Raw genomic sequence first — 56,556 nt, 5'->3', positions numbered from 1 at the left:
TACTGCTACTGGCGACTGCTTTTCTGGATGGTTCTGTTCGCCATAATCGGTCAGATGCTGGGCTATCTGCTCATCAGTTTCATCGATGATGCCATGCTGAAAATGCTGATCGGGCTGGTTGCGCTGATCACCGGCACCAGATACTGGGTGAGGTGGAAATACCCTCTTGTGACCGCGCATCCGTTCAGGGAAAAGCGCGTGGTCCGAAGCCGTCTTGTCTCCCGTGCCGGCATCTGGTGCAGTCTTTCAGGCTTCTCTTCCTTTATCTCGCTCACTGGCGGCATCCCGATGCAGGTTTTTCTTCTTCCCATGCGGCTTCATCGCTATCTGGTGGTGGGCACAAGCGCCTGGTATTTCTTGACAATCAATATTGCCAAACTTCCCTTTTTCTTTGATCTCGGGCTGTTCACGCCTGCAACGATCATTCTTTCCACTCTTCTGATCCCGGTTATCCCGGTGGGGGTGTTGCTGGGCAAATGGCTCAATCAGCGCATCAATGACCGCCTTTTCTATCACCTTGCCCATGCCGCGCTTTTCATCCTCGGCGTCCGACTGGTCTGGAGTTACATGGCCGCCACCTGACCGGTGACTTGAAGCAACGCCGCCTCATCTCTACCCGGCACCTTAATCTCTTGTGATCAAGTCCTTATGATTAAGAATGGTGTTGTTCGGGCGTATGGCCGTCCGGATATCTGGCCAGATATCTGGCCAGATACAGGCCGCAGACAGTCCCGATGCTGACACCACCCAGATTGGCGGCAAAATCCAGCCATGAGCCATATCGGTTTGCATAAGGCTGGATCAACTCGATACCGCCGCCCAGACCCGCATAAATCAGCCCAAAGAAGAATATCTTCCCCGGCCTTGCCAGCGCATTCGGAAAAGCCAGGGCAGCATAGGCGATGAGATGATGGGTTTTATCACCCCCGGGAACTTCAGGCAGTTGCTGCAATGGCGTCAGCGACAAGACGATGATAATCAGGGCCAGAACCCAGGACAGTGCCCCGGCCAATCGAGGGCTGGATTTGATGACGATCAATGAGGACCGGAGAAAATGTACCATGCGTATCTCACCACCTTTGCAAACAACCTTAAGGCTCAATCTAAAAATTGCAAATCCGGCATAAATTGGCTAGGCTGAAATTTCGCCGCTTAAGAGATTGTTTTTATTCATGAAAAAAGAAACGTTTTTTATCTATTTTCTGTTCATTTTTGCCTCATATTTGTTACAGATTTATGCAATATACCCTGCCGAACTGGCGTTGCGGACAGATGTGTATGTATCAAAGGTCAGTTACGTTTTCATCCCCCACGGGATGAAAATTCTCTATGCACTGATCCTCGGACCTGCGGCGTTTATCTACATTTTTCTGGCCCAATTGCTTTTCGGCCTGCTCACGGCAGGATTATCATTAACTATCGTAAAAGGGTCTTTGATCGGGACCATGGCGGTTATCATCCCGATTCTTATGATCAACGCCTCCCTCAAACGCCCGTTGTGGAAGGCCCCGATTGACGATGAAGTGATCAACATAAATGTTTTGTGGCTGTATTTGTCAATTTCGCTCATGTCGTCGTTTATCAATGCGCTCAGCCATCAATTGCTTTACGGTTTTGAAGAGGTATATTTTCTTTTCATGATGATAATTGGGGATATGATTGGATCTGTTGTAATTTTTGTGTTATTCCTGTTTGTATTCAGACCAATAATGAACTTTCTACTTTTAAGGAAAAAATATGAGCAATCTTAGTTTGTTTCTGGGCCTTCTGAAAATGGCAAATCATGCCGCTGAAGATATCGGCCTTTCCAGCCTGACAAATTCGGACCGGGAAGTTTTGCTGATGCTCTGGAAATTGTCCCAGGAAGGGGAGCAGGTATTCAAGGCATCTTACGAAGATCTTTTTGAAGAGGCTTCCAATACCAGCGATGTCATCTCGAAGTCGCAGTTCTACAAGTCAATTAAGTCTCTGGAAAAAATCAATCTTCTCTCCAGGGTTGGTGGCCCGAGAAGCCAGACATATCGTCTCGAAGGCGGGTATTCACGGAGCTGAAAATCCAGCAACCTGGCTGATACGGTAAAAGAAATTATGCCCATTAAAATACACCTCAGCCTTGCCAGATGATACACCGATGATGAGCGGAAAGAAGGATGGATCACCTCACGATCTACCATAATCCTCGATGCAGCAAATCACGCAAGGCGCTGGCTCTTCTCCAGGAAAACGGGGTTGAGCCGCGCATCATCCTCTATATGGAAACACCGCCATCAGCGGATGATTTCCGCGAGGTGCTGCGAAAATTGGCAATGCGGGCAGAAGATCTCCTCCGCAAGGGGGAGACAGAATACAAAGACCATATCGCCCCGCTTGGCGCGATTTCCGAAGACCGCCTCATTTCACTGATGATCCGGCACCCGAAAGTCATCGAACGTCCCATCATCTGCAAAGGGGACAAGGCGGTCATAGGCCGCCCGCCCGAAAACGTGCTCACCCTTCTCTGATGGCTTGTTCCCTTCGGCCTGCACCGCAATTCGGCAAATCCATGTGCCTCAAGGCGTGCTTTCTGCTATACTGACACGCATAGTCTTGATGGCACCAGGGAGGATAATCATGGCCGGCAAACCGATACCCACCACCACCATCGGATCTTTTCCGAAACCTGATTACCTGCCGGTGCGCGACTGGTTTGACGCGGCCCGCACCGAAGGCGGAATGAACGCCCCCAAGACAACGCTGGATTACACCAGGGCGTTGGAAAACCTCACCCCTGAGGATGAGGCTCTTTTCGTGCGCGCCGCAAAGGAAGTGATCGACATTCAGGTCAATGCCGGGGTGACCATTCCCACCGATGGTGAGGTCCGGCGTGAAAACTACATCCATTACCATTGCCGTCATATCGAGGGCTTTGATTTCCACCATCTTGAGCATCGTGTCCTTCGGGATGGGGCATATGAAACCGATCTGCCTGCCATCCGTGGCGAGGTTGCGCACAAGGGGCCGCTCTATGCCCCCCATGATTTCAAGGCCGCGCAGAAAGCAAGCCCGGTGCCGCTTAAATTCACCCTCCCGGGGCCGCTGACGATCATGGATACCAACGCCGATTGCCACTACAATGACCGGCCGCGGCTGAACCGTGATCTCGCAGAGACCGTCAACCGGGAAATTCTCGGGCTGGTGGAGGCCGGATGCACATATATTCAGGTCGATGAGCCTCTTTTTGCCCGCCAGGTGGATGACGCGCTTGATTTCGGCCTCGACGGGCTGGAACGATGCTTTCACAACGTCCCGGGCCATGTGACGCGAATTGTTCACATGTGTTGCGGCTACCCTGATCACCTTGATGATGAAGATTACAAGAAAGCTGATCCCCAGAGCTATGCCCGGCTTTCCGCTGCCGTCGATGAGGCGGGATTTGATCAGCTCTCCATCGAGGATGCGCATTGTTGCAATGATCTTGGCCTCCTTGATCTTTTCTCGAAAAAGACCATCATTTTCGGCACCGTTGCCGTGGCGCGAAGCCGGCTTGAAACGGTGGATGAAATTGAGCAGCGCCTCAAAGCCGCCCTCGAGCATATCGACCGTGACCGGCTGGTGGCAGCGCCTGATTGCGGTCTCGGCCTTCTGCCCGCCGGGCTTGCTGAAGCCAAATTGAAGGTGATGGTTGAAGCGGCGGCCCGGGTCTGAGCTTTGCGTTAACGCCTCAAGGCACTCTTCAGGCAAGCATCCGCCCCCCCGCGATAAAAATACGCATATCGAAATCGCCATGATGCTGGTAGAACAGGATTATGTTTGATTACCTCGCAAACCCGACCCGGTTTCTGAAACTGACCCGTGTCATTCTGCCCGTCGCCTGGGTGATCTTCGGGCTGTCGGCCTGCGCAGGGCTGTATGCGGCCTTCCTCAACTCCCCGGCAGATTATCAGCAGGGGGAGACAGTCCGGATCATGTATATCCACGTCCCCGCCGCCTGGATGGCGCTGGCCGGATACCTCATGATGGCGGTGGCGGCATTTTTCTTTCTTGTATGGAAACATCCGCTGGCGGATATCGGGGCCAGAGCCATGGCCCTTCCCGGTGCGGGCTTTGCGCTGATCACCTTGATAACCGGGTCCTTCTGGGGTCGGCCCATGTGGGGAACCTGGTGGGTCTGGGATGCACGGCTGACCTCCATGCTGATCCTGTTCTTTCTCTATGTCGGCTATATCGCCCTTGTCGACGGGTTTGACCGCAGCGAGCGCGGCAGCAAGGCCGCATCTCTCCTGCTGCTGGTCGGCGTGATCAACCTGCCGATCATCAAGTTTTCCGTTGACTGGTGGAACACGCTTCATCAAGGGGCGAGCATCATCCGTCGTGGCGGCCCGTTGGTTGACCCGAGCATGCTGACGCCGCTTTTTCTGATGGCGCTGGCCATGCTGAGCTGGTTCATTGCCATATCCATTCTCCGGATGCGGACACTCCTGACCGAACGCCGCATAGACGTGCTCGCGCAACGGATCGGGGGCCAGTCCTGATGGAAGAATTCCTTTCCATGGGAGGCTATGCCGCCTATATCTGGCCTGCCTGGAGTGTTGGCGTCCTCATTCTTGGCGGCATTACGCTTGCCAGTATCCACCGGCACCGGCAGTCAAGTGCCAGGCTGGCCGGATTGACCGCCACCGGGGAAACAGATGAAGGGACGAAAGAACATGGCTGACCTCTCCCCCAAGATGCGGCGCGGCATCGGGTTGGCGGCGGCCGGGGCCGTTCTTGCGCTGGCGGCATCACTGGTGCTGGTGGCGCTCGAAGATACGGTTGTCTATTTCTACGGGCCGACGGATCTCATGGGCAAGCCTCTTGATGATCGCCGGATCAGGGTTGGTGGTCTGGTGGTGGAAGGATCGGTTGCCATTGACGGGATCGATGCCCGATTTGATGTCAGCGATGGCACCACCGATGTCACCATCGCCTATCGCGGCGTTCTGCCAGATCTCTTTCGCGAAGGCCAGGGCATCATCGCCGAAGGCACCTTCAACGGGAAGAATTTCACCGCCGATACCGTCCTTGCCAAACATGATGAAACCTATATGCCGAAGGAAGTGGCCGAAACCCTGAAAGAACAGGGGGTCTGGCAAGGCGGGGAGACCGGGAATTGAACGGCCTTGCCGAAATCGGGCATTTCACCCTTGCCTTGAGTATCGGCACGGCACTCATGATGGCCATCATCCCGATGCTTGGCGCGCATCTCGGGGATATCCGCCTGTTGCGGGCGGGACGATCCGCCGCAATCGTGCTTCTCGGCCAGATACTGATTGCCTTTGGTCTCCTGACCACGGCTTTTCTGCGCTCTGACTTTTCGGTCAAACTCGTGGCCAGCCACTCTCATTCGCTCAAACCTGTCCTTTACAAGATTGCGGGCGTCTGGGGAAACCACGAAGGCTCCCTTCTTCTCTGGGTGCTGATCCTTGCGCTGTTTTCCACCATGGTGGCTGTCTCGGGCAGGATTGAGCCTCGACGGCAGGCACGCGTGCTGTCGGTTCAGGGCATGATCGCTTTTGCCTTTCTGCTCTTCATGTTGCTGACCTCCAATCCGTTTCTGCGGCTGGATCCAGCCCCTCTTGATGGCAACGGGCTTAATCCGCTACTGCAGGACCCGGGGCTGGCCTTTCATCCGCCCATGCTCTATCTCGGCTATGTCGGGCTTTCGGTTGCCTTCAGCTTTGCCGTGGCGGCGCTGATCGAAGGCAAGGCCGACAGGGATTGGGCATGTCAGGCAAGACCGTTCATTCTTGCCGCCTGGTCCGCCCTCACCCTCGGGATCGCGCTTGGTTCGTGGTGGGCCTATTACGAACTCGGCTGGGGCGGCTGGTGGTTCTGGGATCCGGTGGAAAACGCCTCGCTCCTGCCCTGGCTCATCGCGACAGCGCTGATCCATTCGGTGATCGTGGTTGAGAAAAGAAATACGTTCAAGACCTGGACGGTTCTTCTCGCCATCATCGGTTTTGCGCTCAGTCTGCTCGGGACGTTCATTGTTCGCTCCGGGCTTCTGACATCTGTCCATGCTTTTGCGACGGATCCCGCGCGCGGCATGGTCATTCTGACGATGCTGATGGTGAGCATTGGCGGCCCGCTTCTCCTCTTCGCGCTGCGCGGGGACCGGCTGGCCTCCCGCGACAGATCCGCCTTGCTGAGCCGTGAGACCGCGCTTGTCGCCAATAACCTCCTGCTTGTTGTTGCCACCGCCACGGTGCTGATCGGCACGCTCTATCCCCTCGGGCTTGAAGCCTGGAACGGGGCACGCATTTCCGTGGGCCCGCCCTTCTATAACGCCACCTTTGCGCCATTGATGGGGCTCATGGTGGTGGTGATGGCGGCCGGGCCACTCCTGGCCTGGCAGCGGGCCGAAAGCCGGCTTCTGATAAAACGGCTCATCCCTCTTTTGGCGTTTGTTCTTGCCGGTATCGGCGTCTGCACCCTTGCTCTTGCCCCTCGCAACGTCACCGCCCTTGCAACAATCGGCCTTGCGCTCTGGCTCATTGCAGGCGTGATGATGGATATCGCCGTCACCACCGGGATGACCCGGGCGAAACCTGCCGATGCCCTGCGCCGTCTGGCCGGAATGCCCCTGTCCCGCTGGGGGATGAATATCGCCCATCTGGGGGTGGCGGTCTTTATTCTCGGCGCCGCCGGGGCCAGTTTCTTCCAGAGCGAGACGATCGAACGCATCTTTCCCGGCGATACGCTCAAGGCCGGCTCAAAGACATTCCGGCTCGAAGACGTGAAACCTCTGGCCGGGCCGAACTATACCTCCACCGCCGCCAGGCTCAGCCTCATCGACAAGAAGGGCGACGTCATCGACACGATGATCAGCGAAATCCGCTTCTATCCTGTTGCCGGCACCACCACCACCGAAGCCGCGATCCGTCCCCGCATCGACGGCGATGCCTATGCTGTCCTCGGCGATGGCGATGCCGAACGCGGCTACACCCTCAGGCTTTACGACAAGCCTCTTGTGTCCTGGATCTGGTTCGGTGCCGGGTTGATGGCGCTGGGCGGGATCATCGCCATGGGCAGATCGACATATCCCGACGATAAGGAGCAGCCATGAAAAAACTTCTCCTGCTCCTGCCTCTTGCGCTTTTCGCCGTGATCGGCGTTCTCGCCTATGTGATGCTGAACGCGTCGCTGGATGGCTCACGCAACACGAAATCCATCGGCTTTTCCATGACCGGCAAACCCGTGCCCATGATCTCGCTTCCCGCCATGGGCCGGAGCGGCACGGTCAATCTTGCCGACTGGCAGGGAAAAGCGTTCGCGGTCAATGTTTTCGCGTCCTGGTGCGGTCCATGCAGGCTTGAGGCGGCATCGATCGAGGCCATGGCCGAAGACATCCCGGTTCTGGGCATCAACTACCGTGATGATGCGGCCGATGCAGCGGCATTTCTTGACCAGTTCGGCAATCCCTACACCTTGATCGGCATTGATGAGGATGGCAGTACCAGCATCAAGCTTGGTGTCCACGGTCTTCCCGAAACCTTTATCATTGGCCGGGATGGAACGATCCTGCATCATCAGCAGGGGCCAGTCTTCGCCAATGATCTATCCGGGGCGGTTGGCGATGCGATCAGAAAGGCAACATCCGGATGACACCATTCCGCCCTTTCCTTTTTGCCATCATGCTTCTGGCCTCTCCTCTTCTGGCTTCACCCGCAGCAGCACTTCTGCCCGAAGAACGCCTTGCCGATCCCGGGCTGGAAGAACGTGCCCGCAGTCTTTCGGCCCAGCTTCGGTGCCTTGTCTGCCAGAACCAGTCCATCGATGACAGCGATTCGGCCTTTGCCCAGGATTTGCGGCGGTTGATCCGGCAGGAGATAAAATCCGGCCAGACCGACGATGATATCAAACTCTTCCTTCGTGAACGCTACGGCGATTATGTTCTGCTGAGCCCGCCTTTGGGCCCCGCCACCCTCGCCTTGTGGGTTGCCCCATTTGCTCTCCTGGGTATCGGTGTTCTGGGCGTTGCACTGGCACGGCGGGGACGGGATGGATCATCCTCTGAACATGAAAACGAGGCACCATGATGGCAGATACCGCGCTCCTCACCAGCCTTGTTGCCATGGCGCTGTTGTTGCTGGTCAGCACGGCATTGCTCGGGCGTGATCTTTTCCGCGGCGAGCGGCGCGTCCAGCATCGGCTTGGCGGCGCGGTGTTATTGCTCGCCATGATTGCCAGCGTCGGCCTCTACCTTTTGAATGGCCGTCTTGGCATGGGGGATCTGCCGCTCAGCGCCCGCCTCGATGAAATCGCCGCGATCGAGCAGGAAAACGATACCGTTATCCGGCAACGACAGCAGGCACTGAACGATGCAAGACAGGCGGCCCGCACCAATCCGGATGATATCGAAACGCTCTTCCAGCTTGCGGATGCCGCCGCCGCGGCAGGGGATTCCGATACCGAAATCAAAACCCTCACCTCCATTCTGGACCTGACAGGAAATCCCCGGATCAAGAGCATGATCGGCGAAGCGCTTACCCGGCAGGCGGATGGAATAGTCACCAGCCGGGCACTCGACTGGATTGATGAAGGGCTCGCCGAAGCCCCCGATGACTGGCGGGGCCGCTACCTCAAGGCCCTTTATCTGAGCCAGTCAGGTGATGATGCGGCCGCGCTTTCGCTCTTCTCGTTGCTTGCCGCCGATCTCCAGGGCACGGAGATATACCCCGCCGTCGTTGCGGGCATCACTGAGGCGGCAGCCCGGATCGGGGTTGATGCAGAAGACTACCTTCCCGAACCCGGCCCGGGACCGGAGCAGATTGCAGGCATGATCGGCGGTCTCGAAGATCGTCTTTTCACCGATCAGACCACCGCGGATGCGGAAGGCTGGATCATGTTGATCCGCTCCCTCACCGTAATTGGCGATGGCGAGCGGCGTGATCGCGCGCTCAGCCGTTTTCTTGACCTGATGGAAGGAACGAAAGACGAGGCGGCCCTTCTTATCCGCTTCACCGAAATCCTGCTCCCCCCCGATGACCTGCCCGAAGTCATGCCCGCCATTCTTGACCGGATGCTGGTGCGGGCCCGCGAAATCTCCCCTGAAGATCCGGAGATTCTCTTCTTCAGCGGTCTTCACGCCCGAAGTCTCGGCAATCGCGAGGCCTTGAGGGAATTCTGGGGAAGACTGCAGGCAAAACTTGGCAAGGACAATCCGCTTCATGCCTTGCTGGAAGCTGAACTGTCCAGAAATTAGCGCCGGAATTTCGGCCTTTTGGCTATGTTTTCCTGGCTTGTCTGGATATCACGATAGACCATGAAAAGCCCGGAAGCCATGATAAGGGCAATACCGGCAAACCCGATCAGATCCGGCATTTCACCAAATACCATGACCCCCCAGAGGATGGAAATCGGCATGGCAACATATTCAAACGGCGCAACAAAGGTTGCCTCACCATGACGATAGGCAAAGGAGATCAGAAACCCGCCCACCGCGTTCGTCATGCCAATGGCAATGAAAAGCCAGTATTCCCAGACCTGCGGCATATGCCATTCCCGGAGGAGAAACGACAACGACGGATGAAGGTCATTGTCGAGCTGCCCGCCCCCAAGAAAAAGCCCCATCAGAAGCGATACCAGAACAAAGGTGATCTGGATATAAAGCGTCATCGTCACCGCCGATTCGGTGGCGCCGATATGGCGTGTCAGAATATGCAGCATCGCGTAGCATAATGCCGCCAGCATGGGCAGGATTGAGGCGATCTGGAAGCTTTCGGTCCCTGGCCGCACAATAATCATCACCCCGATCAATCCGGCAAAGATCGCAATCCAGCGTCTTGGCCCGACACGTTCCCCGAGGAAGATGATTGAGAGCACCGTAATGAGCAGCGGGCTGACGAAAAATATGGCCACCGCCTCGGCCAGCGGCAAAACAGCAAGCCCGACAAAAAAGAACAGATTGGCCAGAACCACGCAGAGGCCGCGGAAAAGATGCATCCCAAGCCGGCGCGTGCGAAAAACACTGAACCCGCCGACAAAAGGCAGAAAAAAGATCAAAATGGTCAGCAGCCCCACAAGAGAGCGGAAAAGCACAATCTCATGGAGTGGATAATCACCGCTCAGCAACTTGATCGTGACATCGGTGACGGAAAAAAACGCCATCGCCCCTGTCGCGGCGGCGGCACCAAAGAGATTAGATCTGAGCGAGACGGCCGACATGCGCACTCCAATGCTCTTGAATAGAAAGCCGTTTTCTCATCATTCCGGCATGCCCGGATACATGTCAACTGATCTCTTTTATGAACGCGCAGGCAATGGCCGCATCATCTTGCGCCCCAGGTGTCGGAAAGCCGGTATCCTTCAGGCCAGGGATCGGCCGGATCAAGAAAATACCGATGGCTTCCGGTGATCCAGGCACGCCCGGTTATCGACGGGATGATGGCGGGCTTCCCGTCAATCTCCGCCCTTGCCGCGATCCTGCCCGTAAATCTTGAACCGATGATGGAAATTGCCTCAAACTGGTCTTCCTCGTTCATCTCACCTCGTGCCGCCAGAACAGCCATCCGGGCAGAGACAGCGGTCCCCGTCGGTGAGCGGTCGATCTTGCCGGGTTCAATGGCAACGGCGGAACGCGCATGGAGCGATTTGCCCTCACGCCGGATAGGGCCGGCAAAAAGGCAGAAGGAGAAATGCCGCCATTCCGGATAGCGCGGATGATGAAACCCGATCTGCTCCGTGGCCGCCCGGGTGATCTTCATCCCGAGCCGGGCGAGCGCCCTTGCCTCATCCGGCACCAGATCAACACCGAGTTCAGCGGCATCGACAATGACAAAACTGTCGCCGCCAAAAGCCGTGTCCACCGTGATGGTGCCAAGCCCCTCCACCTCAAGTTCCCGGTCAAGATCCTGAACAAAACTCGGCAGATTCTCCACCGTGATGCTTTCGGCCTTGCCCGCATTGCAAGCGGCGCGGACATGCACGAGCCCGCCGGGAGCCTCCAGCATCAGTTCGGTAACAGGTTCGGTCATGGGCACGATACCCGTATCCAAGAGAACGGTGGCAACACAGATGGAATTTGATCCCGACATCGGCGGATTGTGCTCAGGTTCCATGATGATGAAGCCTGCATCGGCATCGGGATGCTTTGGCGGCACCAGCAGATTTACATGACGGAACACGCCTCCCCTCGGCTCATGGAGCATGAAACCGCGCAATCGGCCATCTTCCAAAAGAAATCGGGCCTGATCCCAGAGCGTTTCCCCGGGTGGCGGCGCCACACCGCCGATGATCACGTCCCCGACCTCGCCTTCGGCATGGCAGGAGATTACCTCAATGACCTGGGAGCTGCGCATCTTGCCTAGGACTCGGGCGTCAGTTCAGCGATGAAATTGTCAAAAAACCTTGTAGCAAGTTTCTTCGCCGTGCTGTCGATGAGGCGTGAGCCAAGCTGGGCAATCTTGCCATTGACGCTGGCGCTGACATCATAGGAAAGCCGGGTGCCTTTCCCGTCATCAATGGACAGAAGCCGGACCGCGGCTGATCCCGTGGCGCCGCCGGCAACACCGCCATTGCCGCTGCCGGAAATGACATAACTATGGGGCGGGTTCATCTCGCTCAACTCGACATTGCCCTTGAACGTGGCCGAAACAGGACCGATCTTGAGCTTGACGATGGCGGCAAGTTCGGTCTCGCTTTCCCGGGTCAATTCCTGGCATCCGGGAATGGCGGCTTTCAGAATTTCCACATTATTGAGCGCCGCCCATACATCATCGATCGGCACCGGCAAATCGTGGCTTTCGTTCATTTCCATGACTGGACTCCATCAATTCAAACAAAGAAAGCCAGCCCGTGACTGGCTTTCTTCATGATTTTCTTCAGCCCTTGTTCAGCAGGCCGAAACCGCGCGGCGGGTCATCTCACCGATGAGATGGGCGCGGTAATCCGCCGATGCGTGAATATCACTCATCAGCTCGTCAGCGGAAACGCTTACCCCGTCCACCGCATCCGCGCTGAAATTGGCGTTGAGCGCCTCCTCCAGCCCGGCATGGCGGAACACCCCGTTCTGTCCGGCGCCGGTCACCGCTACCCTGACGCCATCGGCAAATCGGGCAACGAAGACACCGACCATGGCATAACGTGATGCCGGGTTGGGGAATTTGACATAGGCGGCCGCTTCTGGCTTCGGCAGGCTGATCGCCTCGATGATTCCATCCTCATCAAGGGCGGTTTCAAACATGTCGACAAAGAAGTCTTCGGCCGCAATATCACGTGATGAAGTGTGAACCGTTCCGCCGAGCGCCAGCACCGCCGAAGGATAGCAGGCCGCCGGATCATTATTGGCAACCGACCCACCGATGGTGCCCCTGTTTCTGACCTGACGGTCACCGATCCCGCCGGCAAGACTGGCGAGCGCCGGAATTGCCTTGGCAACGACACTGGACGTTTCGACCTCGACATGGCGGGTCATGGCACCGATGCGGATGGAATCCCCGGTATCGGTAATTCCGTCAAGCCCGCATCCGGACAGATCCACCAGACAGTCACTGGATGCCAGTCTCTGCTTGAGCGTTGGCAGCAGCGTCATCCCGCCGGCCAGCACCTTGCCTTCATCCGCCCCGGCGACGGCCTTGACCGCCTCTGCGACACTCGATGCTTTCTTATAGGTTGTTGCATACATGGTCTTCTCCCTTATTCGGCGGCGCTGGCTTGCGCGTCGTTGATCGCACGCCAGACCTTTTCCGGTGTTGCCGGCATGGACATGTCCGTCACCCCGAGAGGAGACAGCGCATTGATGACCGCATTGATCAGTGCCGGTGGTGAGGCAATGGCCCCCGCCTCCCCGCATCCCTTCACCCCGAGATCGTTATGGGTGCAGGGCGTCACGGTGTAATCCACCTTGAAGGAAGGCAGGTTATCCGCCCGCGGCATGCAGTAATCCATGTAGGACGCGGTCAGCAATTGCCCGTGCTCATCGTAATGAGCATTTTCAAGCAATGCCTGCCCGATCCCCTGGGCGATGCCGCCATGGACCTGGCCTTCGACAATCATCGGGTTGACAAGGTTGCCGAAATCATCGCAGCAGGCCCAGTCCACGACTTCGACGACGCCGGTGGCCGGATCAATTTCCACTTCGGCGACATGGGTGCCTGCCGGATAGGTGAAGTTGAGCGGGTCATAGAACGCCGTCTCCTCCAGCCCCGGTTCCAGCCGGTCCATGGGGTAGTTATGCGGCACATAGGCGGCAAGAGCGATTTCACCAAAGCTTTTCTCATTATCGGTTCCGGCAACGGTGAATTTCCCGTCCCTGAATTCCATGTCGGCTTCCGAAGCCTCGAGGAGATGAGCGGCGATGATCTTGCCTTTTTCGATCACCTTGTCGACCGCCTTGCTGATGGCAGCACCGCCCACCGCCAGCGAGCGCGAGCCATAAGAGCCCATGCCAAACGGTATCCGGTCCGTATCTCCGTGGATGATTTCCACATTCCCGATCGGGATACCCAGTTTGTCGGCGACGATCTGGGCAAAGGTGGTGACATGCCCCTGGCCGTGGCTGTGGGTGCCGGTGAAGACATTGACCGTCCCCGTCGGATCAACCCGGACAACCGCGGATTCATAAAGGCCGACACGGCCACCCAGCGCACCGACCACCGCCGAAGGCGCAATGCCGCAGGCTTCGATATAGCTTGAAAGACCGATCCCGCGATATTTCCCGCGCTTGGCCGCTTCCACCCGGCGGGCCTCGAAATTCTTGTAATCGATCATTTCAAGCGCGCGATCAAGCGGTGCTTCGTAATCCCCTGTATCATATTGCAGCGCGACCGCTGTCTGATATGGGAACGCGTCCTTCGGAATGAAGTTGAGCCGCCGGAATTCCGCCGGATCCATGCCGATTTCATGGGCCGCCGCATCCATGGTCCGTTCCAGAAGATAGGTGGCTTCCGGACGGCCGGCCCCGCGATAGGCATCGACCGGCGCTGTGGTCGTCGCCATCCCCTTGACGTTGGTGTAGATGACCGGAATATCATAGCACCCCGAAAGCAGCGTGCCATGCAGATAGGTTGGCGTCACCACCGCAAAGGCGGAAAGATAGCCGCCGAGATTGGCGAGCGTATCCACCCTCAGCCCGGTGATCCGGTTATTCTCATCGAGCGCCAGCTGAACATTGTTGATATGGTCACGTCCATGGGCATCCGAAAGGAAGGATTGTGTCCGGTCCGCGGTCCATTTCACCGGACGGCCGAGCTTTTTGCAGACCCAGGTGCACACCGCTTCTTCAGGGTAGACATAGATCTTCGAGCCGAAACCACCCCCCACATCCGGCGCCACGACATGCAGTTTGGACTCCGGAATATTGAGCATGAACGCCCCGATCACCAGCCGCGTCAGATGCGGGTTCTGTGACGTGGTATAGAGCGTGTAGGTTTCTGAAATATCATCATATTCAGCCACCGCCGCACGTGGTTCCATGGCGTTGGGAATAAGCCGGTTGTTGCGGACCGTAAGCTTGATCACCCGGGCCGCGGCGTTGAGCGCCGCCTCCGTTCCGGCCTCATCACCCAGCTCCCAGTCGAAATACCTGTTTTCGGCCATGCCGTCGTGAATCTGCGCCCCCGAAGATGCGGCGGCGAGATCCACCACCGGCGCCAGTTCCTCATAGCTGATCTTGACAAGTTCCGCCGCCGACTTGGCCTGTTCCAGCGTTTCCGCAACAATCGCCACCACATGATCACCAACATAGCGCACCTTGCCCTGGGCCAGGATCGGGTGCGGCGGCTCATGGGTGGAGGTACCGTCGCGGTTGGGCACAACCCAGCCGCAGATCGGCCCGCCGATACCATCCGCGGCCACATCGTCACCGGTATAGATGGCGACCACGCCGTCGGCTTTCGCCGCCGCGCTTGTATCGATGGAGTTGATATTGGCATGGGCAACATCCGAGCGGATGAAATACGCATGCAACTGGCCCGGACGGCTGATATCGTCCGTGTAGCGGCCTTTTCCTGTCAGAAACTTCTTGTCTTCCTTGCGGCGGACAGAAGCACCAATTCCTTCGTTTGAAATACCTTCTGGCATGTTCAACCTCCCATTTTCTGCGCGGCGGACTGAACGGCTTTCACGATATTGTGATAGCCGGTACAGCGACATATATTGCCCTCCAGGGCATCGCGGATTTCCGCCTCGCTCGGGTTTTTGTTCTTGGAGACAAATTCGATCGCGCTCATCACCATGCCCGGCGTACAGAAGCCGCATTGCAGACCATGATGCTCATGAAACGCTTCCTGCATCGGGTGCAGATTATCGCTGGTCCCGATGCCTTCGATGGTGGTGACGTCGCAACCATCGGCCTGGGCGGCAAGCATGGTGCAGGATTTGACCGAAACACCATCCACATGCACAACGCAGGCACCGCACTGGCTTGTATCACAGCCCACATGCGTGCCGGTCAGGCCCAATGTCTCCCTCAGGAAGTCGACAAGCAGGGTGTTATCCGGCACCGTGCGCTGTTCTTCCTTGCCATTAACCTTGAGGTTAATCTGGGGCATTTGCTTCTCCCTTATCTCTATAATTGTTATAAAAAGATTGTAAGAGCCTCAGGGGTTTGTAAAGATAAAAATGGCTCCTTTGAGGTATTAGATTTTGTTCAAGATTGAGATCATTGGATAGAAATATGCCGGACATTCCCCGCTCACCCCAGGACCTCATCACGTCTCTTGAAAAGGCCGGATATATTCTTTCCGAAGGTCCTGCCGTCGCTCTTTTTCTGGCGCTGGCGCGATCACGGCCGCTCTTTCTTGAAGGCGAAGCCGGTGTCGGCAAGACCGAGATTGCCAAGACGCTGGCCACCGTGCTTGGCCGCGACCTGATCCGTCTTCAATGCTATGAAGGGCTTGATATTCACCAGGCCGCCTATGAGTGGAATTACGGCCGCCAGCTTATCTCGATCCAGCGCGGCGATACGGCCGAAGCTGATCTTTTCACCGATGAATTCCTGATCGAACGCCCGCTCCTCAGGGCCCTGCGCCAGCATGACCGCGGTGCGCCGGTTCTGCTGATCGATGAGATTGACCGGGCCGATGAAGCCTTTGAGGCCTTTCTGCTTGAACTTCTCTCCGATTGGCAGATCACCATCCCGGAACGGGGCACCATCAGGGCCGCAACGCCGCCGATTGTCATCATCACGTCCAACCGGACGAGGGAAATACATGATGCGCTCAAGCGCCGCTGTTTCTATCACTGGGTTGATTATCCTTCGCTGGAAACAGAAGCGGCGATCCTCGCAAGGCATGCCCCCGAAGCCGGCGAAAATCTGCGCCAGCAGGTTGTCCGGTTTGTGCAGGCCCTGCGGGAGGAGAATCTCTTCAAATCACCCGGGGTGGCGGAAAGCCTTGATTGGGCGCAGGCACTGGTGGAGCTCAACTGTGTCGCCCTCGACCCTCAGACCATTGACAGCACCATGGGCGTTTTATTGAAATATCAGGACGATATCAGCCGCATCCAGGGCTCGGAAGCTGCCCGGATCCTGTCGGAAGTGCAGTCTCAACTCTTGGCAACGAACATGCAGGCCCGATAGAATGCCGACCGCCTCGCCCCCCGCCGAACCTGCGCCTAAACTTGATCAAAACATCATCCTTTTTGCGCGCCTCCTGCGGGCGGTGGGGATGAAACCCGGCCCGGCGGCAACCCTTGATGCCATCGAAGCTGTTCAGCTGGTTGGCGTCGCGAAGAAAAGCCATCTCTTCCATGCCTTGAGCAGCTGTTTTGTCAAACGCCGGGAAGACCTCCATCTTTTTGAGCAGGCCTTCTTTCTTTTCTGGCAGAATCCCAGGTTCCAGGAACGGCTCCGCAATCTGCTGATCCCGCAGATCCGATCTCCTTTTGAAAGCGACGAGGCCGGAGACCCGATGCTCCGCCGCCTTGAAGAAGCGCTTGGCAGCCCGCCTGCCGCCCCGCTTGAACCGGATGAAACCGAAGAGCTCGAGATCGACGCCAGCGGCACAGCCTCGGATACGGAACTCTTCAAGGCGATGGATTTCCGCATGATGTCAGCAGAGGAAATCGACCGGGCCGAGGCAGCGATCATGAAGCTCAGGCTCGATCTGCCGGAAAAACTCGCACGGCGTCATGTCCCGGATACGCGCGGCAGCCGGATCGGGTTGCAGCAGAGTTTGCGGGCGGCCCGGCGCCATGGCGGGCTTGTTCTGCCCAGAACCGTGCGCCGACAGCGCCAATCCCGACCCCTGGTTGCCCTGCTTGATATTTCCGGCTCGATGGAAAATTACAGCCGCATCTTTCTGCATTTCCTGCATACCCTGACGCATCAGCACCGACAGGTGACCTCCTTCCTCTTTGGCACGAGATTGACGAATATTACCCGCCAGCTGCGCAATCGGGACGTCGACGATGCCCTCAAATCCGTTGCCGGCGCCGCCGATGACTGGTCGGGCGGCACCCGTATCGCCACCAGTATCGCGCATTTCAACAAGCACTGGTCACGTCGGGTGCTTGGGCGCGGGCCGATCGTTCTGCTCATCACCGACGGTCTTGATCGGGAGCATGACCCCGCTCTTGCCTGGGAGATGGAGCGTCTCCATAAATCCTGCCATCGGCTCATCTGGCTCAATCCCCTGTTGCGGTATGAGAAATTTGCCCCGAAAAGTGTTTCCATCCGGTCCATGCTCGGGCATGTTGATGCGTTCAGGCCCATACATTCACTGGCCTCGATGGAAGAGCTGGTTGCCGGTCTTGCCGGGATGGCCGATAGTCAGGACAAAGATCTGGCGGCATGGCAGAAGCTTGCGCGTCTTGCTGGAAATTTCGCCGGCGCCGCCCTCGACAAATCTCCGGAGACAGGCCGATGATGCCTTATGCAGATGACCACATACTTCAAATAGCCGAGACCTGGGAGCAGGCAGGACATGATCTGGCGCTGGCGGTGGTGGTCAGCACCTGGGGGTCATCCCCGCGCCAGCCTGGCAGCCTGATGATCATTCGCGATGACGGGCTGATCGAAGGCTCGGTTTCAGGCGGATGCGTTGAAGGTGCGGTCATCGATGCCGGCATGCGCGCCATGCAGAACGCGGGCACGGAACGTCTTGAATTCGGCGTTGCCGATGAAACCGCCTGGCAGGTCGGGCTTTCCTGCGGCGGGACAATCGTGATCTGGGTCTGTGCCAAAGACGCGATGGAACCCGGCCTCATCATCTCCGCCGCCAGCGCGCTTCGGTCCCGGCAGCCGGTTCATCTGGAATGCCGCATGGCCGATGGCCGTCTTTCGGCGGGCGACCCCGATCATGCCGCCAACACCTTGTCTGACGACGGCCGGATCTTCCTGCTCACGATCAAGGCCCGGCCCCGGCTTTTCATCATCGGGGCCGTGCATATCAGCCAGCATCTTGCCCCCATGGCCATGCAGACAGGTTTCGATGTCAAGGTCATCGATCCGAGGACGACTTTTGCAACAGAAGCGCGTTTCCCCGGGGTGGAGCTGATCGCCGACTGGCCGGATACCATCCTCGGCCAGTACCCGCTTGACGCCGGAACCGCGCTGGTGACCCTGACCCATGACCCGAAGATTGACGATGCCGCGCTGAAGACAGCCCTGCCGCATCCGGTGTTCTTCATTGCCTGCCTTGGCAGCAGGCGCACCCACAAGGCCCGTCTTGAGCGGCTCGAGGATGCAGGCATCAAAGAAGCGGATCTGGCCCGTATTCACGGACCTGCCGGTTTTGCCATCAAGGCGGAAACCCCTGCGGAAATTGCTGTCTCCGTGCTTGCCCAGCTGATTGCGGCGCGGCGCGGCGCGCTGGAAAGCTCGAACTGATGGCCCTCTCGACCCTCCCTGTTTCCGGCGCGGCAGGGGCTGTTCTCGCCCACAGCCAGATGACTCAAAAAGGCAGGATCGCCAAAGGCACCCGCCTGACGGAAAGCCATCTTAGGCAGCTTGAAGATGCCGGGGTTGAAACTGTTCTCTGCGCGATAGAAGCGGCAGGGGATATCCCCGAAGATACCGCCGCCGAACGGCTGGCGCGGCATCTTGGCGGAAATGGTATCCGCATCGGAAACGCTGCCACCGGGCGGGTCAACCTTCATGCCGCCGCCATGGGGATTGTTCGCTACAACCGGGAGGTGATCCGCCGGATCAATTCCGTCGATGAAGCCATCACCCTGGCCCTTGTTCAGCACAATCAGCTGCTGCCCGCCGATGGCATGATTGCGACGCTCAAGATCATTCCCTTCTTTGTCGGCGCCAGGGCGATTGAACGTGTCGAAGCCATTCTGAAAGAAACCCCCGCCTTCACCTTTCATCCGCTTCGGTCAGGAAAGGCCTGGCTTATCCAGACCCGCTTTGCCCATCAGCCGGACCGGATCTTTGCCGCAACCGAGAAGGTGACACGCCAGAGGCTTGGCCAGCTTGGCGCGGTGATGCAGGAGAGCCGCATCACAAGCCACCGCATCACCGACCTTGAAAATGAAATACGCAGAGCGCATTCCAGCGGCGCCGAGCTCATCCTCATCGCTGGTGCTTCCGCCATCACCGACCGCGATGATGTCATTCCGGCCGGGCTTGTTGCCGCGGGCGGGGTGGTGGATCGCCTCGGGCTTGCGGTTGATCCGGGCAATCTTCTGATGCTAGGGCATCTCGGTTCTGGCAGCGGTGCTGCCACCGTCATCGGCATGCCGGGATGCGCGCGGTCACCGAAACTGAACGGGCTTGACTGGGTGCTGCAACTGCATCTGGCCGGGATTGCGCTCGATCGGGATGAACTGGCCGACATGGCCGCCGGCGGGTTGCTGATGGAAATTGCCTCTCGCCCCCTGCCACGTTCGCTTGCCAGCGAGCCCGTCAAACCGCAGCGCATCGCGGGTGTTCTGCTGGCCGCAGGCGCCTCCCGCCGCATGGGAGACCAGAACAAGCTTCTTACCGATTTCCATGGTGAGCCGATGATCCGCCGCATCGCCCGGGCCATGAAGGAAAGCCGTCTTGATGATACCCTCGTGATCCTCGGCCATGATGCCGAAGCCGTGGCGGCGGCGCTCGAAGGGCTTGATCTTCGCCTTGTCGTCAATCCCGATTACAAGAGCGGCCAGAGCCAGTCCTTGCGCTGCGGGGTGGAGAATATCGACCGCACCATCACGGACATGATGGTTCTGCTCGGCGACATGCCCTATATCACCGCAAACGTGATCGACGCACTTCTCGCCCATCACGCCCTGGCGGAAAACCGCTCAAGCCGGATAACCCTGCCCATGGTCAACGGCCAGCGCGGCAACCCGGTGATCTGGGGCCGGTCCTTCTTTGATGAGCTGCAGGAACAAAAGGGAGATATCGGCGCGCGTGGTCTTTTTGAAAGTCACCCCGCGGCCCTCAACCCGCTCAGCCTCGATGATGCGTTGATCCTGGAAGACGCGGATACGCCGCAGGCACTAAAGGCGTTGCGAAAGGGGGAAATCTCGTGACGCCTGTGGTCAGGCAAGACGGCCGTAAAACGTCATGCGCGCGGTCTCCGAGAGCGCCACACCGGGGGTATCGTTATACGCCAGCACCACCAGAATCCGTGTTCTCTTCCCTTCGGTCGGGGTGACGCGATGGATGGCATTGCGCCCCCGGAACAGCACCAGCGTGCCGGGATCAATCCTGAGCTTTCGTGAAGGCATCTGCCCGTCGAGAACAGCCCCGACCCCATCAAAGTTCATCTCCCCTGCATCGGCGTCGCGCAGGTCGCGCACATATTCGAAACTTCCACCCGCCTCAGGGGCCTGCAGCAGGAGCGTGATGGCAAAGGAGGAATTATCGAAATGCCAGCCCAGTTCCTGGCCTTGCGAGGCATAATGCACGTTGATCGAAGACAACGGATCCGCATAGGGAAAGACCGCCTCCTGCCCCACCACGCGAGCAATGAAGGACTTGAATTGTGGGGCGTTATAGATCACATGCAGGCCTGTTTCCGCCGGCACCTGATCGGTGGTGATACATCCCTTGGATGACGTGATCTGGCGGTTGAAGACATGATCTTCCGGCAGGTCCGGGTCCGGCGGGGTGAGGTAGACATTATGGGTGGAACTGGTGAAATAGGCGAGATGCGCCTTCTCTTCCGCAGCTTCAGTCATGGCCTTGAGCCGGTCCTGACGGATGAATCCGTCAAGGGTCAGGACGCCCTCACGATCCAGCACCTCACGGCATTGCTCGCAAAAAGACGGCGAGGAAAGCGGGTGACGTTCTTCATCAATCCAGTAATCGAGATCCTGCGGAATAGACATGGTTTTGCTCACTTCGTCTCAAGAAAAAATATCCTATAAGGGGCAACGCGTATACCCACCTGCTTCAAGGCGTTCATGAAGATGGCGGATATGCCCGGGGCCGACCTCACAGCATCCCCCGACAATAGTCGCCCCTGCCTCGATCCATGAAAACACGAAATCTCCGTAAATCTCCGGCGTCAGATCCGTGCGGGCCTGAAGCCGGTCCACCGTTGTCCCCGGATCGAGGGCCGCAATCGACGTGAAGCCGTTGGCATAGCCGCCAAAACGTATCCCGGCATCCGCCAGCACCGGCATGGCCCTCGTCACCGCCTCGGGATAGGAACAATTGACCATGACACCGGCAATGTCACGCGACCGCACCATGGCCACCGCATCGGCCAGATTTTCGCCCGACCGCAGCAGATTGCCATCATCATCTTCAACGGTGAACCCGACAAAGACAGGCTTGCCGGATTCTTTCGCCGCATCGATGGCGGCTTCGGCTTCGCTGATCTTGGCCATGGTCTCGATGAAAAACACATCCACCCGGTCCTTTTCAATCGCGACAATAGACCTGAAACTTTCGAGCGAAGCGGTATAGTCAAGGCTCTTATCGGCGCGGTAACTTGCCACCAGCGGCGGCAGGCAACCACAGATATGCACCACCCGTCCTGCCGCGTCGCGGGCCTGGGCCGCAAGATCAAGCGCCATCTTCTGGGCCGGCTCGAACCAGTCAGGGTGGCCATTGGCGGCAAGACGCTGCGGCGTTGCGGTATAGGTATTGACCGCGATCGCATCGGCCCCAGCGGCGATAAATTCACGATGCACGTCCGAGACGATGGAAGGCTGCTCCATCATCACCTTGACCGACCAGAGCGGGTGGGCGCTCGCCCCTGTTTTCTTCTGGATTTCCTGACCAAGCCCGCCATCGAGCAACGTGATACTTGCCATACTGCACCGCTCTCCACTCTGCCATCTCGCCGGTCTCCCCGGACATAGCGCAGTCTTCCACGGAATTTATGCGGCTCCAAGCAAATTCATCTCAGGGGAGGCTGTTTCGTGCCCGCCCGGGGATATCCTGGCCGGGATCAGCCTCTTGCCGGCATCCGCAGCACCGGGGATTTCACCTGATCCGCGCTGAGCATGAAAATTTCCTCTGCCTGGTTGAGGTAGTCGAACTCTTCCGGATCAACGAGGATGGTACCTTCGATCCGAAATAATCTGGCCTCGTTGCTCTTGGCGATATCAAGCAGCTCGTCAACGGACATGGAACAGGTCATGGCAACGGTTTTGAGCGGGACAAGATTGGTCATGTTCAGCACTCCATGGATATGAACGGATTACCTGTGAAGAGCAGGAATCCCGAAAACTGTTACAGGAATATGTCACGCTGACACTGCACATACCATGGCATTGTATCTCTTCGATTTTTTTTGCGGGAGAAAAAACAGGTTCCGTCGCCGAAGATGGAGAATCGCGGATCAGGAGATCAGCACGCCGCCGATTCCCTCAAGCCGCGGAGGAAGACGCCACAGCCTTGCTGATCGCGTCTTTCAGGTTGAGCTTGAGCATGCTGCGAATAACATCTCGATCACGCTTGGTGGTGTTCTTGCGCCGCAATGCCATGGCATTGAGCCATTTGCGATTGCGACATGGCCGCTCCGGCCATTGATTGTGGATGGTGTCGACAAGAAGAATGAAATATTTGGCGCGATATTCCCGGGTCTTGGCCTTGATGGATTTTTTTCTCTTGCCGTTCTTCCACGGCCACAGGATCCGGCCTTTGACCCCCGCCTCCTCATAGGTTTCACGCAACGCGGTTTCGCTTGCCTTTTCGGTTTTGCCGATCGTTCCTTTTGGCAACACGAAAACAGCCCGCCTTGACCGGGACGTGACAAAACAGACTTCGATCTGCCTGCCTTTCATGCGGATGGGGATGGTTCCGGCTTTGGTATATTTGGGCACTAAAGATTTCCTCACAAGACGTGAATGATCCGCGATCTAACCGCCTGCCGCCAGGTAGCACGGGCAGTATTCCAGAATTGTGATGTTATGCCGCATGTTTTCACCTTCCTTGCTGATGCTGGCTGTCTTGTAATTCTCCTGCCCCTTCGATAAGAATAATTAACCCTCAAATCATCATGTTGGGCCCTGATGACCAGACTGCTACTATATATTACCTTTATTTTCACCATGGTGACAAGCCTTGCGGCGGCGGAGACGATCGAGCATGGCCCGCTGAGGCTTGATGACGCCCGCATCCGCATGGCGGTTCCCGGCGCCAATGTCACCGCCGCCTATGTCACCATCACGAATACCGGCAGCCAGGCGGAGTACCTGCTTGGCGCTGAAACAGAGATCGCGCGCCGGGTTGAAATTCACCGGATGGAGATGAGCGGCGATGTCATGCGGATGCGCCCGCTTGGAGAGCCGCTAGAGATCAAGCCGGGCGAAACCGTCACGCTTGAAGCGGGCGGCCTTCATCTGATGCTGATGGATCTCACCCAAAGAAAGAAAAAAGGTGAGACCGCCCCGCTTTCCCTCGTCTTCGAGCATGCAGGTAAAATCCGCCTCAACGCCCCTGTTGTCGCGATGGGTCATGGCCATTAGCCAGTGAAGGCCACCATACCTTCTTTTCAGGAGCAGGTGAAATTCGGTCTTTCCAGCTTCAGGGAAAGCGGCATATACTCATGTCATTGTCAACAATCGAAAGGAGGTGATCCCATGTCTAGTGATCGTGAAATTTGTTCAGGAACAGGCGTGTCTCGAACTGGGCTTTTGGGCAGCCTCGAAAGCTTCGGCCAGGGACGATAGGTCACCAGTCCTGCAACACAATCACGGAAGAGGAAAGCGAAATGCTTTCCTCTTTTTTTGCCTGCTGCATCCTTTGTTGCTCACCCGCCCGGTCGGATTTCCCCGCCAAAAATACGGCGGATCATCTGATCGAGAATTTCCTCATCTTCCTGATCGAAAAACGCCGGCTGGTCGCTGTCAATGTCAAGCACGGCAATGACCTCGCCCGCGGCATCATATACCGGCAGCACCATCTCCGAACGGGTGGAAACGGCGCAGGCTATATGCCCGGGGAACGCCTCGACATCATCGACGCGTTGAATGCGCCTCGCGCGCGCGGCGGCCCCGCATACGCCCCGGTCAAAGGGAATGGTCAGGCATCCATGCCCGCCCTGATACGGGCCGATCTTGAGCATCCCCGGCGACGTGACCCGGTAAAACCCGACCCAGTCATACCCATCAACCGATTGATAGAGCTCTGCTGCAATGGTGGCCATCAGGGCGATCTCGTCTTCCTCGCCCAGGCTGATGGCATGGATCCGGTCAACGGCATCGCGAAGCGCTTCGATTTTTTCCACTATCCCGCCTCTCTTTTCTCTTTTGTGTTTGCCTTTACGCGCTAGAGCGCAAATCCGCAGAACCGGGCGATGGCGCGGCTGACTTCACCCAGTCTTGTCGCAAAAGGGAGAATGGCGACCGACAACAGCGCAACCGCTATCCAGACGCCCCATATCCAGCGATCCGCGCGGCGGGCATCGCCGGGCATCTCAGGGGTTTCCCCCGGCCCTCTCTCCGCCTTGTTGGGCGGGTATTGCTCAGCGTGTCCGGACAACGAATTCCATCCCTGATTGCTGGCCGACATAGATACCCGGCCGGTGTTTGCGGAAATTGATGATCAACTCCCCGAGCGCAGCGTCGAACCCTTCTGGACGGATCCGTACGATAATTCCGTCAGCTTCCACGTCGGTATCGGTGCAGCTGATCCTGACTTTCTGGTCAAGGGTAAGCATCCGTCTCTCCTTCAGTTAAGGTCAATGGCATGGGCCTTGAGATCATCCAGCGCGCAGATCCTCAAGGTCACCATGTTTGTTGCCTGCAGAACAACTTTTGGGGCCTTGCCTGCCAGTCTTGCCTGCTCCCATCTGGCCGCGCACAGGCACCAGCGATCACCCGGGGCAAGCCCGTCAAACCCGAATTCAGGCCGCGGCGTTGAAAGATCGTTACCCGCCGCCTTGCTGAAGGCCAGAAACTCTTCGGTCATGATGGCGCAGACCGTGTGAACGCCCTGATCTTCGGGGCCGGTATCACAGCATCCGGTCCGGTAAAATCCGGTCAGCGGACGCTCCGAGCATGAGGCAAGTTCACCGCCCAGCACATTTCGCTGGCGTTCGCCTTTGCCGAAAGATCCATCCATATCACTGCTCCTGAAAAGCTTTCTCCGGGCGGGGAATGACCTGGGCGGGGGATGTGCCCGTGCCGCCCTCCTTCCCTTGATTGACTATACCTTGTCCGCCCTGTTCTGGCCAGCATCCCCTTGATCAGGGTCAGGGCCGGGTATTTTCCCCGGGGGCATCCCGGCAAGGGCATTGGTTGCGGTCTCAATAGAGGTTTCGAGCCGCGCCATGAACGCCTGCCGATCCAGCCCGGGCGGGATAGCCTCAAGATACCTGACCTCGATCATCCCCGGCTTTTTCAGGAGCGCCCGTCGCGGCCAGACAAGCCCGGCATTGAGCGCGACCGGCACCACCGGCAGGCCCGTCGCCTGATAGATGGCAAAGGTTCCGGCATGATAGGGATGGCTTGCCCCCGGCGCGACCCGCGTTCCCTGGGGGAAGATCAGCACGCTGCTGCCGGTTTCGGCAATCTTTCTGGCGCTCGAGATCAGTTGTTTCAGGGCATTGCGCCCGGCCGAGCGGTTGATCGGCACCGATGGTACCCGCAGGAAATAAAGCCCGATCAGCGGCAGGAATATGAGCTCCCGCTTGAGAACCGGGGCCGGGCTGCCGAATTCCCTGTAAAGGACAATAGTCTCCCAGGCTGACTGGTGCTTGGCGGCATAGATCACCTGCCCATGAGGCTTCGGCCCGGTAATGCGATGCCGTATCCCCATGACATGCCGAAGCAGGAAAACAAGTATCCCCGCCCAGAGATGCTGATATCGCTTGAGATACCGCACCGGCAGGAGCAATATCGGCAGGCCGACAATAGACATCACCACCGTTGCCCCATAAAAGAGAATATTGAACAGAATGGATCGCAAGACAGCCATGCCGCATCATACCACCCGCGCGCCCGGATACCAGTCCTGATCGCGAGCAAGGGAGCATATCATGACCGGACCATCACCACCGGAATGGGAAACCCGGGTGGAATTGCGGCTCGCTGAACTGGCAGCGGGCGGGAAAACCATCACCTATGCCGAACTTGCCCGGCAAACCGCTATTCCCGGCCCCCACCGGATACATAAACTCACCGTCTTTCTTGAAACCCTGATGGAACGGGACGCGTTACTGGGCGCACCGCTGCGATCTGCCGTCGTGGTCAGCCGCACCCATGGCATGCCTGGCCGCGGCTTCTTTGACAAACTCCATGAACTTGGCCTTGCGTCGCCGGCGGAAGACCCGCGGCAACTCCATCAGCGGCTTCTCGGCGCCCTCAACCCGCCCCGACCCTGATCAGAAACCGGAGCAAGGGTTCGGCATCCGGCCTTGGTGTTTTGCTCGTTTCAAGAAGCTCATGTTGGCCGGTTTCGCAGAAATGCGCAAAATCCAGCGAGGCTGCCGGATCATCGGCCAGCACTTCGAGCGTGTCGCCCTTCTGCATGTCCTTGATCGCCCGCCGCGCCTTCAGCACCGGCAGCGGGCATTTGAGCCCGGTCAGATCAAGCGAGATATCAGCGCAAGGTATATCCGTCATCATGGCAGAACCCTAATCACATTCCGCTCCGTCGACAAGATCAAGTTTGTCGCGGCTAGGCACTTGCCGCAATGCGGCAACGCCTTTAATTAGAAAGACATGAGCATATGGGGTAAGATCATCGGCGGCACCGCCGGCTTCGCGCTGGGCGGCCCTATCGGCGGATTGATCGGCGCGCTTGCCGGTCATGCCGTCGATACCTATGCCGTCAAGACCGGCACTGAGCCGGACAGCACCCGGGAAGTGGCGTTCACCATTGCGCTGATCGCCCTTTCCGCCAAGATGGCCAAGGCCGATGGCAACGTCACCCGCGATGAAATTCTCGCCTTTCGGGAAAAGGTGGAAATCCCGCCGGAGGAAATTGAAAATGTCGGTCGGCTTTGGGATCTGGCGCGGAAAACCCCTGATGGTTTTGATGGCTACGCGCGTCAGGTGGCGGAAATGTTCAGCCCCGGCTCACCGGTGCTGGATCAGCTCATGGGCCTGTTGTTTCACATCGCCCGCGCCGATGGAGAACTGATCCGGAGCGAAGAATTCTATCTTGCCGAGGTTGCCGCCATTCTCGGCTATGATGAAAAAGGCTTTGCGCGGCTCAACATGTTTTACGGCAGCAATAAGGGCAATCCCTATCATATTCTCGGCCTTGATCCGGATTGCGGTGATGAGATCATCCGCCCGGCATGGATTGCGCTGGCACGGGAAAATCATCCCGATCGCCTGCTGGCCGAAGGCCTGCCGGAGGAGTTCATCCGTGCCGCAACCGACCGGCTGGCTGAAATAAACCGGGCCTATGATGCCATTCGCGGCGAGAGAGGGTTGAGCTAGATCATGGCGGATAACCTTCTTAGCGTAGCCGATCTCGGGGTCAATCTTGGGGACAGGTGGCTGTTGCGCCATGCCGATGTCACGGTCTCCGCCGGTGACCGGCTCTGTCTGGTGGGCCGCAACGGGGCCGGCAAATCAACCCTGATGAAGATGATGGCGGGGTTGAGCGAAGCCGATGAAGGATCGCTCTGGGTTGCCCCGGGGGTGACGGTCTCCTACCTGCCCCAGGCCCCGATCCTGCCAAGGGGCATGTCGCTTGCCTCCATCGTTCAGCACGGCACCGGATCTGATGGTGATTATGTTGCCGAGACGCACCGGGCGGAGGCGATGATCACCCGCATGGGGCTTGATCCGGGCTGGCTTTCGGACGGGCTTTCCGGGGGTGAGGCCCGCAGGGTTGCCCTGGCACGGGCACTGGTCAAGGAGCCTGATGTTCTCTTGATGGACGAGCCCACGAACCATCTCGACCTGCCCACCATCACCTGGATGGAAGAGATGCTGCTGGCACGCAGCGGCGCGATGGTGATTATCAGCCACGATCGCGCCTTCCTGCGCCGGATCGGCAATGGCACGCTCTGGATCGAGCATGGAGTGCTGCGCCGGCGTCAGGGGGCGTTTGACGGCTTTTACGACTGGGCCGAAGCCATCCAGGCCGAAGAAGCCACCCGTCTTTACAAAATGGACCGCCGCATTGCCGCCGAAACCCGCTGGTCCCGGGAGGGTATATCGGCGCGGCGGAAACGCAATATGGGCCGGATGCGTGAGCTTGAAACCCTGAGGATGGAACGCGCCCGCCTTGCGGCACCGCTCGGGCGCAATGCCAGGATGGAAACAACCGCCGTTGAATCCGGCGGCCAGATGGTGCTTGAAGCGATCGACCTGACCGTCACCGTCCCGGCCAGCCGCCCCGGCCAGAAACCGGAGGCCATGGCCGGTGATGCGGATCGCCGCGTGCTGCTCAATCATTTCAACGGGCTGGTGCGAAAAGGAGACCGGATCGGTATCATCGGCCCCAACGGGATCGGGAAATCCACCCTGGTCAAGGCGCTGCTCGGGCTGATCAACCCCGATAGCGGCCGCGTCCGCGAGGGATTCGGGCTGATGACCTCCTATTTCGACCAGCAGCGTGCTTCACTCAATGGCGAGGATACGCCGTGGAGCGTTCTCTGCCCCGGCGGCGGCGATACCGTTGAGATCGGCGGCAGATCTGTTCATGTCAAACGCTACCTGCAGGATTTCCTTTTTGACGAGTACAAAGTCACCCAGCGGGTACGGACACTTTCCGGAGGCGAGCAGAACCGGCTCCTGCTTGCCCGTCTTTTTGCCGAAGACCACAACTTCCTTGTGCTGGATGAACCAACCAATGATCTGGACATGGAGACACTTGAACTTCTGCAGGAAGTCATCGCCGATTACACCGGCACGGTCCTCATCATCAGCCATGATCGTGATTTCATCGACCGCACCGTGACCGCTCTTCTGGTGTTCGAAGACGAGGGAAGGATCATTCCCCATGCCGGCGGCTACAGCGATTACCTGTCACGCCGTACCCGCAATGAAGAGAGAAAACGCACCAAACCGGCGAAATCGCCCCCGAAAGAAAAACGCATCGCCAACCGCACCGCCCGGCTGAGCTTCAAGGACAAACACGCGCTTGAAACCCTGCCGGGGGAAATTGCCGGACTTGAAACCTCCATCGCGGCGGCAGAGTCAAAACTTGCCGATCCGGATCTTTTTGCCCGCAATGCCGAACTCTTCAACCTTCTTGCCGAACAGGTCCGGCAGGAACGCACCCTTCTGGCCAGGCTTGAAGACCGGTGGCTTGAACTTGAACTGCTCCGCCAGGAAATCGACGGCGACTAGCGGCACCATTTCCGCCGCTGCCTCCCCGGCCCCGGGGTCATCACTTCCCGTATTCGACGCCGCCTGCATCGAAAATTTTGAGCATCGGCTTCAGGTGATGGGTGTATTCTTTCCACGCATCCGAACTGCCCTGATACATTTCCTGCCGCACCTGATCCTGGCTTGCCGTCAGCACGCCGCGCTCGTTGCGGTGAAACTCGAGGCACGCATCCTCCCAATCCAGCCCGCAATATTCAAGAATCCGCCGGGTTTCGTCTTCCTGCTCGAGGGTCAGCCGGTTGTAGTCGAGCTCGTAAATACGGCCCGGGAATTTCTCCCGCCAGAACTCCATCAGATCAAGATAGAGTTTGTGGTAATGCCCCAGATCCTCGATATCAAAGGTGAAACTCATCCCCCGGGCCGGAAAGAAGCGCGAGAAACATGACCAGCAGACCGCCACCGGATCACGGTTGAGGTGAATGATCTTGGCCTTGGGAAAGGCACAGAGAATGAACCCGAGCCGCAGAAAATTATGCGGCATCTTGTCGGTGATGATCCGCTTGTCGGTGTTCAGCTCCTCGAGATGCCCGAGATACGCCTGCCGGATCGATTCAAAAACCTTGCGCTCGAGCTGCACTTCCGGATGTTTCGGCAGAAGATACATCAGCTCGGCGGTTTCTTCGTTCATGAAATTGAGCTCACCCGCGCCATGCACGCGACTGTGGGATGAGATGATCTGTTCGGTCAGGCTGGTCCCTGATCTCGGCATGCCGATGATGAAAATGATCTCCCGGTCACCGGGATTGGTGTTCGCCGCGTAATGCTCGGGCGTGATATGGCTGAATTCGTCTTTCAGGTCACGAAACTGTTCTTCGGCCTTGCTGATGTTGAAACCGCTAAGTTCCTTCTGCAGCGCACCTGATGCCTTGAACGTGCGAAACGCCTTTGCGGTATCGCCCATCTCCCGGTAGATGTTGCCAAGGGCGAAACCGGTGATGACCTTGCGCTTTTTTTCGTAACTGTGCTCGGCGCGCTTGCGATAGATCTGCTCGAGCCTCTTGCGGATCTCGTCAGGGGAGAAGTGATCGGGAAGATGGCTCAGCTGGATGAGCGCACCGGTATTGTCCGGGTCGGTTTCAACGACATGGGTGAGATGCCCGAAAGCATCGTCCCTTCGGCCCATGATGGAATAAAGGTTTGCCAGCGTCAGGCGGAGCATGTTGCTTTCCGGTGGGCCATCCTCTGTCTTTTCCTCGTCCTCGACGGCCTCAGCCACGGCTTTTTCAAGCAGATCGATGGCTTTCTCGATCCGGAACGTGTCCTTGTAGGCAGTCGCGAGACTGCACAGGACCTCCATGTTTTGCGGCTCAATCTCAAAGGCTTTTTCCAGATGCGGAACGCTGTCTCTTGACCTGCCGCATTCCACCAGCGTTTTTCCAAGAACAAGCAGCGGCTGGAAGGAATCGGGGTCAAGCTCGACCGCCTTTTTGATGGCATCGATCCCGGCCTTGTTTCGTTCGAGCGCAACAAGGCACTGGCCGATGGAAATATGCATATCCACCCGGTCAGGCTCCAGCTCCCTGATCTGCTCGAGATAGTTGAGACTCTCCTCGAAATCCTCGGCCTCAAACGCATTCGAGGCCAGTATCCCCAGAAATTCGATATTGTCCGGCGCTGACCCCAGCGCGTCCTTCAGGAGACGGTTTGCATCCGCACGGCGCTGAGCCTTCAAATACGCCATGGCCAGTTTATGCTTGATGTCGACCGCCTCCGGTGCCAGCGCCAGCGCCTCTTCGAAATTGGCAATCGACTTGTCTGTCTTTTCCTGCAGATCATACGCCATGCCGAGAGTGACCCGCAGAACGAGCGATGTCGGATGGGTTTTCTTGAGCTTTTCGGCAAGGCGCGTGCCGCCCAGCAGGTCATGCTGCTGAAAGAGATCAAGGAGTTTTGCCCTGTCCTGATCGCTGATATCAAAAGATGTTTCGGGCGGCGGCGAAGTGGGGGATGAAGTGGTCATGGATGGCTCAAAAATTGCTGGTACAGAAGATGTCGAACTGTAAAAGACCGGCAAAGCCCGTGGCAAATCACTTTCCTGTGATCACCTTCTGCCCTCATTTGCGGCCCCTGGGGATTGCCTTCTGCGCGCCTCTCCGTGCATGAGACTTGACAGAAAACATCTCCGCGATCAGTCTTGGGCATGGATCAGATGGCCGGATGGCCGCTGGCGGCGGCAACGCCTGCTGGAGGAAAGTCCGGGCTCCACGGAACCACGGTGCCGGGTAACCCCCGGCGAGGGCGACCTCAGGGAAAGTGCCACAGAAAACAGACCGCCATGCACGCATGGCAAGGGTGAAACGGTGCGGTAAGAGCGCACCGCGGTTCTGGTAACAGAACTGGCAGGGTAAACCCCACCGGGAGCAAGACCATATAGGAACGTGCGGGCCTTCGGGTTCAGGGGAAGGTTTCGCCCCGACGTTCGGGTAGGTCGCTAGAGATGCGGGGCAATCCGCATCCCAGATGAATGGCCATCCCCCGCCTTGGCGGGGACAGAACCCGGCTTACAGGCCATCTGATCCATTTTACCGCAATCCCCGGACATATTCCAAAGACAGATCCGAAGACAGATGGAAGGGCATGATACGCCCGAAATGCGGCATCAAAAGCCTAAATCCTTGAAAAAGTTGAGAACATATGGTGAACATGTTAAATTATCATTACTTTTCAATAGCATAATCTATTTTCTTCAAGTTTTAGTCTAACTCATTGAAAAAGCGACACTTTTTTATCCAGCCTTGGCAATTTCCCATTGACGTACCATTAAATCCCATGATATCCCATAATATCCCATAGAATTTTCTTAAGTGGAATTTATGGGAGCAACGTTGAAACAAGGCGACGATTAGGACTAAAGACGTGATTTTTCTGTCCACCTATGAAAACAAGATCGACCGCAAGGGACGGGTTTCGGTACCCGCCACCTTCAGGGCGACGCTTGAGGTGAACAGCCAGCCTCTGATCATTACAAAATCCCTCACCTCTCCTTGCCTTGAAGGTCAGGGATCGGCGCGCATTCAGCAGATTGTCGACGTGCTCGATACGATGGATGCGCTGGCCGAGGAAACACGGACGCTCCAGACCCTGCTCTCCAACGCGCAGGAAATGAAACTCGACGCCGAGGGCCGGATCATGCTGCCCGAAGAATTTCTCGCTTTTGCGGATCTGAGCGAGACGATCGTCTTTGCCGGTGTCGGCCGCCTGTTTGAGATGTGGAATCCGGCCGCCTGGCGTGAGCGCGAAGCCACCCAGCGTGAGGTGGCACGCAGCCAGGGCCTGCCGAAACTTATTCTCAAGCCTGGGGGCATTCCGCCGGGATCTGCCGCGCCGGACAAGGAGGGGTCATGACCCAGTCGCTCCACCAGTCCGTCATGCTTGTTGAGGTGGTGGAGGCGATGAGCCCCAGTCCGAACGCCGTCTATCTGGATGCCACCTTTGGGCGCGGCGGCTATACGCTTGCCCTTCTCGAATCTGCCGATTGCCATGTCGTTGCCATCGACCGCGATCCGGATGCCATCGCCCATGGCAGAACCATGGCTGAAAAACTCCCTGGGAGAATGACTTTGTGCGAGGGTCCATTCTCCCAACTTGCCACGCTCGCCTCATCTTCGGGGTATCCATCACTGGATGGAATTGTATTTGATCTGGGGCTATCCTCCCCCCAGATCAACGAGGCCGAGCGTGGCTTTTCTTTCCGCGAAGACGGCCCGCTTGACATGCGCATGGAGAAATCGGGCGCCAGCGCGGCGGAGTTTGTCAACTCGGCGAGCGAGACCGAACTTGCCCGCGTCCTGTGGGAATATGGTGAAGAACGCGCCTCCCGCCGTATTGCCCGCGCCATCGTCCGGGCCCGGGCGGAAAGCCCGATTGAGCGGACCCATGAACTTGCCGCGATCATCCGCGCCGTGATGCCGAAGCCCAGGCCCGGCCAGATTGATCCGGCAACCCGCAGCTTTCAGGCCATCCGCATTCACATCAACGAGGAGCTTGAAGAAATCAGGCAAGGGCTCAGGGCCGCGGAAACCTGTCTTAAACCCGGCGGCGTCCTTGCGGTTGTATCCTTCCACTCTCTTGAAGACCGGATCGTCAAGCAGTTCCTGCGTGATCGCTCGGGCCAGGCGCCGCGCCCCTCACGCCACCTTCCGGACGCCCCGGCCCGCGCCCCGAGTTTTGAGCTTCGGGACCGCCGTCCGATAACCCCCGGCGAGGCCGAGATCAACGCCAATCCCCGCGCCCGTTCCGCCCGGCTCAGGGTAGCCCGGCGAACCGCTGCGCCATGCTTTCAGGAGGTCGCGTAATGCCTGGTTTCTATCAGTATCGCTCCTTCATTCTTGGTGCCCTGCTGATTGTAGCGGCAGGCATTGGCGCGTTCATGATCAAAAGTCATGCCATCGAAAAGGAACAGGAGCTTGCGGAAATTCTCGCGCAGATCGAAGCCGAGAAAGATCGCATCACGGTTCTTGAAGCGGACTGGTCCTACCTGACGAGGCCAGCGCGAATCCAGCATCTGTCCCGGGAAATGCTTTCCTTCGAGCCGGTGACCCCCGATCGCATCCTCAGCCTCGATATTTTCGACAAGGCCAAAGGGACCACCCCGCCCGAAGGGCTGTTCCGCAACACGATTTTTGAGGGGGTGGAATGAGCATCTGGCGTTCCATCAGCAGTCTTCTCAAAAGGATGCCCGCAGCCGAGGCCCGCATAGTCGCCCGTCAACGCCTTGTTCTGGCAGGCTCGCTCGGCATGGCGTTTTTTATTCTGATCGCAATGCAGGTGGTGTCGCTGGCCATGGTCGAGGCCCGGGCGGGCGGGTATAGACTCTCCGGCGATGACAACCCTCTTCGCGGCAAGGTCTATGATCGCAAGGGCCGGGTGCTGGCAACCTCGCTGCCGGCGTTCATGCTCTACGCCGATCCGGCGGAGGTGATGAACCCCTACGAAGCCACCCTGCAGCTTGCCGAACTTCTGCCCGGGCTGACCGAAGAAGAGATTTTCGCAAAACTCACCCAGAAAGGACGTTTTTCGGAAATATCGTGGAAGGTTTCGCCTGCCACCTATGCCAAGACCCTGAAGGCCGGTATTGTCGGCGTCTATGGCCGCAAGCGAATTACGCGCTTCTACCCCCATCGCCAGGAGGCAGCACATATCCTCGGCGCCGTCAACAAGGACAATATCGGTATTGCCGGCATCGAAGCTGGCATGCAGGACCGCCTGATCCGTGGCGAGGATGTTCATCTTTCCATCGATATCGCAATCCAGTCCATCCTCCGGCATGAGATCACCGAACAGATCACCAAATTCGAAGCCATCGGCGGGGCCGGCGTTGTCATGGACGTTGAAACAGGTGAGATCATCGCGATGGTCTCGCTGCCGGATTACGACGCCAATTACCTTGCTGATGCCAGCCCGGATTCCCTCTTTAATCGCGCCACCAAAGGTGTTTATGAACTCGGCTCGACTTTCAAGATCTTCAACACGGCCATGGCCGTGGATAGCGGCGTCTTTTCGCTGGATGACATGATCGATGTGGTCAGCCCGCTTCGTGTCGGGCGGTTCCCGATCCGTGATTTCCACCCCGAAAAGACCCCGCTCAACGTGGCCGAAGTCATGGTGGTATCGTCGAACAAGGGCTCGGCGCGGATTGCCGACACCCTCGGCCCTCAGCTCCAGCAACGCTATATCAATGCCCTCGGCCTGACTTCGCCCCTGCCTCTTGAAATCCCCGAGGTCGCAGCACCGATCGTGCCGTCGCGCTGGAAGCGGGCCGAGGTGATGACCATATCCTATGGTCATGGACTTTCCGTCACGCCGACCCATCTTGCCGCCGCCATCGCCACCACGATCGGGGACGGAACCAGGGTTGTCCCCTCTCTCGTGAAAGGCGGGGCAGCCTCACCCATCAGCGAAGAAGTGTTTTCCGAAAAAACGGTCCGGCAGATCAGGCCGATCATGCGTCGGGTGGTAACCCATCCGCGCGGCACGGGCAAAAAGGCGGATGCCCGCGGCTACAGCGTCGGTGGCAAGACCGGCACATCCGAGAAGATCAGCACCACCGGCGGCTACAGCCGCAAGGCGAATATCGCCTCCTTTGTCGGTGCTTTCCCGTCGCATGCGCCACGCTATGTGGTCATGGTCATGGTGGATGAGCCGAAAGGCCAGAAATTCAGCTTCAATTACGCCACCGGCGGCTGGGTTGCCGCCCCGGCGGTGGGACGTTTCATCAATCGCGCGGCGCCGATGCTGGATGTGGCACCGGTGAACGAAAAATCGCCTGAAATCCGCCAGATTTTGATGGTCAATTTGCCTCAGCTTGATATGGAGGTGAAAAATGCGTCTTACTGATCTGATCCCGGAGGCCGACAGATCTCTGGAGAAGATTGAGATAAGAGGCATCACCGCCGACAGCCGCGACGTGGCGGAAGGCTTTCTTTTCGTGGCCATTAAAGGCACGTCCCTTGACGGCCACGCCTATATTGCCGAGGCCGAAAAGGCCGGCGCGGCGGCGGTGCTCGCCATGGATGCGCCACCAGAATCTGCGGGGATACCCATAATCCGGGTCGCTGACACCCGCGCGGCGCTGGCCCGGGCGGCGGCGGCCTTCTATCAGAAACAGCCCGGCATCATTGCCGCGGTCACCGGCACCAACGGCAAGACAAGCGTTGCCGAATTCCTGCGCCAGATCTGGGAAAGGGTGGGCTGGACGAGCGCCAGCATCGGCACCCTCGGGCTGCGCGGCAAGACACTGAAAACCCTTGGCTCTTTCTCTTCTCTCACCACGCCTGATACGGTCAGCCTGCATGAAGGCGTTGCAATGCTTCAACAAGAAGGCATCACCACCCTTGCAATAGAAGCCTCCAGCCATGGCATCGAACAGCATCGTCTTTCCGGGCTCAATATCTGTCTTGCCGGCTTCACCAATCTCAGCCGTGATCACCTTGACCACCACGCGGATATGGAGGCCTATTTCAACGCCAAGGCGATGCTTTTTACCGATCTCTTGCGCGATGGCGGGGTGGCGGTCATCAATATCGACGATGAACATGGCCGCCGGTTGCAGAAAATGATCTCTTCCCGGCCGGTCCATATCCTGACGGTGGGGCATCACGCCGATGCCGATCTCCGCATCCTCTCCGCCCAGACATATACCGGCGGCATGACCGTGAAAGTCAGTTTTGAAAATTCTGAATTTACCCTGGCCCTTGCGCTCATCGGGGCATTTCAGGCGGAAAATGCCATGCTCGCGGCAGGTCTTGCCTATGGCTCCGGCCTTGCCATGGACCATGCGCTTCTCAGCCTGCCCTATGTCAAACCGGCACCGGGGCGGATGCAGGCTGTTCCCGGCCATCCCGGTGGCGGACAGGTCATCATCGACTACGCCCATACCCCAGATGCGCTCAAAACCGCGCTTGCCACCCTGCGTGAGGCCGGAACAGGGCGCCTCGGCGTGGTCTTTGGCTGCGGCGGTGATCGCGACCAGGGCAAGCGACCGGAAATGGGAAAGATAGCCGCCGATCTCGCGGATTTTGCCATCATTACCGATGATAATCCACGCAGTGAAGATCCGGCCGCGATTCGGGCAGAGATCCGCAGCACCTGCCCCGATGCAACCGAAACAGGTGACCGCAGTCTTGCCATTCGCCAGGGTATTCAGGCACTTGGCCGAGGCGATATCCTTCTTATTGCCGGCAAGGGGCATGAGGAAAACCAGCTCATCGGCTCCGAAACACTGCCTTTCAGCGATGAAGCGACGGTTGCCGCCATTCTCCGCAGCCTGCCCCGGGAGGCCTCGGCATGATCTGGCGCGGTGAGGATATTGCCGCTGCAACCGGCGGCACAGCGATCGGCGGCACGGGCTGGGAGGCCGGCGGCATTGCGATTGATAACCGGCAGACATCGGCAGGTGATCTCTTTGTTGCCCTCGAAGGCCCCAATCACGACGGCCATGATTATGTCGACGCCGCGGGTGCAGCTGGCGCCGTGGCCGCGCTTGTCTCCCATCCGGTCAGGGCAGAACTGCCGCAGATCCATGTTGGGAATACCCTCGATGCGCTATGGGCGCTGGGCAAATCCGCCCGTGACCGGAGCACCGCGCAAAGGATCGCCATCACCGGCAGCGTCGGCAAGACAGGCACCCGTCATCTTGTCAGCACCGTTCTGGCATCCGGGGGCAGTTGCCATGCCTCCGAAGGCAATCTCAACAACCAGATCGGCGCCCCGCTCAGCCTTGCACGGATGCCGCGGGATTCGCGGTTTGGCGTCTTCGAGCTCGGGATGAACCACGCAGGCGAGATTGCCGAACTCAGCCCGCTTGTCTCTCCTCATATAGCGGTCATCACCCAGATCGCCGCAAGCCATATCGGGCAGTTTGACAGCCTTGATGCAATCGCCGCGGCGAAGGCGGAAATCTTCACCGGTCTGGCGCCGGGCGGAATGGCGATCATCAACGCCGATGACGGCTATGCCGGCATGCTATCGGCGGCGGCCCGTGATGCAGGCGCGTCATCGGTCATCACCATCGGCGTTGCGGATACGGCCACCCATCAGATCACCCGCATAACACGTCGGGATGACGGGCTTGACGTTGACGCAACCCTGGCCGGCACACCGCTCACCTTCCGCCTCGGGATGATGGCCCCGCACTGGGCGTATGCGGCCCTGACCAGTCTGGCCGTCGCCCATGCGCTTGGTCTTGATCTGGACCGCTGCATCGAGGCGCTTGCCGCCGCGCTTGATCTTCCCGGGCGCGGGCAGCGTCTCCGGGCGATGCTGAAAGGCCAGCGCAGCATCACCATCATTGACGACAGTTACAACGCAAGCCCGGCCTCGATGGCGGCCGCGATCCACAGCCTCGGCAGCGATCCATGGGAAGGACGCCGCATCGCCATTCTCGCCGACATGCTTGAATTGGGCGAACAAACCCGCACGCTTCACCAGGGGCTTGCCGAAGATATTGAGACCGCGGGCATTGATCTTGTCATCTGCTTCGGCCCGGCGATGAACGCTCTTGCCAGCCGCCTTGATGCCGCAAACCTTGAGCACCGTGTCGCCGCCGATGCGGAAGGCGCGATCAGTCTTGCATTCAACCTGCTTGAAGATGGTGATCTTGTGCTGATCAAGGGATCCAACGGCATGCGCACGCGTAAAGTGGTCGACGCGCTGGTCACCGGCCAGCCCAACCCCAGTGGAGAAAGCCATGCTGCCTGACCTCCTCGCACCGCTGGCTGATCAGTTCCAGCCGTTCAACGTCTTCCGCTATATCACCTTCAGGACCGGCGGCGCGCTGATGACGGCGCTTCTGATCTCCTTTCTTCTTGGCGGGCGGATGATCACCTGGCTCAAATCCCTGCAGGGCGAAGGCCAGCCGATCCGGGATGATGGACCGGAAAGTCACATCATCAGCAAAAAGGGCACCCCGACCATGGGCGGGCTCATGATCCTGATTGCCTTCGGGGTCTCGTCGCTTCTCTGGGTACCGCTTGGCTCTGTTTATCTATGGCCGGTACTGGTTCTTTCCTTGAGTTTCGGGGCGATAGGATTTGCCGATGATTACCTGAAACTCAGCCGCCGCAATACCAAAGGTCTTTCCGGCAGGCTGAAACTCGGCTTTCAGCTTCTTTCAGCCTTTGTCGTGACGATGATGCTGGTGGAAGTCGCACCGGACAATCTGCGCTACGGCCTCGCCATCCCGATGCTCAAGGACGTCGTGATCCCGCTCGGGCTGATGTATTTTCCCTTCACCATGTTTGTCATGATCGGCTCATCGAACGCCGTCAACCTGACGGACGGGCTGGACGGGCTTGCCATCGTGCCGGTTATCATCTGCGCCCTTTCCTTCGGCTTCATCGCCTATCTTGTCGGCAACACGAACTTTTCCACCTATCTGCAGATCCCCTATGTTCCCGGAACAGGAGAACTTGCGGTTGTCTGCGGCGCCCTGATCGGCGCCGGGCTGGGCTTTCTCTGGTACAATGCCCCGCCAGCCAGTGTCTTCATGGGGGATACAGGCTCACTGGCGCTGGGCGGCGCCCTCGGCGCGATATCCGTTGCCACCCGTCATGAACTGGTGCTGGCGATCATCGGCGGGCTGTTCGTTCTTGAAACCGTTTCCGTCATCGTTCAGGTCGCGTCCTTCAAACTGACCGGCAAGCGCGTCTTTGCCATGGCCCCGCTGCATCATCATTTTGAGAAAAAGGGCTGGCCCGAATCCACCATCGTCATCCGTTTCTGGATCATCTCGGTCATTCTGGCCCTGATCGGCCTTGCCACACTGAAACTCAGGTAACACGCATGATCATTCCGTTTGACATGGCAGGAAAAACACTCGCGGTGCTGGGGCTAGGACGTTCCGGGATGGCCAGTGTTTCGGCGCTGGTGGCGGCGGGAGCGACGGTCCATGCCCATGATGACGCTGCCTCGCCTCCTCTGCCGGAGGGCGCGATATCCGCGCCGCCCTCGGCATGGCCATGGGAAGACATGACCGCGCTGGTCATGAGCCCCGGCATTCCCCACGCCTTTCCCGCGCCGCATCCGGCGGCTGAACTGGCGAGGGCAAACGGGGTGCCGATCATCTCGGATATCGAGCTTCTGATCAACGCCGGACCGGTGGCACGGGTGGTGGGCATCACCGGCACCAATGGCAAATCCACCACCGTCAAACTTCTCGGGCATCTCTTGAAAGAGGCGGGCGTTCCGGTGGCCGTCGGCGGCAATATCGGCACCGCGGCGCTGGCCCTCGATGATCCGGGGCCGGAGGGCGTGATCGTGCTTGAACTCTCATCCTATCAGCTTGAAACCACCCCGTCGCTACGCCTTGATGCCGGGGCGCTGATCAACATCACGCCGGATCATCTTGACCGTCATGGCGGCTGGGAAGGGTATATCGCCGCCAAGCGCCGCCTGGTTGAGGCAATAAAACCTGAAGGGATGCTGGTGCTTGGCCGCGATCCTGACCTTGTTGATCTGGCCGGCCCCTGCGCAGGCAAGGTTGCGGTGATCTCCCCCGAAGATGCGCCCTTCATCGGCCTGAGAGAGAATCTGCCCGGCCCGCATAATATCGAAAACGGCGCCATTGCCTTCCGGCTTGGCCGTTTCCTTGGCCTTGACGAGGCCGTGATGCTGGGGGCCATTCCCGGGTTTAAAGGCCTGCCGCACCGGATGGAGATCGTCGGTTTTGCCGGGCCGATCCGTTTCGTCAATGACAGCAAGGGCACCAATTCCGATGCCGCCCTGCAGGCACTCAGGAGTTATACGTCCATCTACTGGATCGCCGGCGGCCTGTCCAAGGAAAAGGGGATTGGCACCATCAGCGCCGCGCTCGGCAATATCCGCCGCGCCTATCTGATCGGCAAATGCGCCGAAAGCTTCGCCGCCGATCTTGCCGGCAAGGTGGAATACCGGATGTCAGGCACCCTTGATCAGGCGATCCGCACGGCTTTTGCCGATGCAAGAGAAGACAATCTGCCCGAAGCAACCATCCTTCTTGCACCGGCAGCCGCCAGTTTTGATCAGTTCGCGCATTTTGAAGAACGCGGCGATACCTTCCGCAGAAAGGCGCTTGAACTGATCGCCGCCACCCCCCCGGAAGAAACGGCGGTGGGTCATGTTTAACCGGACCGATCGCAGCATTCTCGGGATCTGGTGGTGGACGGTGGACCGCTGGTTGCTGGCCTCGGCGCTGGGGCTTGCCATCATCGGGATCTTCCTCGTCATGGCGGCGAGCCCGCCCGTGGCGGAGCGCATCGGCTTTGACAGCCAGCATTTCGTCGGCCGTCACGGGATCTTTCTCCTGATTGCGCTTGCAACGCTGCTCGGGGTATCAATCCTGACGCCCCGCCAGATCAGGATAATGAGTCTGGCCGGTCTTTTTGCCTCTCTTCTGCTGATCGTGGTGGCGATTTTCATCGGCCCGGAAATCAAGGGCGCAACCCGATGGATTCCGCTCGGCCCGTTCAAACTTCAGCCCTCGGAATTTGCCAAACCGTTCTTTGCCGTGGTCAGCGCCTGGCTTCTGAGCCTGTGGCGGGAGGAAAAGGGTTTCCCGGGCTGGGCCATTTCCATGGGCTGCCTTGCTGCGCTGGCCGGGCTTCTGATCCTCCAGCCTGACATGGGCATGACGGTTGTCATCCTCGCGACCTGGGGCTTCCAGATCTTCCTTGCCGGGATGCCGCTGGCGCTGGTGCTGATCCTTGCGGTGTTCATTGCGCCGATCATTGCGATTACCGCCTATTTCACCCTGCCGCATGTGCAGATACGCGTAACGAAATTCCTTGAGGGCGGCAACATGCAGGCAGAAACCGCCATGCGGAGCTTTTCCAATGGTGGCTTCTTCGGCGTCGGGCCCGGCAATGGCGAGGTCAAGAACAGCCTCCCCGACGCCCATGCCGATTTCATTTACGCCGTCGCCGCCGAAGAATTCGGGGCGTTGATGTGCCTTTTGCTCCTGTGCCTTTACATCTTCATCGTCATGCGCGGCTTCCTCAAGGCCAGCAGCAGCGACAGCCTCTTTCTGATCCTTGCCGTTTCGGGGCTGGCCATGCAGTTCGGGTTGCAGGCCGCCATCCATATGGCCTCATCGGTTCACCTCATCCCGACAAAGGGCATGACCCTTCCCTTTATCAGCTATGGCGGCTCGTCTCTTCTGGCCACGGGCGTGACCATGGGGATTCTGCTGGCCCTGACACGGCGCCAGTTTCAGCCGGGGAGGCTTGCATGACAACGGTCTTTCTGGCAGCTGGCGGCACGGGCGGGCATGTGTTCCCCGCGGTGGCGATTGCCGAATCCCTGACAAAAGAAGGCATCCGCCCCGTCTTCATCACCGACCGCCGGGGCAAGAGGATGATCCCGGCCGAATACCGGAGCTGGACAATTCTCGCCGCCTCGCCCTATGGCAGCAGCCTCTTCATCCGGCTCAAGGGCATGACCAAACTTCTTCTCGGTTGTCTTGAGACATGCCTCGCCATCGCCTGGCACCGCCCCCGGATGGTGATCGGTTTCGGCGGTTATCCCGCCGTGCCGCCGGTGATGATCGGCCGTCTTTTTGGCCTGCCCCTGATCATCCATGAACAGAATGCCTTTCTTGGCCGGGCCAATCGTTTTCTTTCCGCCCGCGGGGATGTGCTCGCCCTGTCCTGGCCGGAGACAAGGAATATTCCGGCGGCGGCGGCAGATAAGGTTCTGCTTGCCGGCATGCCGGTACGTTCAGGCTTCCACCAGATCAGCCGCCGCGGATATGCGCCGCCTGAAACAGATGGTCCTATCCATATTCTGATCGTCGGCGGCAGCCTCGGCGCCAGGGTATTCGGGGAAACCGTGCCCGAAGCCATCAGCCGCCTGCCGGAAAAATTGCGCTCCCGCCTCAGGGTGACGCATCAGGTGCGCGGAGATCAGATGGAAGCCATCCGGGCCCAATATGCGCGCCATAATGTCAGCGCTGATCTGCATCTGTTTATCACCGACATGCCGGCTGAGATGGAAAAGGCGCATCTCGTGATCTGCCGTGCCGGCGCCTCTTCGGTGGCGGAACTGGCAGCGGCAGGCCGGCCGGCGGTTTTTGTTCCCTATCCCCACGCGATGGATGATCACCAGACGGCCAATGCCATGGCGGCGGCGGCGATCGGCGGCGGCTGGTGCGTGCCCGAAGCCGAGATGAGCGCAGGTTCTCTTGCCGGGCGCATCGCCTCCCTTGTTTCTGATGGGGAAACATTGAGCAAGGCGGCGGCGGCCATTGGCCGGCTCAACCCGCCTGATCCGGCCCGGACGCTGACGACAAGAGCGCTTGAACTATTGTCAAAAGGGCGGGCGTCATGAGTCAGCTGCCTCTTTCCATCGGACGTATCCATTTCACCGGCATAGGCGGCATCGGGATGAGCGGGATTGCCGAAATCCTGCATGAGATGGGCTACAATATTGCCGGCAGCGACACCTCCGCCAACGCCAATGTCCAGCGATTGATCGGCAAGGGTATCCCGGTCACCATCGGCCAGAAGGCCGAGAATGTCGATGATGCCTCCATCCTGGTGATCTCGACGGCGATACGTCCGGACAATCCCGAAGTGCTTGAAGCAAGGCGGCGCTTCCTGCCGGTTGTTCACCGGGCCGAAATGCTGGGTGAGTTGATGCGCCTGCGCTGGTCCGTTGCCATTGCCGGCACCCATGGCAAGACCACCACCACCTCGCTTGTGGCCACGCTCCTCGATGCAGGCGGGATTGATCCGACCGTCATCAATGGCGGGATTATCCGGGGATGGGGGAGCAACGCCCGGCTTGGCGCCAGCGACTGGATGGTTGTTGAGGCCGATGAAAGCGACGGCTCCTTCTCCCGCCTCAAGCCAACCGTCGCGGTGGTGACGAATATTGATCCCGAACATCTCGATCATCACGGCAGTTTTGACAATCTCAAAGCCTCCTTCCGTAATTTTGTTGCCTCGATCCCGTTCTACGGCTTTGCCTGCCTTTGCACCGATCATCCGGTGGTCCAGCGCATGATCCCTGAAATTTCGGAACGCCGCCTCATCACTTACGGGTTTTCGGCCAGCGCCGATATCCGCGCCATCAATGTTTCCTCTTCCGAAAAGGGGATGACGTTTGACGTCGCCGTCTCCGAGCGCATGGATACCGGCCTTGAACGGATAACCGATATTCATCTGCCGATGCTGGGAGATCATAACGTGCTCAATTGCCTTGCCGCCATCGGCGTGGCGCTTGAAATGGGGGTTGAGGTTGAAGCAATCCGCCGCGGTCTCGGGCAATTCAAGGGGGTGGGCCGCCGGTTTGATTTCAAGGGCACCGCCGCGGGCATAACCGTGATCGACGACTACGGCCATCATCCGGTGGAAATTCAGGCCGCGCTTTCGGCCGCCCGGATGCTGAAACCCGAAAGCCGGGTGATCGCCGTCATGCAGCCGCATCGCTACACCCGTCTGCGTGATCTTTTTGCCGATTTCTGCGGTTGTTTCAATGATGCCGACCATGTGCTGATTGCCGATGTCTACGCCGCCGGGGAAGACCCGATCGACGGTATCGACCGCGATCATCTGGTCCGGGGCCTGCAGGAACACGGCCATCCCTCCCCGATGGCGCTCAAGGGGCCTGAAAGCCTTGCCGCGCAGGTGCTGGAACTGGCACGCCCCGATGACGTGGTCATCTGTCTTGGCGCCGGCACCATTACAAACTGGGCCGCCGATCTGCCCGCGCAGATCGAGGCACTGGCGGCGGAAAGGGGGCAGGAATGACCGATCTTCTCCATCGCCTGCCCGATGTCCGCGGCACCTTGGAGCCGATGGTGCCGATGCTTCGCCACACCTGGTTCGGGGTTGGCGGCGTGGCGGATGTCATGTTCTCCCCGGCCGATGCCGAGGATCTGGCCGCCTTCCTTGCTGCGACACCGCTTGATATCCCTGTCTTTCCGATGGGGGCAGGCTCAAACCTTCTGGTGCGTGATGGCGGCATAAGGGGCGTTGTCGTCAACACGGTCACCCATCTCAACTCGAGGGAGGTTTCCGGCGATACGCTCATCGTCGGGGCCGGACTTCATGACGCGGAATGCGCGCGATTTGCGGCCAGCCACGGGATCGGCGGGCTGGAATTTCTGGTGGGAATCCCCGGCACGATCGGCGGCGGGCTTCGCATGAATGCCGGCGCATATGGTGTTGAATTCAGGGATATCGTCATCACCGCCGAGGCCATAGACCGTTCTGGCCGAACGCATGTGGCAACCCCGGCCGGGATGGGCATGGCCTATCGCCACAGCAATGCCCCGGAAGACTGGATCTTCACCCGCGCGACCCTGAAGGCCGTCAAGGGCGATGCCGCCTCCATCCGCGCCCGCATGAAAGAGATTATTGCAAACCGCGCCGATGCCCAGCCGCGTGGTGTTCGCACCGGCGGGTCAACCTTCGCCAATCCCGATGGCGGCAAGGCCTGGCAGTTGATCGACGCCGCCGGCTGCCGCGGCCTCAGCCTGGGCAGGGCGATGGTATCGGAAAAGCACTGCAATTTCCTCATCAACAATGGCGGCGCCAGCGCCGATGAGATCGAACGCCTCGGGGAGACCGTCCGCCAAAAGGTCGAGGAGACAAGCGGCGTTGCCCTCAGGTGGGAGATCAGGCGCATCGGCGAGGAGACCTTGGATATCAAAGGGAGGGCCGAATGACCGACAGATCAGGCCTGACCCTTATCCTCATGGGAGGCTGGACCGCCGAAGCCGAGGTTTCGCGCAACTCCGCCAATGCCTGCCTCGCCGCTGCCCGCAGCGCGGGCTGGACCACCGAGACACTGGAAGTCACCCGTGATCTGCCTGCCCGTCTTGCGGCCCTGAAACCGCACCGCATCTTCAATGCCCTGCATGGCCAGATGGGGGAAGACGGCAATATCCAGGGCCTGCTCAACATCCTTGAGATCCCCTATACCCATAGCGGTCTTCTGGCCTCGGCGATTGCCATGGACAAGCCCGCAACCAAACATGCGCTGGCCCCTTCGGGCATCCGCTTTCCGGAAAATCTCGACTGGTCCGTTGAAGACGACCGGCTGATCATCCCCCATCAGGGGCCGATCGTGATCAAGCCGCGCAACGATGGCTCGAGCATTGGCGTTGCGCTGGTGGATGCCGGCGGCGACCTGCCGCCCTGTTCCTTCTGGCCGCAGGGCACCGAGCTCATGGTGGAGCCGATGATCCGCGGCCGTGAACTCACCGTTGCCGTCCTTGATGGCGAACCGCTGACGGTGACCGAAATCACCCAGGCCAACACTTTTTATGATTACGAAGCGAAATACAGCCAGGGCGGGTCATCGCACCAGCTTCCCGCCGATATTCCCCGGCATGTGTTTGAGACCTGCATGGAATGGGCGAGTGTCGCGCATCGCGGGCTGGGCTGCCGCGGCGTCAGCCGCAGCGATTTCCGCTGGGATGATGCCGAAGATCAGCTTTTCATGCTTGAGATCAACACCCAGCCCGGCATGACCGAAACCTCGCTGGTGCCGGAACAGGCCGCCCATTGCGGCATAGAAATGCCGGCACTGATCGATCACTTGCTAAAGGCGGCCCGATGCGACTGAACCTTTACCGCAGCAGCGATGCATCGCCCCGCCGTCCGTCGAGAAAACCTCCCTTGGGCAAGATACTCCTGTCGATGATGGCCGTATCGCTGGCCCTTGCCGGTCTTGCCGCCTGGCTCTGGCGCGAGGTGATCGGCGACCGCGTCCTTGAGGCCACCGCCCATGCCGGGCTCCGGCTTGAACGGGTTGAGATCAACGGCCGCCTGAATGTCAGCGAAAAAGCCGTCAAGGATATGATCGAACGGGATTGGCATACGCCGATGATCAGGCTTGATCTTGAACGCATCCATGATGATCTTCTCCGGCTTGGCTGGGTAAAGGGGGCAAGGGTTGAACGCCGGCTGCCGTCCACCCTGATCATCACCCTCGAAGAACGGCAGGCGCTGGCGCTCTATCAGGATGAAGCCGGCCACCATGTCATTGATCGCGACGGCGAGGTCATCGCGGGCGTGGCGGTGGAGGAATTCACCCATCTGCCGGTGATCAAGGGGCCGAATGCGCCGGCGAAAGCAGCCTCCATCCTTGCCTTGCTGAAGGCGGAACCTGATCTTTTCGCCGAGGTCTGGTCATTGAGTTTTCAGTCCGAACGGCGCTGGGATGTTTTCCTGCGCAACAATATCCGCATCCAGCTGCCCGAGGAGAATGTCGACAAGGCCTGGGCGCGGCTTGCCCAGCTGGATCGCGAACATCGCCTGATGCAGCGTGATCTGATGAATATCGACCTCAGGGTTCCGAACAAACTGGTGATCCGGCCGTCACGGTCGGCGCAGAAGGGAAGCAATACATGAGCAAGGCAACGCGAAAACCTGTCCTCCGCAAACCCTCGCGCCAGCGTTCAGGTGTGCTGGCAGGCCTTGATATCGGCAGCAGCAAGATCGCCTGCTTCATCGCCGAAAACGACGGCTCGGTGGGCCCGGTGGTCAAGGGGATCGGGCAATATGCCGCCGCGGGCATGCGTTCAGGTGAAGTGGTGGATATCGAAGCGCTCAGTGTTGCCATCGGCAAATCCGTTGAGGCGGCTGAAATCATGGCCGGGCTGCCCATTGACCGGGTTTCGGTAAGCGTCAGCGGCGGCGGGCAGCGGTCCGTGATCCGTCGCCACCTTACGGATGTGGCCGAAGGCGTGGTCAGTGAACGTGATATCGCGCGGGTGCTCCGGCAGGATATGGAAACGAGCGAAGGCGAAGGCCGGACGGTGCTGCACCGTATCCCGCTTCAATACATGCTTGATGGCATCAAGGGGATCCGCGAGCCTCTCGGCATGCGCGGCCGCAGTCTCGGCGTTGATCTCGCCGTTGTCAGCGCCGCCGAAAGCACGATAGCCAACCTGACCACCGTGGTCGAGCGCAATCATCTTGAAATCGAATGTTTTGGTGCAAGCACCTATGTCTCGGCGCTGTCTTCTCTTGTCGAGGATGAAAAGGATCTGGGCGCAACCGTGATCGACATGGGGGCAGGCGTCACCGGCATTGCCATTTTCATGGAAGGAAGCCTTGTCTATATCGATCAGGTTCCGGTGGGCGGCGGCCACGTCACCTCCGATATCGCCCGCGGGCTTTCCACCCCGATAGAGGAAGCCGAGCGGATCAAGACGCTCCATGGCAGCGTTCTTGCCGCCATCGGCGATACGGACCAGCTGCTGACCCTACCCCTCATCGGGGAGAAGACACGGGAAACCGCCCAGCAGGTCGAGCTCGGGCTGCTCGGAGAGATCATCCGCCCCCGCATCGAGGAAACTTTCGAGATGCTGCTCAGGCGGCTGGAGGCAGCGGGTTTCGGGGCCGCGGCAGGCCAGCGCGTCATCCTCACCGGCGGCGCCGCCCAGCTGCCCGGGATTACGGAATTTGTCACGACCCTCTTTGGCCGGGCGGTTCGCATCGGCAAGCCCATCGGTCTTGTCGGCATGGCCGATTCCACCCGGGGTCCTTCCTTCTCCACCACGGCAGGCCTGCTCCGCTTCACCAGCGTCGAGCATGGGCGTGAGCCAAAACTTGAAACCTTGCGCGAAACCCGGGCCGGCATGTTTGGCCGGATCGGTGAGTGGTTCAACAATCATATCTAGGAGTGAAAATGAGCCCCCTTTTCCATCAACGCTCAATCACTTCCGATCAGGTTTCGGGTTCTCCCCGAAATACGGGCAACAACGATCACCGGTGCCGCCCGTCACCATCATCACCGTCTGCTTCCGCATTCCGGGATCAGGCTTCAACGCACCAGCAAGACGGTGCAATTTTTAAGGAGATCATGCCATGACTCTCAATATTTCTGTTCCGACTTCCACCCAGGAACTCCGCCCGAAGATCACCGTTGTCGGTGTCGGTGGCGGTGGCGGCAATGCCGTCAACAACATGATAGCGGCCAATCTGGAAGGCGTGGACTTCCTTGTCGCCAACACCGATGGCCAGGCCCTTGCCAGCTCTCTTTGTGCGCGCAAGATCCAGCTTGGACGTCAGCACACCCAGGGTCTCGGGGCTGGCTCAAAGCCTGAAATCGGCCGGATTGCCGCCGAGGAAAGCATCGATGACATCATGGCCGAACTTGCCGACAGTCACATGGTATTCATTACCGCAGGCATGGGTGGAGGCACCGGCACGGGTGCCGCTCCGGTGATTGCCAGGGCCTGCCGTGAGCGCGGCATCCTCACCGTCGGCGTTATCACCAAACCGTTTGATTTTGAAGGCCAGGTGCGGATGAAACAGGCCATCGGCGGCATTGAGGAGCTTCAGGCCTATGTCGATACGCTGATCGTCATCCCGAACCAGAATCTCTTCCGCCTTGCCAATGAACGCACCACCTTTGCCGATGCCTTTGCCATGGCCGATGAAGTGCTGCATCAGGGCGTATGCGGGGTGACCGATCTCATGATCAAGCCCGGGATGATCAATCTCGATTTCGCCGATATCCGGGCAGTCATGTCTGAAATGGGCAAGGCGATGATGGGCACGGGTGAAGCTTCGGGTGAAAACCGGGCCACCAGTGCCGCCGAAGCCGCGATCAACAACCCGCTTCTGGATGAAACCACCATGAAAGGGGCACAGGCTGTCCTGATCAATATCACCGGCGGCACCGACATGACCCTTTTCGAGGTCGACGAAGCCGCCAACCATATCCGCCGCGAAGTCGACGCCGACGCCACGATCATCTTCGGCTCGGCACTTGATGAAAAACTGGATGGCATCATGCGTGTCTCCGTCGTCGCAACGGGCATGGAAGCCGAAGCGATGATGGCCCGTCCTCCACAGCCTGCACCCGATCACCGGCCCTCGTTCACGCCGGCACCTCTGGTGCGTAACCTGACCGGAACCAGGAGCACGGCGCTGGCAGGTGAAACCGTGGCGAAAGCCGAAAGCGCCGCCGCACCCATGGCCGCCGCACCCATGATGGAAACTTCCGCCATGGCAACGGCACCGATGGAAGCAGAGGAGACGCTCCCCCCCCAGCCCCTGACCCCATCTGTCAGCCTGGATCCCGGGCTTGATCCGGACGCACCCGCAATGGCAGAGGCCGCGGATCAACCTTTCTCGCTTTCGAGCATCCCGCCTCATGCCGAAGATCATGAAGAAGACGAGACGCAGGAGACCGAAACCGGCCTCAGCGATGATCCCGATCAGGGCAGTCTCATGGATATGGTCACCGCCGCACCGGAAACCACCTCTTCGGGTGACGATACGGCCGCAGTTGAGCCGGAAACCGGGGCAGAAAAGCCGTTCGTCCTCGGCAGGACCGTTGAGATATCCGACCCTGAACCTGCCCAGCCTTCAGGGCAGGGTAATGGCAGCCTGATCAGCCATATCTCAAGGATGTTCTCGGGCAAAAGCGCGGCTGCAACGGAACAGGCAGCAGCGCCGAAATCCGGGGAAACCTCCCCGCGTGAGCCGATCCTGAGCCCCATCGTGAAGACCGACACCGCCGAAACTCAGGCAGCGAAAGCTGAACAGCCTGTTGACAGCGGGATCGCAGCGCTCAAGCCGACGCCGCAAAGCCAGTTCGACATGCCGGAAATCGACGAAGAGGACGATCTCGAAATTCCGGCCTTCCTTCGCCGCCAGGCCAACTGACGGCAGCGACAGGAAGATGATAACATGGCATGAAAACTGACGGCCTGATCAGCCGGCGAACGGGTACGGATTGCAACAAATCGTAACCATTCGTGATTTGCTACCACTCGGAAAAATATATATGTTTTCGGGTGGTAGCAATTTTCTGCTGCAGAACAACCAAAAATAATATCGATCAACAGCGCATGCATATCAATCAGCCCTATCAGACAACCCTGTCACGATCCGTCAGCCGCAGCGGCATCGGGCTGCATTCGGCACGGCTGGTTGATCTGACCCTGCATCCCGCGCCTGCGGATACCGGCATCGTCTTTCGCCGGCTTGACGTCTCGAGCGTGGATTGCGAAATCCCGGCGCTGAGTTGCAATATCGCCGATACCATGCTGAATTCCCGCATCATGAACGACGATGGCGTGACCGTCGGCACGGTTGAGCATCTCATGGCCGCCTTTGCCGGCCTTGGCGTGGATAACGCCTATATCGATATTAACGCCGCCGAACTGCCTGCCATGGATGGCAGCGCCCTTCCCTATTGCGCGCTCCTTCACGAGGCCGGAATTACCGACCTTAAAACCCCGCGCCAGTATCTCAAGGTGATCAAGCCTGTGTGCATCGAAACCGAAAGATCGAGCGCTGAAATCACCCCATCGGATCGTCTTGAGATTGACGTCAGCATCGCCTTTGATGATGAGTTTATCGGCCAGTCCCAGTATTTCTATGTCCACGATGACACCAGTTTCGAGGATGAACTCGCTGCCGCAAGAACATTCTGCCTTTACCCGGACCTGACCAGATTGCGCGCCGCCGGCTATGCGCTTGGCGGTTCTCTCGATAACGCGATCGTCGTTGATAACGGCAAGATTCTCAACGAAGACGGTTTGCGCTTCACCGACGAATTTGTCCGCCACAAAACCCTTGATTGCCTGGGTGATCTCTATCTTGCAGGCCACCACATCCTCGGGCATATCACCGCCCGCCAGCCGGGTCATGCCGTCAACAACCGGCTGCTCGAAGCCCTGCTTGCCGATGAAAGCGCCTGGGTGCTTGTTGATGGCCTTGAGAAGATCAACGACCATACCCTGCCGAAATCTGCCCGGCAGGTTGCGGCCTACACATAACACCCCCAACCCCGCTCTTTACCCTTTCCCTTATTGGCTCTTCATCGTATGTTAAAACGGTAGTTTCGCACCGTGGATATGGAGCCCCGCCTTGCCTGATCGATCCAGTTTCTTTCCGCAGCGCCTGTTTCCGTTTGCCCGTGCCGTTCTCTGCGGACTGCTTCTGGGCATCATCGCGGGCTGTTCTTCGAGCGATGATATCCCCGTTCAGGTCGAACGCTCCGCCGAAGAACTCTATAACGACGCCATGAATGAAGTGATGAATGGCACCGTGCTAAACGCCTCGCCTCTCTTTGATGAAGTGGAACGCCAGCATCCCTATTCGAAATGGGCAACCAAGGCGCAACTGATGTCGGCCTGGGCGCTGTATCAGTCCAATCAGTATCCTTCCGCCATCGCCGCCCTTGACCGGTTCATCGAACTCAACCCCGCGCATGAGGATATCGACTACGCCTATTACCTCAAGGCCCAGTCCTATTATGAGCAGATCGTCGATGTCGAACGCGACGCCGGCATGACAATTCTCGCCCGGGAGGCCTTCACCGCGCTTCTCAACCGGTTCCCTGATAGCGACTACACCCGTGATGCCCGGCTGAAACTCGACCTCACCAACAGCCATCTGGCGGGCAAGGAAATGGCCGTGGGCAGGTTCTATCTCAAACGCCAGCATTACGACGCCGCCATTCGCCGCTTTGCCACCGTGATAAAGGACTACGACACCTCCAACCAGGTTCCGGAAGCACTTTACCGGATGGTTGAGGGCTATCTTGCCCTTGGACTTGATGCCGAGGCGGAACGCACCGCCGCGGTCCTGCGATACAACTACGCGGATTCGATCTGGTCCGAACGGATGCTCCGGCTCATTGACATGCCGGAAAAGAACCACGATCCCAGCCTTTTTGATCGTCTCCTGGAGAAGGCGACCTCGGTGTTCTGATTTATGCTCACGCGCCTCGATGTCCGCAATGTAGTGCTGATAGACAAACTCAGCCTTGATTTCTCATCAGGGCTGACGGTGCTGACCGGCGAAACCGGCGCCGGCAAATCCATCCTCCTTGACTCGCTTGGCCTCGCGCTGGGGAGCCGCGCGAATTTTGATCTCATCGGCCGTCATGATGACAGGGCCGACGTGATCGCCTCTTTTGACCTGCCGCTGACACATCCGGTGATGGCCCTTTTGGAAGAGGCGGGGATTGAAAGCGATGGCGAGATCATCCTCCGCCGCCAGTTGCGGGAAGGCAAATCTCCCGCCCATATCAACGATATGCCGGTCTCGGCCAGTTTTCTGCGTCAGGTGGGGGATGCGCTGGTGGAAATCCAGGGGCAGTTTGAAGGCCGCGGCCTGCTGGATATCAGCACCCATCGCAGCCTGCTGGATCGTTTTGCCGGCACGCTTGATGCCGCCGAGGCGCTGGCCCGGCTCTGGCAGGACTGGCAGGAAAAAAGGGCGGCACTCACCCGCATGGAAGCAGAGCTTGAACGGGCAAGGGCAGATGAAGACTGGCTCCGCGATGCCGTCGCCCAGCTTGATGAGATCAACCCCGCCGAAGATGAGGAAGACAGCCTCAATGCCGAACGCAGACTTCTGGCCAATGTTACCCGCATCGCCGAAGCTCTTCAGACGATGGAAATGGCGATTGCCGGAGAAAACGGCGCTTCCTCGATGCTGGCATCGGCCCTGAAGGCCCTTGATCGTCTTGACGACAGCGCAGGCGGGATGCTCGCCCCGCTCAGCGGCGCTCTTGGCCGGGCGGAGGTTGAGCTTGAAGAAAGCCTCTCGGCTCTTGCCGACCTCAAGGACCGGCTTGAGGCGGATCCGGGGCGTCTTTCTTATATCGAAGACCGGCTTCACGCCCTCCGCAGCCAGGCGCGCAAACATCAGGTCACCGTGGCTGAACTTCCACGCCTTCATGAGGATCTGGCCGACCGGCTTGCTGGCCTCGATGATCAGTCCGGCGGGATCACGGCGCTGGCCATCGCCGCGGATGAGGCAGGCCGGGCGTATAAAAACCATGCCGACGCCCTTTCCGAAGCCCGGCGCAAGGCCGCCGCCGAACTTGACGCCAGCGTGATGGAGGAATTGCCGCCCCTGAAACTCGAAGCAGCCGAGTTCAGGACAGTGATCGATGAGCTTGAGGAATCACGCTGGGGGCCCGCAGGCAAGGACCAGGTCCGCTTTGAAGCCAGCACCAATCCGGGCACGAAGACAGGGCCGATCGACCGCATTGCGTCCGGCGGTGAACTGGCGCGGTTTCTGCTTGCCCTCAAGGTTGTTCTCGCCGATTTATCGGCGCCGATGACCCTTATTTTTGATGAAGTCGACAGCGGCGTTGGCGGCGCGGTTGCTGCCGCGGTAGGCAGCCGCCTTGCCCGTCTTGGCGAAAGCCTGCAATGCCTTGTCATCACCCATTCCCCGCAGGTGGCGGCCCGGGGCGGATCACATTTCCTGATCCGGAAACGAGAAACCGGCACAGGGCTGATCAGCCGGGCGGAACCTCTTGATGCGGAACAGCGGGTTGAAGAGATCGGCCGCATGCTGGCCGGCAAGACACTTACATCCGAAGCCCGGGCAGCCGCGCTCCGCCTGCTTGAACTGGAGTGAGGCATGGCAGAAAAACCTGACATTGCCAGCATGACGGATATTGAGGCGGCGGCCGAACTCAGGGCCCTGGCGGCGGCCATCGCCCATCATAACCAGCGCTATCATGGCGATGACGACCCGGAGATCACCGACGCCGAATTTGACGCGCTGATGCGCCGCAACACCGCCCTTGAAGAAGCCTTTCCCCATCTTGTCCGCGCCGACAGCCCGGCGCTGGTGGTGGGGGCGGCGCCCAAATCCGGCTTTGCCAAAAAACGCCACCGGGTTCCGATGCTCTCTCTCGGCAACGCTTTCGATGACGAAGACGCCCGGGAATTTGATGAACGTATCCACCGGTTTCTGAGCCTTTCGCCGGAAACCCCCATCGCCTATTCCGTTGAACCCAAGATTGACGGGCTGTCGATCAGCCTGCGCTATGAGAACGGCGTTCTCACCGAAGCGATCACCCGCGGCGACGGCACCGAAGGCGAGGATGTAACCGTGAACGTGAAAACCATTGCCGATATTCCGCATCGGCTCCGCGGCCCGGCACCGGAGATTGTCGAAATCCGGGGTGAGATCTATATCGGCAAGGCTGATTTTCTGATCCTCAACAAGGCCCAGCAGGATAGAGGCGGCAAGGTTTTCGCCAACCCGAGAAATGCCGCCGCAGGCTCGCTCCGGCAGAAGGATCATGCGATCACCGCATCGCGTCCCCTGCGCTGCTTTGTCTATGCCGCCGGGGAAATGTCGCGCCCCGTTGCCGAAACCCATGATGGGTTTCTGGCCGCGCTCCGCACCTGGGGGTTTCCTGTCAATCCCCTCACCCTCACGGCCCGGGACATGACCGCCGCGCTTGCGCATTACCAGGCCATCAGCGAGGCCCGCCCGACACTCGATTACGATATCGACGGGGTTGTCTATAAGGTGAACCGGCATGACTGGCAGACAAGGCTTGGCCAGGTCAGCCGTTCCCCGCGCTGGGCGATTGCCCATAAATTCCCTGCCGAAAAAGCCGAAACCATCCTTCAGGGCATTGATATTCAGGTTGGCCGCACCGGCGCGCTCACCCCGGTGGCGCGGCTTCGCCCGATCACCGTTGGCGGCGTGGTCGTATCCAACGCCACCCTTCATAATGAAGATTACATTCGCGACAAGGGCATCATGATCGGCGATACGGTACGGATACAGCGTGCCGGCGACGTCATCCCGCAGGTGCTCGACGTGATCACGGAAAAACGCCCCGGGAATGCTGCTCCTTTTATCTATCCCGAAACCTGCCCTTCCTGCGGCAGTCCGGCGATCCGCCCCGAAGGCGAAGCTATCCGGCGCTGCACGGGGCAGCTTTCCTGCCCGGCGCAGGTGGTGGAAAGGCTCAAGCATTTTGTCTCCCGGGATGCGTTCGATATCGACGGGCTTGGCAGCCGGCTGGTGGAAGAGCTCTACCAGGATGGGCTTCTGAAGGATCCGGCGGATATTTTCGCTCTTCCCGGCAGGACAGTCGAACTTGCCGCCCGCGAAGGCTGGGGGGAAGTTTCCGCACGAAACCTCGCCGATGCCATCGTTCAGCGACGCCGCATTGATCTTGATCGCGTCATCTATTCGCTGGGGATTCGCCAGATCGGGCAGGCCACCGCCAAGCTTCTGGCCCGGCATTATCTTTCCATCCCGGCGCTGATCGAGGCGGCAACCGATGCCGCGGGACATGAAGGCCCGGCCTGGGAAGATCTTGTCCGGATTGACCAGATCGGCGCCAGCGTGGCCGGTGATCTCATCGCCTTTTTCAATGATCCCCATAACCGAACGGTTCTTGACAAACTGCTCCGGGAAATCGAGACCATCGCCCCCGAAGCCGTGGCCGCCGACAGTCCTGTTTCCGGCAAGACCGTCGTCTTCACCGGCACACTCGCAACCATGAGCCGCGCCGAGGCAAAAGCCAGAGCCGAGGCATTGGGGGCCAAAGTGGCAGGGTCGGTCTCCGCCCGGACAGATTATGTGGTGGTTGGCGCCGATGCCGGCAGCAAAGCCCGCAAGGCCGAAGAACTGGGGCTTGCCATCCTTACCGAAGACGACTGGATAACCCTCATCGGCGGGCAGACCTGATCCGGGG

At 59.0% G+C, this 56,556-nt stretch carries 58 protein-coding genes and 1 other RNA gene (1 of these 59 running past the window's edge); 41 read left to right on the top strand and 18 right to left on the bottom strand.

The window, feature by feature from the left end:
• On the top strand, positions 1-582 hold the 3' portion of the coding sequence (locus AB8880_02695; protein ID XDZ66324.1) for a sulfite exporter TauE/SafE family protein. The gene continues 249 nt to the left of window position 1, outside the view; only the last 582 of its 831 coding nucleotides appear in the window; its start codon lies beyond the left edge, outside the window; it ends in the stop codon at positions 580-582.
• A gap of 70 nt (positions 583-652) precedes the next feature.
• Here AB8880_02695 and AB8880_02690 read toward each other — a convergent pair whose 3' ends face one another.
• Positions 653-1,063: a VanZ family protein gene (locus tag AB8880_02690; protein XDZ66323.1), complete on the bottom strand. Its 411-nt coding sequence runs from the start codon at positions 1,061-1,063 to the stop codon at positions 653-655.
• Positions 1,064-1,172: 109 nt separating this feature from the next.
• On the opposite strand from AB8880_02690, the gene AB8880_02685 reads away from it, so the two are divergent.
• The 11 genes from AB8880_02685 (at position 1,173) to AB8880_02635 (ending at position 9,223) form a co-directional block, all read left to right on the top strand.
• Complete coding sequence (locus tag AB8880_02685; GenBank protein XDZ66322.1) at positions 1,173-1,751, top strand: hypothetical protein; 579 nt, start codon at positions 1,173-1,175, stop codon at positions 1,749-1,751.
• Positions 1,738-2,052: a hypothetical protein gene (locus AB8880_02680; GenBank protein XDZ66321.1), complete on the top strand. Its 315-nt coding sequence runs from the start codon at positions 1,738-1,740 to the stop codon at positions 2,050-2,052. The genes AB8880_02685 and AB8880_02680 overlap by 14 nt, the downstream gene beginning before the upstream one ends.
• A 98-nt stretch (positions 2,053-2,150) precedes the next feature.
• Positions 2,151-2,501 (top strand): arsenate reductase (glutaredoxin), encoded by a 351-nt coding sequence (arsC, locus tag AB8880_02675; protein ID XDZ66320.1) that lies wholly within the window; start codon positions 2,151-2,153, stop codon positions 2,499-2,501.
• Positions 2,502-2,610: 109 nt separating this feature from the next.
• A complete protein-coding gene (locus AB8880_02670; GenBank protein ID XDZ66319.1) occupies positions 2,611-3,684 on the top strand; it encodes a cobalamin-independent methionine synthase II family protein in 1,074 nt (357 codons plus the stop codon).
• Positions 3,685-3,785: 101 nt separating this feature from the next.
• Entirely contained in the window at positions 3,786-4,511 is a 726-nt protein-coding gene (locus AB8880_02665) for a heme ABC transporter permease (protein XDZ66318.1), read from the top strand.
• Complete coding sequence (gene ccmD / locus AB8880_02660; GenBank protein ID XDZ66317.1) at positions 4,511-4,693, top strand: heme exporter protein CcmD; 183 nt, start codon at positions 4,511-4,513, stop codon at positions 4,691-4,693. Before AB8880_02665 ends, ccmD begins: the two co-directional genes overlap by 1 nt.
• Positions 4,686-5,132 carry a cytochrome c maturation protein CcmE gene (gene ccmE / locus AB8880_02655; protein XDZ66316.1) on the top strand — a complete coding sequence of 149 codons (447 nt, stop codon included), beginning with the start codon at positions 4,686-4,688 and terminating at the stop codon, positions 5,130-5,132. Before ccmD ends, ccmE begins: the two co-directional genes overlap by 8 nt.
• A complete protein-coding gene (locus tag AB8880_02650; GenBank protein ID XDZ66315.1) occupies positions 5,129-7,084 on the top strand; it encodes a heme lyase CcmF/NrfE family subunit in 1,956 nt (651 codons plus the stop codon). The genes ccmE and AB8880_02650 overlap by 4 nt, the downstream gene beginning before the upstream one ends.
• Positions 7,081-7,623, top strand: a complete 543-nt coding sequence (locus tag AB8880_02645) for a DsbE family thiol:disulfide interchange protein (protein ID XDZ66314.1) — start codon at positions 7,081-7,083, stop codon at positions 7,621-7,623. Before AB8880_02650 ends, AB8880_02645 begins: the two co-directional genes overlap by 4 nt.
• A complete protein-coding gene (locus AB8880_02640; GenBank protein XDZ66313.1) occupies positions 7,620-8,057 on the top strand; it encodes a cytochrome c-type biogenesis protein in 438 nt (145 codons plus the stop codon). Before AB8880_02645 ends, AB8880_02640 begins: the two co-directional genes overlap by 4 nt.
• Positions 8,054-9,223, top strand: a complete 1,170-nt coding sequence (locus AB8880_02635; GenBank protein ID XDZ66312.1) for a tetratricopeptide repeat protein — start codon at positions 8,054-8,056, stop codon at positions 9,221-9,223. The genes AB8880_02640 and AB8880_02635 overlap by 4 nt, the downstream gene beginning before the upstream one ends.
• Here the strand turns inward: AB8880_02635 and AB8880_02630 are convergent.
• The 6 genes from AB8880_02630 to AB8880_02605 form a co-directional block, all read right to left on the bottom strand.
• Positions 9,220-10,185 carry a DMT family transporter gene (locus tag AB8880_02630; GenBank protein ID XDZ66311.1) on the bottom strand — a complete coding sequence of 322 codons (966 nt, stop codon included), beginning with the start codon at positions 10,183-10,185 and terminating at the stop codon, positions 9,220-9,222. The two genes, AB8880_02635 and AB8880_02630, sit on opposite strands and share 4 nt — an antisense overlap.
• Positions 10,186-10,289: 104 nt before the next feature.
• Positions 10,290-11,318 (bottom strand): proline racemase family protein, encoded by a 1,029-nt coding sequence (locus AB8880_02625; GenBank protein XDZ66310.1) that lies wholly within the window; start codon positions 11,316-11,318, stop codon positions 10,290-10,292.
• Between the two features lie 5 nt (positions 11,319-11,323).
• Positions 11,324-11,776 carry a CoxG family protein gene (locus AB8880_02620; GenBank protein ID XDZ66309.1) on the bottom strand — a complete coding sequence of 151 codons (453 nt, stop codon included), beginning with the start codon at positions 11,774-11,776 and terminating at the stop codon, positions 11,324-11,326.
• Between the two features lie 75 nt (positions 11,777-11,851).
• Positions 11,852-12,643, bottom strand: coding sequence for a xanthine dehydrogenase family protein subunit M (locus tag AB8880_02615; protein ID XDZ66308.1), 792 nt, complete (start codon positions 12,641-12,643; stop codon positions 11,852-11,854).
• An 11-nt stretch (positions 12,644-12,654) separates the two neighbouring features.
• Entirely contained in the window at positions 12,655-15,039 is a 2,385-nt protein-coding gene (locus AB8880_02610) for a xanthine dehydrogenase family protein molybdopterin-binding subunit (GenBank protein ID XDZ66307.1), read from the bottom strand.
• Positions 15,040-15,041: 2 nt separating this feature from the next.
• Positions 15,042-15,509, bottom strand: a complete 468-nt coding sequence (locus tag AB8880_02605; GenBank protein XDZ66306.1) for a (2Fe-2S)-binding protein — start codon at positions 15,507-15,509, stop codon at positions 15,042-15,044.
• A gap of 125 nt (positions 15,510-15,634) precedes the next feature.
• Between AB8880_02605 and AB8880_02600 the strand changes: the two genes are divergently transcribed.
• From AB8880_02600 to AB8880_02585, 4 genes are read left to right on the top strand one after another with little or no spacing between them, the layout of a single operon-like run.
• A complete protein-coding gene (locus AB8880_02600) occupies positions 15,635-16,537 on the top strand; it encodes an AAA family ATPase (protein XDZ66305.1) in 903 nt (300 codons plus the stop codon).
• Between the two features lies 1 nt (position 16,538).
• Positions 16,539-17,825 (top strand): VWA domain-containing protein, encoded by a 1,287-nt coding sequence (locus AB8880_02595; protein XDZ66304.1) that lies wholly within the window; start codon positions 16,539-16,541, stop codon positions 17,823-17,825.
• Entirely contained in the window at positions 17,822-18,787 is a 966-nt protein-coding gene (locus tag AB8880_02590) for an XdhC family protein (protein ID XDZ66303.1), read from the top strand. The genes AB8880_02595 and AB8880_02590 overlap by 4 nt, the downstream gene beginning before the upstream one ends.
• Complete coding sequence (locus AB8880_02585) at positions 18,787-20,424, top strand: NTP transferase domain-containing protein (protein ID XDZ66302.1); 1,638 nt, start codon at positions 18,787-18,789, stop codon at positions 20,422-20,424. Before AB8880_02590 ends, AB8880_02585 begins: the two co-directional genes overlap by 1 nt.
• A 9-nt stretch (positions 20,425-20,433) precedes the next feature.
• Here AB8880_02585 and AB8880_02580 read toward each other — a convergent pair whose 3' ends face one another.
• The 4 genes from AB8880_02580 to AB8880_02565 form a co-directional block, all read right to left on the bottom strand.
• Positions 20,434-21,225, bottom strand: a complete 792-nt coding sequence (locus AB8880_02580) for a 2OG-Fe(II) oxygenase (protein ID XDZ66301.1) — start codon at positions 21,223-21,225, stop codon at positions 20,434-20,436.
• Between the two features lie 33 nt (positions 21,226-21,258).
• Positions 21,259-22,158, bottom strand: a complete 900-nt coding sequence (locus AB8880_02575; protein ID XDZ66300.1) for a homocysteine S-methyltransferase family protein — start codon at positions 22,156-22,158, stop codon at positions 21,259-21,261.
• Between the two features lie 137 nt (positions 22,159-22,295).
• Complete coding sequence (locus tag AB8880_02570) at positions 22,296-22,520, bottom strand: hypothetical protein (GenBank protein ID XDZ66299.1); 225 nt, start codon at positions 22,518-22,520, stop codon at positions 22,296-22,298.
• A 196-nt stretch (positions 22,521-22,716) separates the two neighbouring features.
• Positions 22,717-23,172 carry an NUDIX hydrolase gene (locus AB8880_02565; GenBank protein XDZ66298.1) on the bottom strand — a complete coding sequence of 152 codons (456 nt, stop codon included), beginning with the start codon at positions 23,170-23,172 and terminating at the stop codon, positions 22,717-22,719.
• Positions 23,173-23,361: 189 nt separating this feature from the next.
• Between AB8880_02565 and AB8880_02560 the strand changes: the two genes are divergently transcribed.
• Entirely contained in the window at positions 23,362-23,817 is a 456-nt protein-coding gene (locus AB8880_02560; GenBank protein ID XDZ66297.1) for a copper chaperone PCu(A)C, read from the top strand.
• A 284-nt stretch (positions 23,818-24,101) separates the two neighbouring features.
• Here AB8880_02560 and AB8880_02555 read toward each other — a convergent pair whose 3' ends face one another.
• The 5 genes from AB8880_02555 to AB8880_02535 all read right to left on the bottom strand — a co-directional run bounded on the left by AB8880_02555 (position 24,102) and on the right by AB8880_02535 (position 26,269).
• Entirely contained in the window at positions 24,102-24,578 is a 477-nt protein-coding gene (locus AB8880_02555) for a GAF domain-containing protein (protein ID XDZ66296.1), read from the bottom strand.
• A 41-nt stretch (positions 24,579-24,619) separates the two neighbouring features.
• The gene (locus AB8880_02550; protein ID XDZ66295.1) at positions 24,620-24,766 is read right to left on the bottom strand and encodes a hypothetical protein; all 147 of its coding nucleotides are present in this window, start codon (positions 24,764-24,766) and stop codon (positions 24,620-24,622) included.
• 49 nt (positions 24,767-24,815) lie between these two features.
• Positions 24,816-25,010: a hypothetical protein gene (locus tag AB8880_02545; GenBank protein XDZ66294.1), complete on the bottom strand. Its 195-nt coding sequence runs from the start codon at positions 25,008-25,010 to the stop codon at positions 24,816-24,818.
• An 11-nt stretch (positions 25,011-25,021) separates the two neighbouring features.
• A complete protein-coding gene (locus AB8880_02540) occupies positions 25,022-25,414 on the bottom strand; it encodes a DUF2237 family protein (protein ID XDZ66293.1) in 393 nt (130 codons plus the stop codon).
• Positions 25,415-25,498: 84 nt separating this feature from the next.
• Positions 25,499-26,269 carry a lysophospholipid acyltransferase family protein gene (locus AB8880_02535; protein XDZ66292.1) on the bottom strand — a complete coding sequence of 257 codons (771 nt, stop codon included), beginning with the start codon at positions 26,267-26,269 and terminating at the stop codon, positions 25,499-25,501.
• A gap of 61 nt (positions 26,270-26,330) precedes the next feature.
• On the opposite strand from AB8880_02535, the gene AB8880_02530 reads away from it, so the two are divergent.
• Positions 26,331-26,675, top strand: coding sequence for a hypothetical protein (locus tag AB8880_02530; GenBank protein ID XDZ66291.1), 345 nt, complete (start codon positions 26,331-26,333; stop codon positions 26,673-26,675).
• Here the strand turns inward: AB8880_02530 and AB8880_02525 are convergent.
• Positions 26,656-26,919, bottom strand: a complete 264-nt coding sequence (locus AB8880_02525; protein XDZ66290.1) for a sulfurtransferase TusA family protein — start codon at positions 26,917-26,919, stop codon at positions 26,656-26,658. The two genes, AB8880_02530 and AB8880_02525, sit on opposite strands and share 20 nt — an antisense overlap.
• A gap of 96 nt (positions 26,920-27,015) precedes the next feature.
• Here AB8880_02525 and AB8880_02520 point away from each other — a divergent pair, with 96 nt between their 5' ends.
• Complete coding sequence (locus tag AB8880_02520; protein XDZ66289.1) at positions 27,016-27,741, top strand: TerB family tellurite resistance protein; 726 nt, start codon at positions 27,016-27,018, stop codon at positions 27,739-27,741.
• A 3-nt stretch (positions 27,742-27,744) separates the two neighbouring features.
• Positions 27,745-29,604 carry an ABC-F family ATP-binding cassette domain-containing protein gene (locus AB8880_02515; GenBank protein XDZ66288.1) on the top strand — a complete coding sequence of 620 codons (1,860 nt, stop codon included), beginning with the start codon at positions 27,745-27,747 and terminating at the stop codon, positions 29,602-29,604.
• Between the two features lie 40 nt (positions 29,605-29,644).
• Here the strand turns inward: AB8880_02515 and AB8880_02510 are convergent, their stop codons facing one another.
• The gene (locus AB8880_02510; protein ID XDZ66287.1) at positions 29,645-31,603 is read right to left on the bottom strand and encodes a sulfotransferase; all 1,959 of its coding nucleotides are present in this window, start codon (positions 31,601-31,603) and stop codon (positions 29,645-29,647) included.
• Between the two features lie 185 nt (positions 31,604-31,788).
• Here AB8880_02510 and rnpB point away from each other — a divergent pair.
• From rnpB to ligA, 21 genes are all read left to right on the top strand, one after another.
• An RNA gene (rnpB, locus tag AB8880_02505) (RNase P RNA component class A) lies at positions 31,789-32,163 on the top strand.
• Between the two features lie 336 nt (positions 32,164-32,499).
• Positions 32,500-32,988 (top strand): division/cell wall cluster transcriptional repressor MraZ, encoded by a 489-nt coding sequence (locus AB8880_02500; protein ID XDZ66286.1) that lies wholly within the window; start codon positions 32,500-32,502, stop codon positions 32,986-32,988.
• Complete coding sequence (rsmH, locus tag AB8880_02495) at positions 32,985-33,938, top strand: 16S rRNA (cytosine(1402)-N(4))-methyltransferase RsmH (protein ID XDZ66285.1); 954 nt, start codon at positions 32,985-32,987, stop codon at positions 33,936-33,938. The genes AB8880_02500 and rsmH overlap by 4 nt, the downstream gene beginning before the upstream one ends.
• On the top strand, positions 33,938-34,282 hold the full coding sequence (locus AB8880_02490) for a hypothetical protein (protein ID XDZ66284.1): 345 nt from the start codon (positions 33,938-33,940) through the stop codon (positions 34,280-34,282). Before rsmH ends, AB8880_02490 begins: the two co-directional genes overlap by 1 nt.
• The gene (locus tag AB8880_02485; protein XDZ66283.1) at positions 34,279-35,979 is read left to right on the top strand and encodes a peptidoglycan D,D-transpeptidase FtsI family protein; all 1,701 of its coding nucleotides are present in this window, start codon (positions 34,279-34,281) and stop codon (positions 35,977-35,979) included. The genes AB8880_02490 and AB8880_02485 overlap by 4 nt, the downstream gene beginning before the upstream one ends.
• Positions 35,966-37,432 carry a UDP-N-acetylmuramoyl-L-alanyl-D-glutamate--2,6-diaminopimelate ligase gene (locus AB8880_02480; GenBank protein ID XDZ66282.1) on the top strand — a complete coding sequence of 489 codons (1,467 nt, stop codon included), beginning with the start codon at positions 35,966-35,968 and terminating at the stop codon, positions 37,430-37,432. Before AB8880_02485 ends, AB8880_02480 begins: the two co-directional genes overlap by 14 nt.
• Entirely contained in the window at positions 37,429-38,841 is a 1,413-nt protein-coding gene (murF, locus tag AB8880_02475; protein ID XDZ66281.1) for a UDP-N-acetylmuramoyl-tripeptide--D-alanyl-D-alanine ligase, read from the top strand. The genes AB8880_02480 and murF overlap by 4 nt, the downstream gene beginning before the upstream one ends.
• Positions 38,831-39,919 (top strand): phospho-N-acetylmuramoyl-pentapeptide-transferase, encoded by a 1,089-nt coding sequence (gene mraY / locus AB8880_02470; protein XDZ66280.1) that lies wholly within the window; start codon positions 38,831-38,833, stop codon positions 39,917-39,919. The genes murF and mraY overlap by 11 nt, the downstream gene beginning before the upstream one ends.
• Before the next feature lie 5 nt (positions 39,920-39,924).
• Complete coding sequence (gene murD, locus AB8880_02465) at positions 39,925-41,244, top strand: UDP-N-acetylmuramoyl-L-alanine--D-glutamate ligase (GenBank protein ID XDZ66279.1); 1,320 nt, start codon at positions 39,925-39,927, stop codon at positions 41,242-41,244.
• The gene (locus AB8880_02460) at positions 41,237-42,349 is read left to right on the top strand and encodes an FtsW/RodA/SpoVE family cell cycle protein (protein ID XDZ66278.1); all 1,113 of its coding nucleotides are present in this window, start codon (positions 41,237-41,239) and stop codon (positions 42,347-42,349) included. Before murD ends, AB8880_02460 begins: the two co-directional genes overlap by 8 nt.
• Positions 42,346-43,443 (top strand): undecaprenyldiphospho-muramoylpentapeptide beta-N-acetylglucosaminyltransferase, encoded by a 1,098-nt coding sequence (gene murG, locus AB8880_02455; GenBank protein ID XDZ66277.1) that lies wholly within the window; start codon positions 42,346-42,348, stop codon positions 43,441-43,443. The genes AB8880_02460 and murG overlap by 4 nt, the downstream gene beginning before the upstream one ends.
• Complete coding sequence (gene murC, locus AB8880_02450) at positions 43,440-44,867, top strand: UDP-N-acetylmuramate--L-alanine ligase (GenBank protein ID XDZ66276.1); 1,428 nt, start codon at positions 43,440-43,442, stop codon at positions 44,865-44,867. Before murG ends, murC begins: the two co-directional genes overlap by 4 nt.
• Positions 44,864-45,787: a UDP-N-acetylmuramate dehydrogenase gene (murB, locus tag AB8880_02445; GenBank protein ID XDZ66275.1), complete on the top strand. Its 924-nt coding sequence runs from the start codon at positions 44,864-44,866 to the stop codon at positions 45,785-45,787. Before murC ends, murB begins: the two co-directional genes overlap by 4 nt.
• A complete protein-coding gene (locus tag AB8880_02440) occupies positions 45,784-46,689 on the top strand; it encodes a D-alanine--D-alanine ligase (GenBank protein XDZ66274.1) in 906 nt (301 codons plus the stop codon). Before murB ends, AB8880_02440 begins: the two co-directional genes overlap by 4 nt.
• Complete coding sequence (locus tag AB8880_02435; protein ID XDZ66273.1) at positions 46,680-47,477, top strand: cell division protein FtsQ/DivIB; 798 nt, start codon at positions 46,680-46,682, stop codon at positions 47,475-47,477. The genes AB8880_02440 and AB8880_02435 overlap by 10 nt, the downstream gene beginning before the upstream one ends.
• The gene (gene ftsA, locus AB8880_02430) at positions 47,474-48,751 is read left to right on the top strand and encodes a cell division protein FtsA (protein XDZ66272.1); all 1,278 of its coding nucleotides are present in this window, start codon (positions 47,474-47,476) and stop codon (positions 48,749-48,751) included. Before AB8880_02435 ends, ftsA begins: the two co-directional genes overlap by 4 nt.
• Before the next feature lie 187 nt (positions 48,752-48,938).
• Positions 48,939-50,747 carry a cell division protein FtsZ gene (ftsZ, locus tag AB8880_02425; protein ID XDZ66271.1) on the top strand — a complete coding sequence of 603 codons (1,809 nt, stop codon included), beginning with the start codon at positions 48,939-48,941 and terminating at the stop codon, positions 50,745-50,747.
• 185 nt (positions 50,748-50,932) lie between these two features.
• A complete protein-coding gene (gene lpxC, locus AB8880_02420; GenBank protein ID XDZ66270.1) occupies positions 50,933-51,865 on the top strand; it encodes a UDP-3-O-acyl-N-acetylglucosamine deacetylase in 933 nt (310 codons plus the stop codon).
• A gap of 91 nt (positions 51,866-51,956) precedes the next feature.
• Positions 51,957-52,802: an outer membrane protein assembly factor BamD gene (locus tag AB8880_02415; protein ID XDZ66269.1), complete on the top strand. Its 846-nt coding sequence runs from the start codon at positions 51,957-51,959 to the stop codon at positions 52,800-52,802.
• Positions 52,803-52,805: 3 nt separating this feature from the next.
• Positions 52,806-54,467: a DNA repair protein RecN gene (recN, locus tag AB8880_02410; GenBank protein XDZ66268.1), complete on the top strand. Its 1,662-nt coding sequence runs from the start codon at positions 52,806-52,808 to the stop codon at positions 54,465-54,467.
• Positions 54,468-54,470: 3 nt separating this feature from the next.
• On the top strand, positions 54,471-56,549 hold the full coding sequence (gene ligA, locus AB8880_02405) for an NAD-dependent DNA ligase LigA (protein XDZ66267.1): 2,079 nt from the start codon (positions 54,471-54,473) through the stop codon (positions 56,547-56,549).
• Positions 56,550-56,556 lie beyond the last annotated feature (7 nt).

This window comes from Alphaproteobacteria bacterium LSUCC0684 (genome assembly GCA_041228335.1).
In the GTDB taxonomy this organism is placed as follows: domain Bacteria; phylum Pseudomonadota; class Alphaproteobacteria; order Puniceispirillales; family UBA1172.
This window is presented reverse-complemented; position numbering and strand designations above follow the sequence as displayed.

Bases quoted from the DNA above. Each gene is read 5' to 3' on its own strand.
- AB8880_02690 (XDZ66323.1), bottom strand. From the start codon at position 1,063: ATGGTACATTTTCTCCGGTCCTCATTGATCGTCATCAAATCCAGCCCT.
- AB8880_02685 (XDZ66322.1), top strand. From the start codon at position 1,173: ATGAAAAAAGAAACGTTTTTTATCTATTTTCTGTTCATTTTTGCCTCA.
- AB8880_02680 (XDZ66321.1), top strand. From the start codon at position 1,738: ATGAGCAATCTTAGTTTGTTTCTGGGCCTTCTGAAAATGGCAAATCAT.
- arsC (XDZ66320.1), top strand. From the start codon at position 2,151: ATGGATCACCTCACGATCTACCATAATCCTCGATGCAGCAAATCACGC.
- AB8880_02670 (XDZ66319.1), top strand. From the start codon at position 2,611: ATGGCCGGCAAACCGATACCCACCACCACCATCGGATCTTTTCCGAAA.
- AB8880_02665 (XDZ66318.1), top strand. From the start codon at position 3,786: ATGTTTGATTACCTCGCAAACCCGACCCGGTTTCTGAAACTGACCCGT.
- ccmD (XDZ66317.1), top strand. From the start codon at position 4,511: ATGGAAGAATTCCTTTCCATGGGAGGCTATGCCGCCTATATCTGGCCT.
- ccmE (XDZ66316.1), top strand. From the start codon at position 4,686: ATGGCTGACCTCTCCCCCAAGATGCGGCGCGGCATCGGGTTGGCGGCG.
- AB8880_02645 (XDZ66314.1), top strand. From the start codon at position 7,081: ATGAAAAAACTTCTCCTGCTCCTGCCTCTTGCGCTTTTCGCCGTGATC.
- AB8880_02640 (XDZ66313.1), top strand. From the start codon at position 7,620: ATGACACCATTCCGCCCTTTCCTTTTTGCCATCATGCTTCTGGCCTCT.
- AB8880_02635 (XDZ66312.1), top strand. From the start codon at position 8,054: ATGATGGCAGATACCGCGCTCCTCACCAGCCTTGTTGCCATGGCGCTG.
- AB8880_02630 (XDZ66311.1), bottom strand. From the start codon at position 10,185: ATGTCGGCCGTCTCGCTCAGATCTAATCTCTTTGGTGCCGCCGCCGCG.
- AB8880_02625 (XDZ66310.1), bottom strand. From the start codon at position 11,318: ATGCGCAGCTCCCAGGTCATTGAGGTAATCTCCTGCCATGCCGAAGGC.
- AB8880_02620 (XDZ66309.1), bottom strand. From the start codon at position 11,776: ATGGAAATGAACGAAAGCCACGATTTGCCGGTGCCGATCGATGATGTA.
- AB8880_02615 (XDZ66308.1), bottom strand. From the start codon at position 12,643: ATGTATGCAACAACCTATAAGAAAGCATCGAGTGTCGCAGAGGCGGTC.
- AB8880_02610 (XDZ66307.1), bottom strand. From the start codon at position 15,039: ATGCCAGAAGGTATTTCAAACGAAGGAATTGGTGCTTCTGTCCGCCGC.
- AB8880_02605 (XDZ66306.1), bottom strand. From the start codon at position 15,509: ATGCCCCAGATTAACCTCAAGGTTAATGGCAAGGAAGAACAGCGCACG.
- AB8880_02600 (XDZ66305.1), top strand. From the start codon at position 15,635: ATGCCGGACATTCCCCGCTCACCCCAGGACCTCATCACGTCTCTTGAA.
- AB8880_02595 (XDZ66304.1), top strand. From the start codon at position 16,539: ATGCCGACCGCCTCGCCCCCCGCCGAACCTGCGCCTAAACTTGATCAA.
- AB8880_02590 (XDZ66303.1), top strand. From the start codon at position 17,822: ATGATGCCTTATGCAGATGACCACATACTTCAAATAGCCGAGACCTGG.
- AB8880_02585 (XDZ66302.1), top strand. From the start codon at position 18,787: ATGGCCCTCTCGACCCTCCCTGTTTCCGGCGCGGCAGGGGCTGTTCTC.
- AB8880_02580 (XDZ66301.1), bottom strand. From the start codon at position 21,225: ATGTCTATTCCGCAGGATCTCGATTACTGGATTGATGAAGAACGTCAC.
- AB8880_02575 (XDZ66300.1), bottom strand. From the start codon at position 22,158: ATGGCAAGTATCACGTTGCTCGATGGCGGGCTTGGTCAGGAAATCCAG.
- AB8880_02570 (XDZ66299.1), bottom strand. From the start codon at position 22,520: ATGACCAATCTTGTCCCGCTCAAAACCGTTGCCATGACCTGTTCCATG.
- AB8880_02560 (XDZ66297.1), top strand. From the start codon at position 23,362: ATGACCAGACTGCTACTATATATTACCTTTATTTTCACCATGGTGACA.
- AB8880_02550 (XDZ66295.1), bottom strand. From the start codon at position 24,766: ATGCCCGGCGATGCCCGCCGCGCGGATCGCTGGATATGGGGCGTCTGG.
- AB8880_02545 (XDZ66294.1), bottom strand. From the start codon at position 25,010: ATGCTTACCCTTGACCAGAAAGTCAGGATCAGCTGCACCGATACCGAC.
- AB8880_02540 (XDZ66293.1), bottom strand. From the start codon at position 25,414: ATGGATGGATCTTTCGGCAAAGGCGAACGCCAGCGAAATGTGCTGGGC.
- AB8880_02535 (XDZ66292.1), bottom strand. From the start codon at position 26,269: ATGGCTGTCTTGCGATCCATTCTGTTCAATATTCTCTTTTATGGGGCA.
- AB8880_02530 (XDZ66291.1), top strand. From the start codon at position 26,331: ATGACCGGACCATCACCACCGGAATGGGAAACCCGGGTGGAATTGCGG.
- AB8880_02525 (XDZ66290.1), bottom strand. From the start codon at position 26,919: ATGATGACGGATATACCTTGCGCTGATATCTCGCTTGATCTGACCGGG.
- AB8880_02520 (XDZ66289.1), top strand. From the start codon at position 27,016: ATGAGCATATGGGGTAAGATCATCGGCGGCACCGCCGGCTTCGCGCTG.
- AB8880_02515 (XDZ66288.1), top strand. From the start codon at position 27,745: ATGGCGGATAACCTTCTTAGCGTAGCCGATCTCGGGGTCAATCTTGGG.
- AB8880_02510 (XDZ66287.1), bottom strand. From the start codon at position 31,603: ATGACCACTTCATCCCCCACTTCGCCGCCGCCCGAAACATCTTTTGAT.
- rsmH (XDZ66285.1), top strand. From the start codon at position 32,985: ATGACCCAGTCGCTCCACCAGTCCGTCATGCTTGTTGAGGTGGTGGAG.
- AB8880_02490 (XDZ66284.1), top strand. From the start codon at position 33,938: ATGCCTGGTTTCTATCAGTATCGCTCCTTCATTCTTGGTGCCCTGCTG.
- AB8880_02485 (XDZ66283.1), top strand. From the start codon at position 34,279: ATGAGCATCTGGCGTTCCATCAGCAGTCTTCTCAAAAGGATGCCCGCA.
- AB8880_02480 (XDZ66282.1), top strand. From the start codon at position 35,966: ATGCGTCTTACTGATCTGATCCCGGAGGCCGACAGATCTCTGGAGAAG.
- murF (XDZ66281.1), top strand. From the start codon at position 37,429: ATGATCTGGCGCGGTGAGGATATTGCCGCTGCAACCGGCGGCACAGCG.
- mraY (XDZ66280.1), top strand. From the start codon at position 38,831: ATGCTGCCTGACCTCCTCGCACCGCTGGCTGATCAGTTCCAGCCGTTC.
- murD (XDZ66279.1), top strand. From the start codon at position 39,925: ATGATCATTCCGTTTGACATGGCAGGAAAAACACTCGCGGTGCTGGGG.
- AB8880_02460 (XDZ66278.1), top strand. From the start codon at position 41,237: ATGTTTAACCGGACCGATCGCAGCATTCTCGGGATCTGGTGGTGGACG.
- murG (XDZ66277.1), top strand. From the start codon at position 42,346: ATGACAACGGTCTTTCTGGCAGCTGGCGGCACGGGCGGGCATGTGTTC.
- murC (XDZ66276.1), top strand. From the start codon at position 43,440: ATGAGTCAGCTGCCTCTTTCCATCGGACGTATCCATTTCACCGGCATA.
- murB (XDZ66275.1), top strand. From the start codon at position 44,864: ATGACCGATCTTCTCCATCGCCTGCCCGATGTCCGCGGCACCTTGGAG.
- AB8880_02440 (XDZ66274.1), top strand. From the start codon at position 45,784: ATGACCGACAGATCAGGCCTGACCCTTATCCTCATGGGAGGCTGGACC.
- AB8880_02435 (XDZ66273.1), top strand. From the start codon at position 46,680: ATGCGACTGAACCTTTACCGCAGCAGCGATGCATCGCCCCGCCGTCCG.
- ftsA (XDZ66272.1), top strand. From the start codon at position 47,474: ATGAGCAAGGCAACGCGAAAACCTGTCCTCCGCAAACCCTCGCGCCAG.
- ftsZ (XDZ66271.1), top strand. From the start codon at position 48,939: ATGACTCTCAATATTTCTGTTCCGACTTCCACCCAGGAACTCCGCCCG.
- lpxC (XDZ66270.1), top strand. From the start codon at position 50,933: ATGCATATCAATCAGCCCTATCAGACAACCCTGTCACGATCCGTCAGC.
- recN (XDZ66268.1), top strand. From the start codon at position 52,806: ATGCTCACGCGCCTCGATGTCCGCAATGTAGTGCTGATAGACAAACTC.
- ligA (XDZ66267.1), top strand. From the start codon at position 54,471: ATGGCAGAAAAACCTGACATTGCCAGCATGACGGATATTGAGGCGGCG.